Genomic DNA, 43,095 nt, shown 5'->3' on the forward strand with positions numbered 1-43,095 from the left:
ATCGGACCAATCCAGCCAATGTTGATGTGTCAGCTATGTCTCCGAACACCCGTCAGTGATCTGTCCGGGCTAAACACCAGTCCCGGCCATCCACGAGCCTTTCACGCAGCACAAAGACGTAGATGCCCGGGACAAGCCCGGGCATGACGATCTCTGCTCAACGTTCAAATCCGATTGCCCTGCCGCACGCGGAAAGAGGCGAAGATCACCGATGCGGATCGGGATAGGCCAAGCTGCGCCAGCCGCTGCGGTCGAATGGCCGCCACTGGCCTTCCTTTTGCGCGAGCCGGTCGGCCACGGCATAGACCGCGGCCGGGTGATGGCCCATGCCGCAATGGCTGCTCTCGATCTCGATGCTCTCGGTCTGCCCGCCCGACTTCTCCATGCAGCCCTGCCAGGCGCAGACGCCGTCAGTGCGGCTGAAGATGGCGGTGGTCGGCACCGGCGGTGGTGCCGCGAGATCGCCGCCGAACCGCGGATCGACCTCGTCCGACTTCCGACCGCTCGCCCATTCATAGACGCGCCAGGCATTGGTTGAACGGGGATCGCCGGCGAAGGGGCTACCAAGCGTGATCACCTGCCGCACGCGCTCGGGCATCATCTTGGCGAGCTGGCGCGCATAGAGGCCGCCAAGGCTCCAACCGACCAGGCTGATCTTGCGGCCATGGGTGTCGCTGAGCTCCTCGACCAGATCGACCATGGCATGCTGCACGCCCTCGCGAAGGCCATAGTTGCGGCCCTGGCGCCAGCCGCTCACCGCATATCCCTTACTGGTCAGAAACGTGCGCAACGCACGCGTGGATGCATCGGAGGCCACGAGGCCCGGCAGCACCAGCACCGGGTGCCCATCACCGCGCGGCGCAAGGCTCAGCAGCGGCAGTGCGCCGAGAAATGCGCCGAACTCGTGGATCGCACGCCCTTCCATAAACATCAGAGTTCTCGACGGCGGACGCAGCGTCTGGGCAGTAGCGGTCATCAATGTTTCCCCTGAGAAGGCGCCGGGCGCGATACCGGCAAATGGGCATGAATTCCAATACGCCGGCTTCTTGATCGTTCCGCAGCGCAGCATGAATCAGCTAGGCGGCCGGTTCCGACATTCAAGCGGGAGAGTCGCGGGGCGACAATAGGCCCGCGCGTTAATGCTAACGTCCGTGGCGCAAAAGTCACAGCAATCGGAGCAGGAATTCTACGGAGTAGAGCGCGAGCCCGGCGAGCCCACCGATCAGCGAACCGTTGAAACGGATGTATTGCAGGTCGCGCCCGATGTTGATTTCGATCAGCGAAATCAACTGCGCCATATCCCATGCCTTGACCTGGTCGGAGATGAAGATGGAGACGCCACTCTTCTGGTCGGCGACGAAGCTGCGCAGCACCGTCACCAGCCCCTTGTTGATCTCGTCGCGCAGCTCGGCATCGCCGGCGAGCGCATCGCCGGCGGAAACGAACATGCCGGCGAGATGATGCTGTAGCACCTGCGTCTCGCCGCTCGCGCTGCGTTCGATGAAGGAGCGTGTGTTGGCCCAGACGGTGCGTGCGAGATCGGCAAGCTCGGGCCGCGCGAGGAGGTCGCGCTTCAAGCCGGCGATGCGGTCGATATAGGCCTGGTCAGTGCCGAGCCGGTCGACGAAGCTCAGCACCATGCGGTCGAACTCGCCGCGGAAGGGATGCTTGGGATCGCTGCGCACCTCGTTGAAGAAGGCGGTCGCGGACGCCACGATCTTGTTCACCAGAAACTTGTCGGCTCGGTAGAGCCGCAGCAGGGTCGGCAATTCCGCGCGCACCTTCTCGCGGATCATCCCCATCGTCTCTTTCTGGTTCAGCGTCTCGTGCATCACGCGCAGGAGATCGTCGAACAGTATCTGATGGCGCCCCTCCGCCACGAAACCGCGCAGCGTGCCGGCGGCGAGTGGCGCAAGGTCGATCGCCTGGAGCTGCGATGACATGCGGCGGATGATGAAGGTCATCAGACCCGAGCTCTCCGTCGCCGAGACGGCCTCCGGCAACAGGCGGAGCGCGAAGCGCGCGAGATCGTCGCTGCGCTTGCGGTCGCGCAGCCAGTCGGCGACGAAGGAGCCGAAATCGATCTCCTTCAGCTTGGCCTCGACCGGTCCCGCCTCGAGGAAATGCACCTGGATGAATTCGCCGAGCTTGTCGGCGATCCGGGCCTGGTTGCTCTGGATGATCGCGGTATGCGGGATCGGCAGGCCGAGCGGCCGCTTGAACAGCGCGACCACGGCATACCAGTCGGCGAGGCCGCCGATGGTCGCGGCTTCCGCGAAGGCGGCGATGAAGCCGAACACGGGATGCGCGTTCAGCAGCAACTTCGCGACGACGAACAGGGCAAGCGTCGAAGCCAGCACCAGCGTCGCCAGCGCTTTCACGCGGCGCAGCTCGGCCGCGCGTTCGGCATCGCCGGGAGTATCGAAGGAGAAGGCGGCGGGTGGGGTCATTGTAGATACTTAGCGTGTCGATCTCCGCGTGTCCCGGACGCGGTGCAGCGCAGAGCGATGCGCCGCAGAGCCGGGACCCAGAATGGCCCCCGGATCAGCAGTGCACCACACCCCTGGTCGATGCTTCGCATCGCCAGGGGCGGCTGCACTGCGTCCCGGGAACGCAAGAGGCAAAAACAAAGGCCCGCCGAAGCGGGCCTCAAATTCAGTTTTGACTCAGGGCGCCGGATCAGGCGGTCTTGTTGTAGACCTTGGCAAAATTGTCCTGAGCGGACTTCGCACCGTTGGCGGCGAGCTGGCCGAAATAGTCGGCGGTCGCCTTGGCGCGCGAGACGAACACTTCGCCGCGGGCGCGGAGCAGGCTCGACTGGATCTCGAGGGCTTCGCTGACCGACTTGGCGGAAGCAAGCCTGTCGATGCTGGCGAAGAACGCCTGGGCGTCGTCATAGATCGCCTGCTGGATATTGCGGCTGATCTTGCCGGCCTCGGTGACGGACTCGGTCACCGCGTTCTCGACGGCGGCGGTCACGCGCTCGGAGCCAGCGAACACCTCGGCAGCACGGTCCTTGGCGGTGTTGGCGGTCTTCTTGACGAACTCGCGGGCGGCCTCGGGAACTTCCAGGTTCTGGATGTTCTTGAAAGCGTCCTTGAAGCCCTCGAAAGCGGTGTTGGTTTCAGTGGTCATGGGGTTCTCTCCATCCTCATTGGTCTGAGCTATGGGCTCACCCCGTCCTCGATGGCCCGGGGCACGGCTTACATGGCATAGTTAATTGTGCGATGCAATATCAATATTGCAGTGCGATATCACGAAACTGTGAACAGCCTTAACGGAAAGCAAAATGATGCCTCCGTGGCCAGGCCGGTTCCCGGACAACGGTCGGACCGTCTCTCACCGATGCTGGACGGCGGACCTAGTGCTGGACGGCGCGGTTTAGTGCTGGACGGCGCCTGGCAGCCCGTAAGCCTCCATCTGGGCCTGGACCTGCGCGATGTTATGGCCGAGCACGACGATGTCGTGGGTCTTGCCGTCGACGTCCCGGACGTGATCTCGCAGCAACGCTTCGGCCTTGAAACCGAGGCTCTCGAACACGGCGATCGCGGCCTGCTGGTCGACCGTCATCTGAACCGAGAGTTTTTCCAGGCCCGCGCCGAGCGCAAGCGCGAAGGTCTCCTGCGACAGCGCCCGCCCTACCCCCTTCCCGCGCACATCGAGCGAGACGACCATGCGAATCTCGCCGACATGGGGCGACCAGGAGTGCGGATCGCGCACCAGCGTGCCGCAGCCGACGACCTTGCCTTCCCTGACCGCAAGCAGGCTCGTAATCGCGCCACGCTCGATCTCCTTGACCCAGGCCGACAGCACCTTCGGCTCGCTGATATTGCGCGGCAAAAACAACAAATCGTGGGTCGGCAGGCCTTTGCCGAAGGCGAGCACCGCGGCTTCATCCGCGGGCGACATCAGGCGAATCTCGATATCGCCGGCGTCGGTCTTGACGTGACGCGGATAGGAACGCTGCTCGCTCATGTCGATCTCTTCCCTAGCCAGGAATCCAGTTTCGGCCACAGCCGCTTCACGGCGTTGGCTCCCGCGACGAGCGAGACGTGACCGCCCTTCAGCATCACCTCTTCCTTGTCCGCAGATCCGATCTTCGCGATCAGGTGCTTGGCGGCGTCATACGGCACGATGTGATCATGCTCGGCGACCGCATGCAGAATCGGCACCTTGATGTTGTCGAGCTTCGCAGGCCGGCCGCCGACCGACATGGTGTCGTTGAACAGCTTGTTGTCCCACATCAGGTCTTTGGTGATGGCGCGGAAATACTCGCCCGCCAGCGGCAGCGTGTCGGTCGCCCACCGGTCGAACATGCGGTAGGACTTGACGAACTCGTCGTTCCAGATGTTTTCCCAGAGCTGGATCTGGCTCACCGTGCGCGAGGCCGGACGCAGCATCTCGAACGAGGACAGGATCATCTCCGGCGGCACGTTGCCGACGCTGTCGACGAGGCGGTCGACGTCGAAATAGCGACGGTCGGAGAAATTCGAGAACAGCTTCATCTCGCGGAAGTCGATCGGCGTGGTGAAGCAGATCAAATTCTTCATCGGCCCATCCTTGTGGATCGCGCCGTAGAGCAGCGACAACACGCCGCCGAAGCAATAGCCGATCACGGAGACGTCCTGCTCGCCGGAATCAGCTTGCACCCGGCGAACACAGTCCGGAATGAAGTCGAGGACATAGTCCTCCATCCGCAGGCTCTTCTCCTCCGGCCGCGGCGCGCTCCAGTCGAGCATATAGACGTCGTAACCGCGCTTGAGCAGGAATTCGATAAAACTCTGGCCGGGGACGAGGTCGAGGATGTAGCCGCGGTTGGTGGTGGCCATCACGATCAGCACCGGCACGCGGTAGATCTCGTCCGACATGGGGCGATAATGATAGAGATTCATGGTGCCGCGCGAATGCAGCACGTCCTTGGGCGTCGATCCAAGTGATGGACCCGAGGTCGAGAAATATTCGACGCCCTTGATGCTGCGCTGGATGGCGCGCTGCACCTCGCTCTGGATGCGTTCCGGGATAGATGCGAAATCAAGTCCGGGAGCTGCGTTCATGCCTGCTCTCCGCCCTCAGACGGCGGACGCTTGGTGCGCGGCGGCCGCAATGCGGAATCGGCCCCCTGAGACACGCCGGCACTTGCAGCCATCTGGTTCAGCATCGACTTGATCTCGCCGATCTGGCCTTCGATAGCTTGCAGCCTTTCGGCAAGGCCTGTGACCTGCTCCCGGCTCGGCAGGTTCATGGAGACCAGGTACTTCTCCATGAGTTCGCCGAGCTGCTTCTGAGCACCTGCAGCAACTCCCCCCGCACGGTTCATCGCCTGCGAAAACTCGGGCGACGACATGGCCTGGTTGGCGAAGGAGTTGAACCCCTTCTCCATCTCACCAACCATCTTTTGCCACATGGCGACCGGGTCATTGGTCTTGTCGGTCATCGGTGTCCTCCAGATGTCGAGAGCTTCGATGCCCTTCTTTTTTCGACATACCACACCGTTGCGCCGTGCCGGTCAACCGGCAAGCAGCGGCTCGGTGCCGCGCGCGGCTTTCATTGCAACGGGAAACCGTGCGATACAGCATCAGTCAAACGCTTGAGGGAACGCGCCCGTGAACGCCCATCAGCCGCCCCAGACAGTCCGCGCCAATGGCATCGAGATCTGCTACGAGATTTTTGGCAACGACAATGCCGAGCCGCTGCTGCTGATCATGGGATTAGGCGCCCAGATGATCCACTGGGACGATGCGTTCTGCGAGCAGCTTGCCGCGCGCGGCTTCCGCGTGATCCGCTTCGACAATCGCGACATCGGCAAGTCGAGCCATCTGACGGGCGGCAAGCGGTTGACCCCGCTCGAGCTGCTTAAGCTGCGATTCTTCAGGATTCCCGTCGCGGCAACCTACAGGCTGATCGACATGGCCAAGGATACGATCGGGCTGATGGATGCGCTCGGCATCAAATCGGCGCATCTTGTCGGTGCCTCCATGGGCGGCATGATCGCGCAGGAGATCACGCTGTCGTTTCCTGGACGTGTGCGTTCGCTGACCTCGATCATGTCGACGACAGGCAGTCCGCGCGTCCCGCCGCCGACGCGCGAGGCGGCCGCAATGCTGATGGCGCCGCCGCCGCGCAGCAAGGAGGAGTTCATCGTCCGCTACGGCCAGACCTGGAAGGTGTTGCGCGCCGGACATTTTCCGGAAGAGGAAGCGCTCGACCCCGAACGCGCCGAGCGCGTGTTCGCGCGCGGGCTCAATCCAGCCGGCGTCGGCCGCCAGCTCCGCGCGGTGCTCGCGTCCGGCAGCCGCAAGGAGCGGCTGCATGCCGTGCAGACGCCGACGCTCGTGATCCACGGTACCGTCGATCCCTTGGTGCGGCCTGAGGGCGGCAAGGACACGGCGGCGTCAATCCCGAACGCAAGATTGTTGATGATCGACGGTATGGGCCATGCACTGCCGATGCGGTTCTGGCCTGAGATCATCGGCGCCATCGACAAGCACGCGCATGGCGCGGCGGCGCAGGCAGCTTAACTCTTCTTCGCCATCCAGATCACATGGCGCGCACCGCCGCCCCTGCCGGTGGCACGGACGGCGACTTCATTGACGTCGAAGCCCGCGCGCTTAAGGCGCTTGGTGAAGGCGGGATTGGGTCCCGACGACCAGACGGCGAGCACGCCGCCCGGCCGCAGTGCTGTCTTCGTTGCCGCCAGCCCGCTTGCGCTGTAGAGCGCATCATTGCCTCTGCGGGTCAGCCCCTCCGGCCCGTTGTCGACGTCGAGGAGAATGGCGTCGAAAGCCGACCGCTGCGCCCGGATGATTTTGCCGACATCGGTTTCCCGGATGCTCACCCGGGCATCATCGAGGCTCTCGCCGAAGACTTCCGCCATCGGGCCCCGCGCCCAGACGACGACCGCCGGCACCAGCTCGGAGACCACGATCTTCGCCTTGGCGCCAAGCACCGCTAACGCCGCACGCAGCGTAAAGCCCATGCCCAATCCGCCGATCAGGACAACGGGCTTGGCGACCGTCTCGATCTGCTTCGCCGCGAGCGTTGCGAGCGCGGCTTCCGAGCCCGACAGGCGGTTGTTCATCAGCTCGTTGGTGCCGAGCTTGATGGAGAACTCCTTGCCTCGCCGCATCAGGCGAAGCTCTTCGTGGGAGCCGGGGATTTTGGCGGTGTCGATTTTTTCCCAGGGAATCATGAGGGACGTTTAGCATGATCGGGATTCGCAGGGTGGGTTAGCCGAAGGCGTAACCCACCTCTTTACTTTCCACGGGATCATAAGCGGTGGATTACGCTGGCGGACTGCGCTGCGCGCAGCCGCGGGCTAATCCACCCTACGATCTCTGCCTACCCTCCCGCCCAGACGTCCAGCACATAGCGGTTCTTCGTCCCCATCTCCTCGATCCAGCGCGCACTGACGGCGGCGTCGCTGCCGCTCTTCTCGCGGTGGATCGCGACCAGTGCCGCTTTCACGTCCGGCTCCATCTTGCCGCCGTCGCCGCAGACATAGACGATCGCGCCCTGCTCGATCAGCGGCCAGACCTTGTCCTTCTGCGCGGCGAGCAGGTGCTGCACATAGGTCTTCGGTCCGTCCGCGCGTGAGAACGCGGTGAAGAGTTCCGTGATGCCGCTCGCCGCCAACGCCTTCAGCTCGTCCGCGTAGAGAAAATCCTGGTCGGGATGGCGGCAGCCGAAAAACAGCATCGCGGGTCCGAGGTTGGCGCCCTTCGCCTTGCGTGCGGCTCGTTCCTGAAGGAAGCCGCGGAACGGCGCAAGGCCCGTGCCGGGGCCGATCATGATGATAGGCACCAAGGGATCGTCGGGAAGCCGGAAGCCGGCCTTGGTCTCGCGTACGGTGGCGTAGATCGCATCGCCCGCGCGACGGTTGGCGAGATAGTTCGAACAGATGCCCTTGTAGGTGCCGCGGCCGGAGGCGGCCGGCCCTTCGACCACGCCGACCGTGACACTGCAGCGCGCCGGGTCGACCGACGGCGAGGACGAGATTGAGTAATAGCGCGGCGCCAGCAACGAGAGCATTTCGAGATAGACATGGAACGGCAACTCGCAGGCCGGATATTCGAGCAGAAGATCGAACACCGATTTGCGCCTGGCCAGGATCTCGCCCCGGTAACGCTCGAGCGGCTCAGCTTCCTCGCCGACGAAAGCCAGCAGCTTCGGCTTGGTGACCGGACAGCGGGTGTGCTCGGCCATGATCTGGATCTGCTTGCGCGTCGCCACCTGCTGCAGCTCGACGAACTCGCTGAGCAGGCGGCCGACGGACACGGCATCCCCCACCGGCAATTGCGCGCGGCGGCCCTCGGCGACCTGCAGCCTGATCTGGTCGGCGGGCAGGAAGCCGAAGCGGCGCGCGACCGAATCCACCAGCGTGGGATCGTTGCGTGGCACGACACTCAAATGATCGCCGACGCGGTAGCTGGCGTTGGACGGCAGTTGCACCTCGATGTGGCGCGTCGAACGCTCGGAGGGATTGGACCCGCCCTTGTTCTGAAGCTCGTCATTGACCAGCACTTTCATCGCCACCGCGCCGCCCTGGGCCACGATGGTGTTGACGGCGCTCACCGCCACCGGCTCGATCGCATAGAGCGGATCGTCCTCGGCGGTGCGGGTGAAGTTCCAGTCGATGCCGAATTCCTTGGTCGCGACCTGTGCCGCCGCCGGAAACCATTTCTGGAACTGGCCGTCGAGATCGCTGCGCGCATCGCCCTCGCCGCGCGGATAGACCGCGCGCGCGCCATGCGCCGACAATTGCTCGTCGATCAGACGCGGCACCGATTGGTAGGTCGCGGCCCAGTCGCTGTTGCCGCAGCCGAACACGGCGTAGCGCACGCCGGCAAAGGCATCCTTCGGCAGGTCGCCGCCGAGCCATTTGACGAACTGCGTCGCGTTATCAGGCGGCGCGCCGTTATAGGAGGCGCAGATGATCAGAACGCCGCCCTCCTGCGGCAGCTTGCCGACGTAATCGTCGAGCGGGCCGAGATGCACGGCAAAGCCATTGATCTCGGCGAGATCAGCCATGCGCGTCGCCAGCTCCTCGGCGGTGCCGAGATTGGAGCCGTAAAGCACCAGCATCGGCGTGTTGTGGCCGGGACGGGCGGTCGGCTGGCGCGGCGCCTTCGGCGCCGAAGTAGCGGCCGCGACTGGCCCGCCATAGGCGCCACGCTCGCGATCGACGCGCGGGCGCACCTTGATCTTGAAGCCTTCCGGCTTCATCGTCAGGGTTTCCTTCAGATGCATCTGGTAGCGCTGGTGGTCGATCAGCTTGAAGCGCTGCAGGATCATGCCGAGCGCGAGCGCGGCCTCGTGCATGGCAAAGCCGCGGCCAATGCAGGCGCGCTGGCCGTTGCCGAACGGCTTCCAGGCATTGACCGGCCGCTTGGCTTCCGCCTCGCGGCTGAAATTATCGGGATCGAACGCATCCGGATTCGGTCCCCAGACGCTGGGATCGCGATGCAGCGCGGTTACCAGAATGGTGGTGAAGGTGCCCTTGCGAAGCTTGTACTTGCCGCCGCCGAGCGTCTCGTCCTTGAGCGGCGAGATGCCATAGGCCGGCGCCGGCGGCCACAGCCGCAGCGCCTCTTTCAGGATCTGCGTGATGTAGGTGAGCTGCGTCACCTGCTGGTAGGTCGGCTTCGCGTTGACGTCGGGGCCGAAGACGCGGTCGACCTCGTCATAGGCTTTCTTGAGAATGTCCGGGTGCTTGAGCAGCGCATAGAGCGTGTAGGACAACAGGCCGCTGGTGGTCTCGTGGCCGGCGATCAGGAACGTGTTGATCTGGTAGCGGATGTTGACGTCGTCGAGCTGCTCGCCGGTCGAACGATCGACGCCGGTCATCATCGCGGCGAGCATGTCCTTCTTGTCGTCGACCCCCTCCGCGCTCTTGCGGCGCTCGGCAATGATCTCGTCGACCATCTTGTTCATGAAGGCGACGTCTTCGGCGAGCGTCTTGCGCCGCTTCTGCATCCAGATCTGCTCGAACGGCAGGCCGCGTGTCATCATGATGGTTTCGAGCGAGCGCACCAGCGACTCGACGAAGGGATGGTAGTCGCGCCGGTAGAACGAATTGAAGCGATACTCGAAACCGCACAGGCCGATCGTATCCAGCGTCAGCGCCGTCATGTCGTGGACGACGTCGATCTCGTCGTCGGCGTTCAGCCGCTCCCATTTCTGGACGAGCTGCTCGGCGATATCGACCATGCTCGGATGGTAGGACTGCATGGCCCGGTTGCCGAACGGCTGGAGCAGGATGTTGTGCGCCTTGCTCCAATTCGGCTCTTTGGTGTCCGCCGTGAACAGCCCGTCGCCGCCAACCGCGCGTACGCGCCGCAGCGCACCGCGCACGGTCTTGTCGAAGCGCTTCTCATCAGACAGTTCATCGACGAGATCGTGGCCCGAGACGACCACGATCGGCGAGCCCATCATGTCGAGCCAAAAGATCGGACCGAGCTCCTTGGCGAGCCGCGTCAAATGCTGCACGGGGGCGGCCGAGTCCAGCGAAAGCATGTTGCCGACCACCGGCTTGGTCGGCGGATGCGGGATCGGGTCCAGACGGTTCTTGGATGACATTGACGTGCGTTTCCCCTGCCTTGCGTCATTCCGGGATGGTCCGAAGGACCAGACCCGGAATCTCGAGATCCCGGGTTCGACGCTACGCATCGCCCCAGGATGACGACTGCGTCGTCACCCAAACCGCCTTCTACGCCATTCGATCAGCTTGGCGCTGACCTCCTCCGGCTTCTCCTGCTGCGTCCAATGGCCACTGTCGCGGACCAGATATTTTTCGAGATCGGGGATCAGCTTGTCCATGCCATCGGCGGAAGACGGCGGCAACACCGCGTCGTTCTCGGCCATGATCATCAACGACGGCACCCGCACCGTATGATCGAGCCCTTCGGCGCGCGTCCAGTTGCGCGACATGTTGCGGTACCAGTTGATGCCTCCGGTAAAGCCGGTTCTGGTGAAATTGTCGACGAACACCTTCTTCTCTTCCGGCGACAGGATCGGCGTACGCGGATCATGCTTTGCGTCATAGCTAGCGATCATCTGCGGAAACGCCAGATTGACCCGCGGAGAAGCGCCGACGCCGGCAACCACCTCCTCTGCCGGCGCGTCGGCCGGGCGCGGCGCCGGCTTGCGCATGAACGCGTCAAAAGTCTGTTCGACGCGACTTCCGAAAATCCTGTCGGGGTCACGCGCCGGGTCCTGGAACTGCACGATGTACATCTTGTCGCCGAAGCGGGCGCGTAGGAGCTCGATCGGATCGGCCCAGGCACGGTTGGTATGCGGCGTGTTGATGCCGACCACGCCCGCCACCCGGTCGATGTGCCGCAACGGCATCTGCCAGACGATGAAGCCGCCCCAGTCGTGACCGACGAAGACCGCCTTGTCGATCTGCAAATGGTCGAGCAGCCCGACGAGATCACCGGTCAGGTGCTCGATGTCGTAATCCTCGACCGCCTCGGGCCGGTCGGTCGCGCCATAGCCGCGTTGGTCGGGCGCGATCACGCGGATGCCGGCCTCGCTCAGCGCTTTGATCTGGTGGCGCCAGGAGAAGGCGAGCTCGGGCCAGCCGTGGCACAGCACGATCGGCGGCGTGTCCGTGATCGGGCCCGCCTCGTAATAGCCCATGCGGATTCCGTTCGTCTGCACGAACTTGAGCTGTGGCATTTCAATCATCGAACCATTCCTATTCCGCAGCGCCCTTGATGTCGGTCGCCGGCGGCGCGTAGGCCGCCTCCAGCGCGGCGAACTCCTCCGGCAGCATGTCGCACATCACCTGCACATGTGGAATGATGTTGGCGCCGACGATGAAGCCGAAATCGAGCTGGTCGCGATAGCTCTGCACGGTAATGTTGAGCGCCTGCCCGTGCGTCGAGATCGACACCGGGAAGATGTGCAATAGCTCCGCGCCGGCAGCGTAAAGCGTCTGCCGCGGCCCCGGCACGTTGGACACGGTGATGTTGGCGGCTGGCGGCAGCACGTCCGACAGGTTCGAGCGGCTGTAGAGCAACGCCAGGATCTGCACCATGATCGGCGCGCCCAGCATCGAGATGTTGGAGACCTGGGGCATCAGCGCGCGCAAGGGGTGCGACATCTCCTTGGACTTGGTCGATTGCGCGATGATGGCTTCGAGCCGCGCCTTGGGATCGTCGATGTTGGTCGCGATCGCGCAGATCATGCCGAACACCTGGTTGTTGGCCTCGGTGTTGCCCTCCTCGCGCAGCGAGATCGGTACCGCCGCGGTCAGCGATTTCGCCGGCAGCGTGCTGTACTCCTTCAGGTAACGCCGGACCACGCCGGAGGCGAGCGCCAGCACGACGTCGTTTAGCTTGCCGCCGGCCTGCTTGGCCAGCGCCTTCGCGCGAGACAGCGGGATCGACACACCGGCGAAGCTTCGCTCCGACGAGATGGTCTTGTTCAGCATGGTCGGCGGCGACACCATGCTGGCAAGGCTCTCGCGCGATTTGGGATCGGCGACCTTGCCGAGCACATCGGAGACGCTCTTGACCATGGTCGGGATATTGCCCGCGAAGCGCACCGCGCTCTCGATCTGGTACATCGCGTTGTCGAACAGGATCGAGCCGATGTCGCTCTTGCCGGTGCGCGGCAATTGCAGGTTCTGGGCGGCCTTGCCGGCGTCGAGCGGCTGGTTGAAAAGCTGCTGGTAGGAATCCAGCAGGTTCGCCGCGATGTCGCGCGGCTCCTGTCCGGGCTTGCTGCCAGCCGCCGGCGGATCGACCTTCCGCGGGATCGGCGAGATGTCGTAGATCATGTTGGTCAGAGCCGCACCAGCACCGCCGTCGATGGCGGCATGGTGCATCTTGGAATAAAGCCCGACCTCGTTGTCCTTCATGCCCTCGAACACGTAGAACTCCCAGAGCGGGCGGGCGCGGTTCAACAGCTTGGCGTGCATCCAGCCGACGATGCGCTCCAGCGTGGCGCGGTCACGCGGCTGCGGCAGGCTGGCACGGAAGATGTGGCGGTCGATGTCGAACTGATCGTCCTCGACCCAGGAGGGATGATCGATGTCGAGCGGCGCCTTCTCCAGCCGCGCCTTCAGGATCGGCGCGATATGCAGGCGCGAGACGATCATCGCCTTGAAGTCTTCGAAGAAGTCGCCCTTGTAATCGTCGGGCAGGCGAAAGATCGCCATGCTCCCGACATGCATCGGCATCTCCGGCGTTTCCAGATAGAGAAACGACGCGTCCAGCGACGACAGCTTCTTACCGTCAGCCATAATTCCCTCCCGCAACAATTTTGACGGGCGCCTTCTGGCGCTTCTCGTCAGGCCGATATTGCCTGTTCCGGCGGGGCATATGCAATGGCAAACGGCCCGGCCCGGTCAAATGGCGAGAATTCCCCTTCCGGTTGCGCCAGCCGGTCCGCCACGGCCCATAGCGCCGCGGGGTTCACGCCGAGCCCGATATGGCTCGCCAGGAGCACTTCGATGTTCTCGGCACGGTCGGAGGGACGGAGCAGGCAGGTCCGCCAGTTCACGACGCCGTCGGCCCGCGAATAGATCGACGTCGCCGGCACCGGCAGATCGCCGGCGATCGCCTCGCGCGCCTCAGCAAGATCCTCGACCCGTTCGCCGGACAGCGCCTCGTAGAGCCGCGTCGCGTTGGTCGCCCGCACGTCATTGGCAAACGGGCTGCCGAGCGTGATGACATAGCGAACCATGTCAGGCGCCTGGAGCGCGAGATCGCGGGCATAGACGCCGCCGAGGCTCCATCCGACCAGGCTGACCTTGCGTCCGCTCGCAGCATGGATTTCGGCAAGACGGGCGCGCAGCGACTCCCGAATCCGCCCGAGGCCGCCGAGATTACGGCCCATCCGCCAAGCCTGTGCCTCATAGCCGAGCTCGGCGAGATAGCGCCGCATCGGGGCCATCGAGAGGTCGCTGGCGAGAAAGCCCGGCAGCGCCAGCACCGGATGGCCATCGCCCCTCGGCGCTCGCATCAGGATCGGCGACAGCAACAGGCTTGCATTGAACTCGAACAGGCCGCGCGCTTCTGCAAGCAGCAGGGCGAGGCCCGGCGGACGAAGCCCGCCCGGGGCCTGCCGCCCGTCTGGCCCGGACGGCATTATTATTTCTTCTTGTCGCTGCTGCGCGTGCCGCCGAGGCCCGCCATCGTGACGAACATGTCCTGAAACCGCTCCGCGATCTTGGGATCGAAGGTGAACCAGCTCTGGATCAGCGACTCCGGCGAGACCTTCTCGATGTTGCTGAGCACCTGCTGCTGCAGCTTGTCCATCACCGCCGTCTGCATCGGTCCCACGTCAGGCAAACCGAAGAACTGGCGGGCCTCGAGGGGGGTGCAGTCGATTTCGATATTAACTTTCATGTCCCCTCCGGATGAGATTCGAGCGGCCTGCCGGCAGTATCGCCGCGAGTTGTGGTGCGACGCAAGCGACCTGATGCAGGCGCGACATGCCCCGTCCCGCAATCCGCCGATATAGTCAACCAAAGTCGAAAGACGCGGTCCTCCATGCCGGACGGCACGGTCAGCATTGCTGCACAGCGGTGCAACTTGGCGCGTTCCTTGCTGGAATGGCGCTTGCACCGGTCGAGAACTCTGGGCAACATGGATCAATCAGCCCTGCCGAACAATCAAAAATCATCGGCACGGCAGAGTGGAGAGGGTCAAGAATGTCAGTCGGTCGAAGTCTGTTTGCGGCGACGCTCGCCGGTGCGCTTGCGTTGACGGTCGCGCCTGCGTCGAGCCAGACGCTGCGTTATGCCAACCAGGGTGACCTGAAATCCCTCGATCCCTATACGCTCAACGAAAGCACCACCCACGCCCATCTCGGTCACGTCTATCAAGGCCTCACCGCGCGCGACAAGGACCTCAAGATCATTCCGGCGTTGGCGGAAAGCTGGGAAACTCCGGAGCCGACCCGCTGGCGCTTCCATTTGCGCAAGGGCGTGAAATTCCACAACGGCGACCCCTTCACCGCCGACGACGTCGTGTTCTCCGCCGATCGCGTCCGCAAGAAAGGGTCCAATATGCAGACCCGCCTTGCGCCCGACGTCAAGGTCGTGAAGGTCGACGACTACACCGTCGACTTCATCCTGCCTTCGCCCAATCCCATCCTGCATAACTCGTGGGATGTCTGGTACATCATGGACAAGAAATGGGCCGAGGAGAACAACGTCGTCGATCCGACGCCGGTGGCGGCGACCACGCCGAGCTATGCCTCGCTCCACGAGAACGGCACCGGTCCGTTCACCATCGAAAGCCATCAGCCCGGCGTGAAGACGGTTTTCAAGGCCAATCCCAATTACTGGGGCAAGGTCGAGGGTAATCTGAAGGAGATCGTCTTCACCCCGATCGCTTCGGACGCCACCCGTGTCGCTGCGCTGCTCTCGGGCGAAGTCGACGTCATCGAGCCGGTGCCGATCCAGGACATCTCCCGCGTCGATTCCAGCCCCAACGCCCAGGTGCTGAAGGGGCCGGAGCTGCGCACCATCTTCATCGGCTTCGATCAGATGCGCGACGAACTGCTCTACTCCAACATCAAGGGCAAGAACCCGTTCAAGGACGTCCGCGTCCGCGAAGCCTTCTACAAGGCGATCGACATCGAGCTGATCAAGAAGCGCGTGATGCGCGAGCTGTCGACGCCATCGGCGCTGATGATCGCTCCGGAGTTGTTCGTGCTGTCCAAGGAGTTCACGCGGCCGAAATTCGACCCCGATGGAGCCAAGAAGCTCCTGACCGAAGCCGGCTATCCCGATGGCTTCGAGGTCACGATGGATTGTCCGAACGACCGTTACGTCAACGACGCCGCGATCTGCCAGGCCGTCGTCGGCATGCTTGCCCGCATCGGCGTCAAGATCAACCTGCTGGCGCAGCCGAAGGCGCAGTACTTCGCCAAGGTGTTGAAGCAGGGCGGCTACCAGACCTCGTTCTACCTCCTGGGCTGGACGCCGAGCACGATGGACTCCCACAACGTGCTCTACGACATCATGGGCTGCCGCGACGACGCGAAATCCTCACGCGGCGAGGCCAATCTCGGCGGCTACTGCAACAAGGAGTTCGACGCCATCACCGACAAGGTGCTGGTCGAAACCGATACCGCCAAGCGCAACCAGCTGATCAAGCAGGCCTACGAAATCGGCAACAAGGACTGGTCCTACATCCCGCTGCACCAGCAGGCGCTGGCCTGGGGCGTGTCGAAGAAGGTCAACCTGCCGCAGCGCGCCGACAATCTGGTCATGTTCCATTGGGCGACCAAGAAGGAATAGCACCAGTTGAACACGAGGTCCCGGCGGCGTCAGGCATCCGGGACCTATCCTTTTCCGGCTGACAAAGACGTCGACCGCACGCACACCCAAGGATAGTGGAAGGCATGCTCGCTTTCACTCTTCGCCGCGCCGTTCAGGCCATCGGCGTCATGTTCGCCGTCGGCATCATCGCCTTCTCGATGTTCCGTTTCGCCGGCGACCCCGTCAATCAGATCGTCTCGATCGACACGTCGGCGGCCGAACGCGAAGCCGTGCGCAAGTCGCTCGGCCTCGACGATCCCGTGCCGGTGCAGTTCGTGCGTTATTTCGCCGACGCCGCGCAATTCAAGTTCGGCGTCTCCTACCAGTTCCGCCAGCCGGTCTCGACCCTGCTGATGGAACGCATGCCGGCCACGCTGGAACTTGCGATCTGCGCCACCGTGTTTGCAATGGTGTTCGGCATTCTGATGGGCGTCTATTCGGCGCTGAGGCGCGACACCGTGCTGGCCAAATTATTCCAGGCGGTTTCGCTGATCGGCATCTCATTGCCGACTTTCCTGATCGGCATTCTCCTGATCTATCTGTTCGCGGTGACATTGGGCTGGTTGCCCTCGTTCGGCCGCGGCGAGGTGGTCAAGCTCGGCTGGTGGAGCACGGGTCTGCTCACGCTGTCGGGATTGAAGGCATTGATCATGCCCTCGATCACGCTCGGCCTGTTCCAGATGACCCTGATCATGCGGCTGGTGCGCGCGGAGATGCTGGAAGTGCTGCGAACCGACTATATTCGTTTCGCCCGCGCCCGCGGGCTGACCACCCGCGCCATTCATTTCGGCCACGCGCTGAAGAACACGCTCATTCCCGTCATCACCGTGGCCGGCCTTCAGTTTGGCTCGGTTATTGCATTTTCGATCATCACCGAAACCGTGTTCCAATGGCCGGGCATGGGACTGCTGTTCGTGCAGGCCGTGCAAAACGTCGATATCCCGATCATGGCGGCCTATCTGCTGATGGTCTCCCTGATCTTCGTCACCATCAACCTGGTGGTCGACATTCTCTACACCGTAGTCGATCCGCGCCTGCGCGCGACCGTCGGCCGCGCTACATAAGGCCCCTGCATGTCCGACGCCGTCGCCTCCAATTCCGACAAGCAGAGCGCGCCGCCCGCGCATGCCGGTCGCAGCTGGCTCAGCCGCGCCCTCGACAGCGACATCTTCTACTCGTTCCGCCGTTCCAAGCTGACCATGGTGGCGGCGGCCATTACCGTGCTGCTCTTCCTGCTCGCGATCTTTGCATCGGCGCTCGCGGTGCAGAACCCGTTCGATCCGGCGCAGCTCCAGTTGATGAACTCGCGCATCTCGCCGCTCTGGACCGCCGACGGCCAAAGCCCGTTCCTGCTCGGCACCGACGAGCAGGGCCGCGACGTGTTCTCCGCCATCCTCTATGGGATGCGCATCTCGCTCGCCGTCGGCGTGGCCGGCGTGATCTTCGCCGGCGCGCTCGGTATCGCGCTCGGCCTGATCGCCGGCTATTTCGGCGGCGCGGTCGATGGCGTGATCATGCGGATCGCCGACGTGCAACTGACCTTTCCCGCCATTCTGATCGCGCTGCTGGTCAATGGCATTGCGAAATCGATCCTCGGCAACCGTCTGGATGCCACCAGCATGCTGGTGGTGCTGGTGATCTCGATCGGCCTCAGTTTCTGGGTCGGGTATGCAAGGACGGTGCGCGGCTCCGTGATGGTCGAGAAGAACAAGGACTACGTGGCCGCCGCGCAGCTGATCGGCCTGCCCGCGCCAAAGATCATGCTGCGGCACGTGCTGCCGAACACGATGGGCCCGATCCTGGTCATCGCCACCATCAACCTCGCACTGGCCATCATCACCGAGGCAACGCTGTCCTTCCTCGGCGTCGGCCTGCCCGACACCATGCCCTCGCTCGGCACGCTGATCCGCATCGGCAACAATTATCTGTTCGCGGGCGAATGGTGGATTGTCGCTTTCCCCGGCCTCGCGCTGGCCGGCTTGATCCTGTCGATCAACCTGCTCGGCGACTGGCTGCGCGACGCGCTCAACCCGAAGCTCCGATGAGCAAAACTTCGATAAGAGCGCCTCACCCATGACCGAGCCCATCCTCTCCGTTCGCAACCTTCAGGTGGAGTTCGCCTCCCGCCGCGGCACGCTGCGCGCCATCGACGGCGTCTCCTTCGACATCGCCAAGGGCGAGGTGCTGGGCGTGGTCGGCGAATCCGGCGCCGGCAAATCCGTGACCGGCCTCGCCGTGATCGGCCTGATCGACCCGCCCGGCCGGATCGCGGGCGGCGAGGTTCGCCTGGCCGGCCTGCGCATCGACAATTTGCCGCCGGAGGAGATGCGCCGCATCCGTGGCAAACGGATCGGCATGATCTTCCAGGACCCCCTCACCTCGCTCAATCCACTCTACCGGGTCGGTGACCAGATCATCGAGACGATCCGAACCCACCTGAACCTGTCCGAGACGGCCGCCCGCCGCCGCGCCATCGACCTGCTTGCCGAGGTCGGCATTCCCGCGCCGGAAAAGCGCATCGACGGCTACCCGCACGAATTCTCCGGCGGCATGCGCCAGCGCGTCGTCATTGCGCTGGCGATCTGCGCCGAGCCCGAGCTGATCATCGCGGACGAGCCGACCACCGCGCTCGACGTCTCCGTGCAGGCGCAGATCATTTCGCTGATCAAGCGGCTCGGCCGCGACCACGGCACCGCCGTGATGCTGGTGACGCACGACATGGGCGTGATCGCGGAGACCTCCGACCGGGTCGCCGTGATGTATGCCGGCCGTGTCGCCGAGATCGGTCCGGTGCAGGATGTCGTCAGAAACCCGCTGCATCCCTATGCCAAGGGCTTGATGGGCGCGATCCCGACGCTGGCCGGCGACGACAAGCGTCTCATGCAGATTCCCGGCTCGATGCCGCGGCTGTCGGCGATCCCGCGCGGCTGCTCGTTCAACCCGCGCTGCGCCTTCGCGTTCGACCGCTGTCGTGTTGATCGACCGGAGCCGCTGCCGCGCGGTGCGCAATCGGTCGCCTGCCATCTCTATGACAGCGTGCCGGCGGAGAGCGCGGCATGAGCGCTTCCTTCGTCCAGGCCACAAATCTGCGCCGGGTGTTCGACGTCTCGAAACCCTGGCTCAACCGCATGCTCGAAGGCGGGCATCTCGAATATCTCAAGGCGGTCGATCACGTCACCTTCGACATCAGGAAGGGCGAGACGTTTGCGCTGGTCGGCGAGTCCGGCTCGGGCAAGACCACGGTGGCGCGGATGGTCGTGGGACTGCTGCCGCCGAGCTCCGGCGATGTCTTGATCGACGGCGTCTCGATGACGGATCCGCGGCAGGCGCCGGCGCGCAGGAAGCTGCGCCGCCGCATCCAGATGATCTTCCAGGACCCCTATGCGAGCCTGAACCCGCGCTTTCGCGTCGATGCCATCATCTCCGAGCCGATCCGCGCCTTCGACCTGATCCAGGGCGAGCGCGACATCCAGGCCCGCGTCGGCGAGCTGCTCAGCCTGGTCGGCCTGCATCCCGACGACCGGCTGAAGTTTCCGCACGAGTTCTCCGGCGGCCAGCGCCAGCGCATCGCGATCGCCCGGGCGCTCGCATCGGACGCCGAGTTCATCGTCTGCGACGAGCCGACTTCGGCGCTCGACGTCTCGGTGCAGGCGCAGATCCTGAACCTGATGCGCGACCTCCAGGACAAGTTCGGCCTGACCTACATGTTCATCAGCCACAACCTCGCCGTGGTCCGCCACATGGCGAGCCGCGTCGGCGTGATGTATCTCGGCCGCATCGTCGAGATCGCTGAAGGCAAGGAGTTGTTCGCACGTCCCCGCATGCCCTACACCAAGATGCTGCTGGGCGCCGTGCCTGATCTTGCCATGAGCGGCCGCCAGCGCATTCCGGTGAAGGGCGAGATCCCGAACCCGATCAATCCGCCGCCCGGCTGCGCCTTCAATCCGCGCTGCCCGCTGGCGTTCGATCTCTGCCGCAAGGAAACGCCGGAACTGATCGACGGCGTCGCCTGCCACGCCGTCAACACCGCGCCGGTCCCGGCGTGACGCGCGCGTGCCATGCCGGCAGCGCATTGGCGGCGCGGCATCGCCTGTGATCAATTGCGCGCGCCGCAAATGAGGTAATCCATGGCCAGCATCGTCAATCCCGATCCGTTCACGACCCGCCCCGAGATCGAAGGCACGTTCGGGGTCGTCGCCACCACGCACTGGATCGCGACCGCAGTCGGCATGGCCATCCTGGAGAAGGGCGGCAACGCCTTCGACGCCGGCGTCGCTACCGCCTTCACGCTCCAGGTGGTCGAGCCGCATCTGAACGGCCCCGGCGGCGATGTCCCCATCATCGTGCACGACGTGAAGCGCGGCCGCACCGAGGTGATCTGCGGCCAGGGCCCGGCACCGGCACGCGCCACCATCGCGCATTACAAGAGCGAAGGCCTCGACATGGTGCCCGGCACCGGCCTGCTCGCGGCCTGCGTCCCCGGCACCTTCGAATCCTGGATGATGCTGCTGCGCGACTACGGTACGATGCGGGTGCGCGACGTGCTGGAGCCCGCGATCGCCTATGCACGCGACGGCTATCCGCTGGTCGAGCGCGCCTGCGCCACGATCCAGACCGTCGAGCAATTATTCCGCAAGCACTGGCCGACCTCCGCCGCGGTCTATCTCCCCAACGGCGAGGTGCCGAAGCCCGGCACACTCTTTACCAACGAGACGCTGGCCGCGACCTACGCACGGATTCTCAGCGAAGCCGAGAGCGGCGGCGGTGGCCGCGACGCCGAGATCGAGCGCGCGCGCAAAGCCTGGTCGCAAGGCTTCGTCGCGGAAGCCATCGACAAATTCTGCCGCACCCAGGAGGTGATGGACGTCAGCGGCTCGCCGCATCGCGGCGTGCTTTCCGGCGACGACATGGCGCGCTGGCAGCCGACGGTCGAGGCGCCGCTCACCTACGACTATGGCCGCTACACCGTCTGCAAGGCCGGCGTCTGGAGCCAGGGCCCGGTGACGCTGCAACAGCTCGCGCTGCTGAAGGGCTTTGCCCTCGACGGGCTCGACCCGACCGGGCCTGAGTTCATCCATCTCCAGATCGAATGCGCAAAACTCGCCTTTGCCGACCGCGAGAAATTCTACGGCGACCCCAAGTTCAGCGAGATTCCGATCGCGACGCTGCTGTCGGATGCCTATAACGACGAACGTCGTAAGCTAATTACCGAGAAGGCCTCGCTCGATCTCCGGCCCGGCGCGATCGAGGGCTTTGGCGGCGTCGTCAAGCTGCGCCGCGCTGAAGGCCAGCGCGAGGCCGTTGGCGCGCTAGGCGCCGGTGAACCAACCGTGGGGCGCTTCGGCGAGGTGCGCGGCGACACCGTGCATTTCGACATCATCGACAAAGCTGGCAACATGGTGTCTTCGACGCCGTCGGGCGGCTGGCTGCAATCCTCGCCCATCATTCCCGAGCTCGGCTTCTGTCTCGGCAGCCGCGCCCAGATGTTCGATTTGGAGGAGAACCAACCCGGTTCGCTCGCACCGGGCAAGCGGCCGCGCACAACGCTGTCGCCGACCATGGCGCTGCGCGACGGCGAGCCTTACCTCGCCTGGGGTTCGCCCGGCGGCGACCAGCAGGACCAGTGGATCACCCAATTCTTCCTACGCCACGTCCATTGCAATCTCAATCTCCAGGAAGCGATCGACGCGCCGGCCTGGCATTCCGAGCATTTCCCGATCTCGTTCTGGCCGCGTACCGCGCGCCCCGGCGTGCTCGTGGTGGAAAATCGCGTACCCAAGGCAACGATCGAGAACCTTCGTGAGCGCGGGCATATCGTGGAAGTCGGTCCCGACTGGTCCGAAGGCCGCCTCACCGCGGCCTCGCGCGTGGGTCGGCGTCGGCGCGCCGCCGCCAATCCGCGCGGCATGCAAGGTTACGCCGCGGGACGCTGAAGGCAGCACATGACCTGGTCGATCATCGCGCGAGACCCTTCCACCGGCCAGTTCGGCATCGCTGTTGCGACACGTTTTTTCGCCGTCGGCGCACGCGTGCCGTATATTGCCGCCGGCGTCGGCGCCATCGCGACGCAGGCCTTCGTCAATCCCTATTACGGCATCGACGGCGTCAAGCTGTTGCGGGAAGGCCTCAATGCGCGCGACGTGCTGGCCGCGCTACTCGCGACCGACGCTGGCCGCGAGAGCCGTCAGATCCACATCATGGATGCGAGCGGCGAGATCGCCGCACATACCGGGCGCGACTGCGTCGACTGGTGCGGGCACATCGCAGGCAGCGGCTTTTCCATCGCCGGCAACATGCTGGCCGGCGCCGACGTGCTCGACGAGACCGCAAAGACCTATATCGCCAATGACAGCCTGCCCTTCCCGCGCCGCCTGCTCACCGCGATGCGCGCCGGGGAAGCCGCCGGCGGCGACAAGCGCGGCAAGCAGTCCGCTGCGCTGTTGATTCACGGCGAGGAGGAATGGCCGGCGCTGGACATTCGCGCCGACGACCATCCCGACCCGCTCGGCGAGCTCGAACGTCTCGAACACGTCAGCCACGAGCTCTGGGTGCATTTTCGCGATTCCATGCCGACGCGACGGAATCCGGCCGGCAACACCGACCGCAGCGTCATCGACGCCAGCATCCAAGCAGCGCGTGCAAGGCAATCATGAGCGCGAGCCCTCTCATCGAGATCAGGGACCTCCGCATCCGCTTCCACGGCGACGACGGCCGCATCACCCACGCGGTCGACAGTGTCGACCTCAGTGTCGCCAACGGCGCGACCCTCGGCCTCGTCGGCGAATCCGGCTGCGGCAAGAGCGTGACCTCGCTGGCGATCATGGGCTTGCTGCCGAAACAAAGCGCGGAGATATCGGGCGCGATCCGCTTCGACGGCCTCGACCTCCTGCAGACTCCGGACCAGACCCTGCGCAATCTGCGCGGCAACCGGCTCGCGATGATCTTCCAGGAGCCGATGACCTCGCTCAATCCGAGTCTCACCATCGGCGACCAGATCGTCGAGACCATTTTGCGCCACCGCGGCGGCTCGCGGAAAAGCGCGCGCGAGCGGGCGATCGAGCTGCTGCGCCGGGTCCACATCCCCTCGCCCGAGCGGCGCGTCGACGAATATCCGCACAAGCTCTCCGGCGGCATGCGCCAGCGCGTGATGATCGCGATGGCGCTGGCCTGCGACCCGCGCCTGCTGATCGCCGATGAGCCGACCACTGCGCTCGATGTCACCTTGCAGGCGCAAATCCTGGAGCTGATGCGGGAATTGAAAGCGGCAAGCGGCGCCGCGATCATCCTGATCACGCACGATCTCGGCGTGGTCGCCGAGGTCTGCGACGAGGTCGCGGTGATGTATGCCGGCGAGATCGTCGAGCGCGCGCCGGTGGACGAATTGTTCTCGGCGCCGCAGCACCCCTACACCGTCGGCCTACTCGGCTCGATCCCGCGACTCGACCATCGGGCCGAACAACTTGCCACGATCGAGGGTATGGTGCCGAACATGGCGCAGCCGCCGGCAGGCTGCCGCTTCGCCGCGCGCTGCCCGTTCGTGCTGGACGCCTGCACCACGGCGCCGCCACCGCTGATCGAAGTCAGCCCCGGCCACCTCTCGCGCTGCATCCGCGCGCCGCTCGAACGCCTGGTGTCGTGATGACCTCGTTCTCTCTTCCCGTTCCCCGGGCGCAGCGCAGCACAAGCGCAGCGCGGTGGTGCGCTGCTGAACCGGGGCCCATGTGGCGGCAGACTGGCTCCCGGTTCAGCGTCGCAACACTTCGCGTTGCGCCGCGCCCGGGACACGAGACTGAGTTTCGTCGGGATCACGAACGATGACCGCTCTGCTCGAGGTTACAGGCCTGGTCAAGCATTTCGTCGCCGAGCGCTCGCTGTTCGGCCGGGCGCTGGCGCATGTCAAAGCCGTTGATGGCGTCTCCTTCTCGCTCGAGGCCGGCAAGACGCTGGCCCTGGTCGGCGAATCCGGTTGCGGCAAATCCACCGTCAGCCGCCTGGTGCTGCGGCTGATCGAGCCGGATGCGGGCACGATCCGGTTCGACGGCCGCGATCTCCTCTCGCTCGATCCCTATGCGCTCCGCGCCTTCCGCCGCGAGGCCCAGATCATCTTCCAGGACCCCTACGCCTCGCTCAATCCGCGCATGACGGTCGGCCAGATCCTGACCGAACCGCTGGCACTGCACGATCTCGTGCCGCCGGCAGAGCGGCGTGCGCGCGTCGCGGAGTTGCTGCGGCTGGTCGGGCTGGAGCCGAGGCTGGCGCGGCGCTATCCGCACGAATTCTCCGGCGGCCAGCGCCAGCGCATCGCCATTGCCCGCGCGCTCGCGGTCGAGCCGAAGCTGATCATCTGCGACGAGCCGGTCTCGGCGCTGGACGTCTCGATCCGCTCGCAGATCCTCAATCTGCTGCGCGAGCTCCAGGACCGGCTCGGCCTCGCCTATATTTTCGTCTCGCACGACCTCGCCGTGGTCAAGCACATCGCCGACCACGTCGCGGTGATGAATCTCGGCCAGATCGTCGAGACGGCGGAGGCGGACGCGCTGTTCGCCTCGCCGCGCCACCCCTATAGCCGGGCGCTGTTGTCCGCGATCCCGCTGCCGCAGCCGAAGGTGAAGCGCGCGACCGTCCTGCTCGAGGGCGAGATCCCGAGCGCGCTCAACCCGCCTTCTGGCTGCCGCTTCCACACCCGCTGCCCGTTCGTGATCGAGCTCTGCCGCAACGAGGCGCCGGCGCTTCTAGCTGACGGCACGGGCCACGCCGCCGCCTGCCACCGCACGGCGGAACTGCCGTCTGCCGACGCCATATTGCCGGCAGCCGGCGGGTTTTCGCCGGCGCTTGCAAAATTGGTCGCCGCCTTCAGCCAAAAGACGGAAGGCGCTGCCACCGCCGGGGTTGGTATACAAGGCACCGCGCCCACAACGACATAGCCGAAGCAATGGGGACTGTCCGATGAAGATGTTTCGCCTGGCCGCAACGGCCGCCGCCGTCCTGCTGTCGCTTGGAGCCGCGCAGGCCCAGACCACGCTGCGCATCGGCCTCGCCGAGGACCCTGACATCCTCGATCCCACGATGGCGCGCACCTATGTCGGCCGCATCGTGTTCTCCGCCTTCTGCGACAAGCTGTTCGACATCGACGAGAAGCTCAACATCGTGCCGCAGCTCGCGCTGTCGAGCGAAACCGCCGACGACGGCAAGGCGCTGGTCATCAAGCTGCGGCCCGGCGTGAAATTCCACGACGGCGAACCGTTCGACGCGGAAGCCGCCAAGTTCTCGCTGGAACGGCATCTGACGCTCCCCGGATCCTTCCGCAAACCCGAGCTCGCCTCGGTCGATCACATCGAAGTCGTCGATCCCCTCACGGTCAAGCTGGTGCTGAAGTCACCGTTCTCGCCGCTGCTCGCTCAGCTCACCGACCGCGCCGGGATGATGGTGTCGCCTAAGGCGGCGAAAGAGGCCGGCGACAAATTCGGCCTGCGCCCGGTCTGCGCCGGCCCGTATAAATTCGTCGAGCGCGTGCAGCAGGACCGCATCGTGTTCGAAAAGTTCGCGGACTATTGGAACAAGGACAACGTCTTCATCGACAAGATCGTGTTTCAGCCGATCGTCGATGCCACGGTGCGGCTTGCGAACTTGAAATCCGGCGGCCTCGATTTGATCGAGCGCGTGCTTGCCACCGACCTGAAGGAAGTCCGCGCGGATTCACGGCTGAAAGTCGCGACCGCCATCGAGCTCGGCTATCAGGGCATCACGCTCAACATCGGCAAGGACAAGGCCAAGGGGCCGCTCAGCCAATCCGCAAAGGTGCGGCAGGCGCTCGACCTTGCGATCGACCGCGAGGCGATCAACCAGGTCGTGTTCAACGGCGAGTTTCAGGTCGGCAATCAATGGGTCAACCCTGATCATCCCTACTATCAGAAATCCCTTCCGGTCCGTCCCCGCAATGTCGAGAAGGCCAAGGCGCTGCTGAAGGAAGCCGGCGCGACACCGCCGGTCAGCGTCGATTTCCTGGTGCCCAAGGGCGCGGAGACCGAGACGCCGGCGCAGGTGATCCAGTCGATGGCGGCCGAGGCTGGGTTCGACATGAAGATCCGCCTCACCGAATTCGCGACCGGGCTGAAGCAGGCCGAGGCCGGCGACTACCAGGCCTATATGCTCGCCTGGAGCGGGCGCGTCGATCCCGACGGCAACAGCTTCGTGTTCCTGCACAGCGGCGCGCCGCAGAATTACGGCGCGTGGAACAACCCGCAGGCCGACAAGGCACTGGAAGACGCGAGATCGGTCACCGATCCCGCCAAGCGCAAGGCCAGCTATGAGGCCCTGGCCAAGCTGGTCCAGGACGAAGAGCCGCTGCTGTACCTCTACCACCGCCGCATCATCATCGCGCACACGACCAAGCTCGAAGGCTACAAGCAGATGCCCGACGGCCTCGTGCGTGTCATCGGACTCAAGCTGAAGTGACGCTGCGAGAATGCTGAACTTCCTCGCCCGCCGCCTTGCGCAGATCGTGCCGACGCTGTTCTTCGTCTCGGTGCTGATCTTCTCGCTGCAGCAATTGCTGCCGGGCGATCCCGCGCTGGTGATGGCGGGCGAAGAGCGCGATCCCGCCGTGATCGAGCAGATCCGTCATCAGTACCGGCTCGATCAGCCGGTCCCGGTGCAGTACGCCTACTGGATCAAGGGCGTGCTCTCGGGCGATTTCGGCGAGTCGCTGCGCAACAAGATGCCGGTGCGCGAGCTGATCGCGCAGAAGCTGCCGGTGACGTTGCAGCTCGGCGGCATGGCGATCGTGATCGCGTTCCTGATCGGCATCCCCGCCGGCATCGTCGCGGCCGTGAAGAAGGGCTCGGCCTGGGACTACGGCGCGAACCTGTTTGCGCTGTGGGGCATCTCGACGCCGAACTTCTGGCTCGGGATCATGCTGATTTTCCTGTTCTCGATCGAGCTCGGCTGGCTGCCGGCGTCCGGCTACGTGCCGCTCACCGAGAACTGGCGCGCGAGCCTGGCGGCCACCATCATGCCGGCTTTCGTGCTCGGCAATGCCATTGCCGCGGTCCTGATGCGGCATACCCGCAGCGCCATGCTGCAGGTGCTGGAAAGCGACTACGTCCGCACCGCCCGGGCCAAGGGACTCCTGGAGCGCTCGGTGATCCTGAAGCACGCCATGCGCAACGCGCTGACGCCCGTCATCACGCTCGGCGCGCTCGAGCTCGGGACGCTGTTGTCCGGCGCAGTCCTGACCGAGCAGATCTTCTCCATCCCCGGCTTCGGCAAGCTGATCGTGGATGCCGTCTTCAACCGCGACTACGCCGTCGTGCAAGGCGTCGTGCTGGTGACGGCCACGATCTACATCACGCTGAATCTCGTTGCCGACATCGCCTATATCCTCGTCAATCCACGGCTGCGGGGCTAGAGCATGACCGACGCCGCGCTGCCCGGCCCTCTCACGCAAGCCGACGAGCTGGATAGCCCGGCCCGCCGCGCGCGCCGGCGGCTGTTCAAGCGCAAGGCGGCGATATTCGGGCTCGTCGTGCTCACGATGTTCATCGTGCTCGCCGTGCTGGCCCCACTGATCGTGCCCTATGATCCCATCGCGACGAGCTGGAGCCTGGTGCGCAAGCCGCCCACCTCGGCGCACTGGTTCGGCACCGATGAGCTCGGCCGCGACATCTTCAGCCGGATCGTCTACGGCGCGCGCGCCTCGCTGCTCGCGGGCCTCATCTCGGTGGCGATCGCGCTCGGCATCGGCGTGCCGCTCGGTCTCGTCGCTGGCTATCGCGGTGGCTTCGTCGATGCGCTGATCAGCCGGATCACTGATGCGATGCTGGCCTGCCCGTTCCTGATCCTGGCGATCGCGCTGGCGGCGTTCCTCGGGCCGAGCCTCGGCAATGCCATGATCGCGATCGGCATCTCCGCAACGCCGATCTTCATCCGCCTGACCCGCGGCCAGGTGCTCGTCGTCAAGGCCGAGGACTATGTCGAGGCCGCGCGCGCGCTCGGCAATCCGCCATGGCGGATCGCGCTCTCGCATATCCTGCCGAACATCCTGCCCGCGCTGCTGGTGCAGGCGACACTGTCGATTGCCGCCGCCATCATCGCCGAAGCCGCGCTGTCGTTCCTCGGCCTCGGCCAGCAGCCGCCGGCGCCGTCCTGGGGCAGCATGCTCAACGCCGCGCAGCGCTTCCTGACCCAGGCGCCGTGGATGGCGATCTGGCCGGGGCTTGCGATCTTCCTCGTGGTGCTGTCGCTGAACCTGCTCGGCGACGGCCTGCGCGACGCGCTCGACCCGCGGCAGCGCTAGATCACCGCTTCCCGCATCACGCGGCGGCAATCCATCTCGTATTCGAGATCGACCACCGGCGGGCGGGCGAAATGCCAGGTCAGGCCGGAGCGCAACGCGCCGCGGCGGACCAGTTCGTCGACGAGCGTATGGTGGAAATCGTGCACGGAATAGGCCTGCACCGCAGTGGTGTCGTTCCAGCCGAAGCCGAAAGCCGCCATCCGGCTTTCCATCTGCGACGTCGTGGTGAAGCGCACCTTCTCCCGCAGCCCCTCAGGGCTGAGGTCGCGATAGCGCACGGTGCGCTCGACATAGGTGCCGCTGCCCTCGCGTGCCTCGGCGCCGCCTGATATCACGAAGGACGGCGCTTTCGAGCGGGTCGGACGCGTGAACGAGAACGCATAGAACGACGGCTCGGACGGCGGATCGATCTCGGGACAGACATTGCTGCGCGCCACCGGATTGGTGGTGCCGTCGAAGATGCCCCATTCGGACAGCGTCTTCACGTAGTGCAGGTTGAACGCGCGAAAGCCCTCTTCGCTGAAGGCTGCCGGTGAACGCAGCTCGCAGGCACAGAATGCCGTCAACGGCCGCCCGGCCTCCTGGATGAATTTCGCCGCCAGCGCAAACCCTTCCAAGAGCGGGACCACACGGTCGAAGCGGACGCGTTCGATTTCGTAGCCGTCATCCGCGGCGGCGCCCGCCGAATACTGGAACACGGACGGAATGAAACGATAATTGCCGGCAGAGAAGTCACGCATCATGTCGAACCCCTATTCCAGTTGCATGCGAATGCCCTTGGCGCCGTTGAGCAGGCGCTTCAGGTGAAAGCCGGCCAGGGAATCGTCGGCGTGCATGCCGACCAGCGCGGCAAAGGCCGGCATGGCCGCGGCATCGCCGGCCTCCATCTTGGCGAAAGCCTCCGAATACAGTGCCGTTTCCGGCGCTTCGAACTTGCCCGGTGGCAGCGGCTCGAAGGCGCGCAACGGCTCGCTGCGTCCGCGCAGCATCAGCTCCCCCACGGGGCGGCCTTGAAAATTCTCGGCCGCCTCGGCGACGCTGGCGCTGACGCAAATGCGGGTGCCCAGATGCTTGTTGGCGGCCTCCAGCCGCGCCGCAATGTTGATGGAGTCCCCATAGGCGGTGTAGTCGAAGAAGCGATTGCCGCCGAAATTGCCGACCAGCGCGGGACCGGCGTGAATGCCGATGCGGGTGGCACCGAAGGTCACACCCATGGCGCTCTGGCGCGCGCGAAAGTCCTGCGCCCAGGCGTCGAGCTCATGGGCGCAGGCGACCGCACGCGTGGCATAATCCGGCTGATCGCCGGGCGCATTGAAGAGGACCTGGATCGCATCGCCGATGATCTTTGCGACCGTGCCCTCATGGACGAAGACGATTTCGGTCATGCCGCCGACATACTCGTTGAGCAGCTTGCCCAACGTCTCGGGCGGCGCGCTCTCGACCAACGAGGTGAAGCCGGTAATATCGGTGAAGATGGTGGCGACATCGCGCCACTGAACTTCGATCCCCTCTCCGTCGCCGCTGGCGGCCAGACGCTTGGCGAGCTCGGGCGAGAAATGGCGCGACAGCGCGGCGTGGGCGCGCTCGGCTTCCATCTGGCGCCGCCGAACCTCGCGCAGCATCTCGATATGGCGGATGGTCTTCTCGATCGTGGCCTCCAGATCGGCGAAGTCGATCGGCTTGGTCAGGAAGTCGAACGCGCCGCGGTTCATGGCGGTGCGGATATTGCTCATGTCGCCATAGGCCGAGACGATGATGGTCGATTTCTTGTCCTCGGCCTCCTGGAGTTTCGCGAGCAGCGATAGCCCGTCCATCCTGGGCATGTTGATATCGGAGACCACCATGTCGACCTGCGGATTCTGCTCGAGCGAGGCCAGCGCCTCGAGACCGTCGCGAGCGAATATGATGACGACCTGTCCGTCGCGGATCTGCCTGCGAAATTTTTGCAGGACCAGCGCCTCGAGATCCGGCTCGTCGTCGACGAAGAGGATGGTCGCGCTCATGCGGCTTGCTCGAGCCTCGTGTCGATCTCCTGCCGCAGCAAGGCAAAGTCGATCGGCTTGGTGAGGAGCCCGACGGCGCCGCGCTCGATCGCCTTTCGCCGCGTCTCGGCGTCGCCATAGGCCGTGATCATGATGACGGGAACGTCCGGATGCGCGGCACGCACCTTCGGCAGCATGTCGAGCCCGCTCATGCCGGGCATGTTGATGTCGGACAGGATCAGGATCAGCGAGGGATCGCGAACCTCGGCGGCCCGCTTGAGCGCATCGGGCGCGGAGGAGGCGAACTCCATCTGGAAGCGGCCGGCGCGCAGCTCGCGCCGGAATTGCTGCCGGAATAGCGCCTCGACGTCGGGCTCGTCATCGACGACCAGGATGTAAACGTTCACGACTTGCCTCCGGAAGTGCCCTCCGCCGCCATCGTACGCGGCAGGGTGATGATGAACTCGGTGAATACACCTTGCATGGTGTTCACGTCGATGGTGCCGCCGTGCTGCTTCACGACGATATCGTGGCTCATGGACAGGCCGAGCCCGGTGCCCTCGCCGACCGGCTTGGTGGTGAAGAAGGGGTTGAACATCTTCTCCTTCACCTCGGGCGGAATTCCGGTGCCATTGTCACGGATCCGGATCTCGACCCTGTCGCCGAGGTCCTTGGTTGCCGCGCTCAAGGTCGGCTCGAAGGCCTCACCCGCGCTCTGCTTGCGTTTGGCCGTGGCATAGAAGCCGTTCGAGATCAGGTTGAGGAAGACGCGCGTGATCTCCTGCGGATAGATCTCGACCATACCGGCAGCGGGATCGAACGTGCGCTGAAGCGTGACGTTGAAGGAGGGACGTTCGGCCCGCGCGCCGTGATAGGCGAGATTGAGGCTCTCCTCCACGACCGCATTGATGTCGACGGCCCGATGCTCGCCGGAACCTTCGCGCGAATGCAGCAGCATGTTCCTGACGATGGAATCGGCACGCTTGCCGTGCTGCACCACCTTCTCGAGATTGCTCCTGAGCATGCCAGTCAGCTCGTCGACCTCCTCCCTGGTCTTGCCGTCGAGCGCAGCCGATTGCAGGGCCTCCTTGAGCTCGTCGATCAGCTCGGTGGAGACCGCGGAGAAATTGTTGACGAAGTTGAGCGGATTCTTGATCTCGTGGGCGATGCCGGCGGTGAGCTGACCGAGCGAGGCAAGCTTCTCGGTCTGGATCAGGCGATCCTGGGCGGCGCGCAGGTCGTCGAGGGATCGCGACAACTCTGTCGTGCGTTCCTGAACCTCCTCGAACAATCGAACATTTTCGATCGCGATAAGGGCTTGGTCTGCAAAGGTCGTGGCGAGTTCGATTTGCTTCTCGCTGAAGGGACGCACCATATGTCGCGTCAAGACGAACACGCCGATTGGCGATCCTTCTCGAAGCAGGGGGACACCGAGCATCGTACGCACATTGGACCGCCTTCGCGCGGATGAGGGTGCATAGTCCGGATCGGCCTGCACATCGGGGACGTGAACCGTCTTGGCTTCGAGCAGCGTACGCCCGACCACACTTCCCCGTTCTGGTAAAGAAGCAAAGGTCCGAAGCTTGCTTTCCTGCTCCGCATCGAGGCCGCAGCTTGCCGCCAAATAGAAAACGCCATCGCGCGGTCGAAAGATCGTTCCCTCGTCGGCGTCACACAAGCGGGCGGCCGATCCGACGAGCGTATTCAGCACGGTTTGCAGATCGAACGCCGAGCGGCTGATGACCTTCAGCACGTCGGCGGTCGCCGTCTGCTGCTGGAGAGACTCGCTCAATTCCGCTGTTCGCCGTTCGACCTTGTTTTCGAGATCGGCATAGGATTCCTGCAAGCGCGCGCCCATGTCGTTGAACTGGTCGGCGAGCCCTTCGAGCTCGTCGCCCGTCCGGATCGAGATGCGCTGGGAGAAGTCGCCACCGCCGATCCGTTCCGCGCCGCTGCGCAGCGCCTGGATCGGCCCGACCATGCGGCGCGCCAAAAATATCCCCGCAAGCACCGCGAAGATCGACGCCGCGAGCAGCACGATCGCAAGCCGCTGCAGCGAGGCGTAGAGCGACGCATAGGCCTCCTCGACCGGCAGCTCGACGAACATGGTCCAGTGCAACGGCTCGATCGGCGCCGATGCGGTCAAGACCTTCTGGCCCTGGATGTTGCGCGCTTCCTCGAGCGCGTTCGGCATGGTGCCGCCGGCAGCCTGGGCGGCGCGCACCTGCGCGAGGCCGGACATGTCGGTGTTGCGCAGCACGAGACTGATATCGGGATGCGCGATCAGGCGCCCTTCCGGACCGACGACATAGGCGTGCCCGTGCTGGCCGACCTTGATCTGCGAGACCACGTCCCAGATCAGCTTGAGATTGACCTCGGCAATGCTGACACCGGCATCCCTGCGCGCGCCGGCCAGGGCCAGCGTCATGTAGGGCTCGGACTCCCGGCGGAAATAGACCGGGCCGTAATAAACCTTGTGCGCGACCGCCTCGGTGAACTTCGGATCATTGGCTAGGTCGATCCCGCTCTCGATCGCGTCCATCGCCAGCCGCGAGACCCGCAACCGTTCCTTGCCGGTCGAGTCCACCTGGGCAAGCTCGGTGATCCCGGGGACCTGGCGCAGCAGCCGCAGCGCGTCGAACCGGCGCTGCTCGATCGAGCCCGCCGACCACGGCAGTTGCGTGGTCCAGCCGAGCTGGCTTTCGATCTCCTTGACGAACTGGCCGATCTTCGCTGCGGCCGCCTCGGCCTGCTCGTGCTGGACCCGGATCAGCGAAGCCTTGTGCTCGCGATAATAAAAGAAGACCTCGAACAGGCCGTTGGCCAGCAGCGCGATGGCCACGACCGCCACGAACAGCGCGACATATTTGGTGAACAGCCGGGTCCTGATCCCTCGTCCCGTTCCCCCGCCGGCAGCGACGCCATCCGAGGCCACGCTCGGCAGCGTCCTGGCTTGCGGGGTGTCGGGATGGAGGGAAAGGCTCATCACCCGAAACCTAGCAAGAAGACGGGACCTTGTCTTTCGCAAGCGCGGGATAAGGCCCCGTCCAGTGAGCCCGGCGCCCGGGCGCAACAAAAAGGGCGGCAGCGGACCCGCCGCTGCCGCCCTCTGGATCGCTTGCGAGCCAGCGGCTTCAGGTCGGCCGCAGGGCCTTGGAGCCGAGGTCGAGCTCGTTGACCTGCTTGTTCCGCTCGGAATCGGCCGCCGCACGATGGTCGGTCGCCAGCACCACGTAGACCGCGGGCAGCACGAACAGCGTGAACAGCGTGCCGATCGACATGCCGGCGACGACGACCAGGCCGATCGAGAAGCGGCTGGCCGCCCCCGCGCCGGTTGCGGTCAGGAGCGGGATCAGGCCGGTCACCATCGCGGCCGTCGTCATCAGGATCGGCCGCAAGCGGATGCGGGCTGACATTTCGATGGCGGAGCGGCGGTCGAGCCGCTCGTTGACCTGGAGCTCGTTGGCGAACTCCACCATCAGGATGCCGTGCTTGGTGATCAGGCCGACCAGGGTGAGCAGACCGACCTGGGTATAGATGTTCATGGTCGCCACGCCGAAGAACAGCGGGATCAGCGCACCGACGATCGCCATCGGCACCGAGATCATGATCACCAACGGGTCACGCAAGCTCTCGAACTGCGCAGCCAGCACCAGGAAGATGATGATCAGCGCGAAGCCGAAGGTGATCGCGAGCTGATTGCCTTCCTGCACGTACTGCCGGGAGTCCGCGAGATAGTCGTGGCTGAAGCCGGCCGGCAGCTTCTTCGCCTCGCCCTCGAGGAAGTCCACCGCCGCACCGACCGTCACGCCGGGCATCGGCACGGCCGAGAACGTCGCCGAATTGAGCTGGTTGTAGTGGGTCAGCGAATTCGGGGCGGTCTTGGTCTTGACTGAGACCACGGTCGACAGTGGCAGCTGCTGGCCCGTGTTGGTCGTCACGTAATAGCCACCGAGCGATTCCGGCGACAGCCGGCTGCTGCGCGGCACCTGCGGGATCACCTGATAGGAACGGCCCTCGAGATTGAAGCGGTTGATGTAGTTGCCGCCCAGCAGCACGGCCAGCGTGCTGCCGAGGTTCTGCATGTTGACGCCGAGATCCTGCGCCTTGGTACGGTCGATCGTGACCTCCACGTTCGGCTGGTTGTAGGCGAGATCGCTGTCGGAGACGATGAACATGCCGCTCTTGCGCGCAGAGTCCTTCAGCTTCTCCATCTGCTCGAAGACCGTCTGGAAACCCGCGGTGGAATTGATCACCATCTGCACCGGCAGACCGCCCGGTCCGCCCGGCAGCGGCGGCAGGTTGAACGCGAACGCCTGCACGCCCTCGATCTTGGAGAGTTCGGCCTGCACCAGCGGCTTCAGCTGGATCGCCGAACGTTTGCGCTCGTCCCAGGGCTTGAGCAGCATGCCGGCGATGCCGCCCTGCGGACCGTTGATGCCGTTCAGCACGAAGCGCAGATCGGTCTCGGGGAATTTCTCGAATTCCTTGTCGAGCTTCTCGCCATAGAAATCGACATAATCGATATTGGCGTATTTCGGCGCCTTGGTCACCGCGAACACGATGCCCTGGTCTTCTTCAGGCGCCAGCTCTTTCGAGGTGTGCATATAGAGGAAGCCGACGAGCCCGAGGATCGTGATCGCGAACAGGCCGGTAATCGCCTTGTAATCCAGCGAACGGTCGAGCCTGCGGCCGTACCATCGCGTCAGCGCGCCGAACACCTTGTTGACGAGCTTGGCGAAGCGGCCTTCTTCGGTGTTCTTGAGCAGCACCGAGCACATCATCGGCGACAGCGTCAGCGCGATCACGCCCGACACGATCACTGATCCCGCAAGCGTGAAAGCGAACTCGCGGAACAGCGAACCGGTGAGGCCGCCAAGGAAGCCGATCGGCGCGTACACCGCGGCGAGCGTGATGGTCATCGAGATGATCGGGCCGACGATTTCACGCGCCCCTTCCAGCGACGCCTGGACCGGCGTCTTGCCCTCCTCCAGATGGCGATGGATGTTCTCCACCACGACGATGGCGTCGTCGACCACGAGGCCGATCGCCAGCACCATCGCCAGCAGCGTCAGCAGGTTGAAGCTGAAGCCCAGCGCCAGCATCAGGGTGCAGACGCCGATCATCGACAGCGGAATCGTGACGACCGGAATGATGACCGAGCGGAGCGAGGCCAGGAACAGGAAGATGACCACGATCACGATGATCACGGCTTCGCCCAGCGTCTTCTCGACCTCGTCGATCGAGGACTGGATGAACTTGGTCGAATCGTAGGCAACCTTCATCTTCATCGACGGCGGCAGATTGCGCTCGAGCTCCGGGAACAGCGCGCGCACGCCCTTGACCAGAGTCAGCGGGTTGCCTTGCGGCGTCGCGTTCACGCCGATGAAGATCGCATGCTCGCCGTTGAAGGCGACGCTCGCATCCGTGCTCTGCGCGGCCAGCTCGACCGTGGCGATGTCCTCCATCCGGACGAAGCCGCCGTCCTTGGCCTTGACGATCATCTTCCGGAACTGGTTGACGTCAGTGAGGCTTGTGTTCGTGGAAATGTTGGAAACGATCAGATAGCCCTTGGTCTGCCCCGCCGCGGACTGGAAGTTGTTGGCCTGGATCGCCGCGGCGACGTCGGCCGGCGACACGTTGCGGCCCGCCATCTTCAAGGGATCGAGCCACAGCCTCATTGCAAAGGTCTGGCCGCCGAGAATGTCGGCCGAGGCGACGCCGTCGACCGTCGACAACACCGGCTGCACCACGCGCGTCAGATAATCCGAGATCGCCGAGCCCGACAGCTCTTCGGACGAAAAGCCGAGATACATCACGGCCGTGGTCTGGCCCGTGGTCTTGGTCACGATCGGGTCGTTGGATTCCTTCGGGATCAGATATTTGACCGAATTCGTCTTGGCCAGCACCTCGGTGAGCGCCTGGTTCGGATCGAAATTCAGCTTGATGTACACCTGGATCGTCGAGGTACCGAGCACCGAGGACGAGGTCATGTAGTCGACGCCTTCAGCCGAGGCGACGGCCTGCTCGATCGGCGTCGTGATGAAGCCCTGGATCAGGTCCGCGGACGCGCCGGGATAGACGGTCGTGATGTTGATGACCGTGTTCGAAAGCTTGGGATATTGCCGGATCGGCAGCACCATCGCCGCGCGCAGGCCGATCAGCAGGATCAGCAGGCTGACGACGACCGACAGGACCGGTCGCTTGATGAAAATGTCGGTGAAGCGCATCGCGGCGATCTCGATTTCTGTATCTCAAGGAAAGTGATCCGGCCGAGCCGGATCACTTGAATGCAGAGGGTCAGTAGCGCGGCGGCTGCGCCGGGATCTGCGGAGCCGGGTCGGTCGAAATCGACACCGCCGCGCCCGATTGCAGCTTGAGCTGGCCGACGGCGACGACCTTGTCGCCCGCCTTCACGCCCTTGATGATTTCGACGCGACCTTCGACCCGGTTGCCGGTCTGCACGAAGGTGCGCACCGCGGACAGGCTGGTCTTGCCGTCGGCTTCCTTCTTCTCGGTGATCACGAACACCGAGTCGCCGTACAGCGTGTAGTCGACCGCCGTCTCCGGAACGGTGATCACGGCCGGCTTGTCCGGCAGCACCACCGTGGTGGTCACGAACATGCCGGGCTTCAGGATCTTCTCCGGATTGGCGATCGTCGCCTGCACGCGGATATTGCGGGTGTCGGTCGAGATTTGCGGTTCGATCGTGGTGATCTTGCCTTCGAAGATGCGGCCCGGATAGGCATCGACCTTCAACTTGACAGTCTGGCCGACCTTGAGGCTGCCGGAATCCTTTTCCGTCACGGTGAAGTTGGCCCACAGCTCCGACAGATCGGTCAACGACACGATCGCCGTACCCGCCGTCAGATACTGACCGACCTCGACCTTGCGGACGCCGAGATCACCGGAGAACGGTGCGCGCACCAGCTTCTGCGAGATCAGCGCTTCGGTCTTGGCGATGCCGGCCTGCGCCTGGTCGTAGGCGGCCTGCGCGGTATCGACGGTCGCCTGCGGACCGAACTGGCGCGCGGCCAGCTGCTTGGCACGATCAAGCGACAGCTGTGCGACGGTCGCCTGGGCCTTGTAATTGGCAAGGTCGCCCTGCTCCGGCGCGTCGAACAGCTGGACCAGCGGCGTGCCGGCTTCGACGCGCGTGCCCGGCGCGAACTTGATCTCGGTGACGCGGCCGTTGACGTCGGCACTGACGTCGACCTGGTGCACGGCGACGAGGCCGCCGACCGCGGTGAGCAAGTTCGGCACCACCTCGGACTTGGCCTCTGCCGCGCTGACAGCGGTCGGCGGCGGCTTGTTGTTGGCGAAGAACTGCTTGATCATCTGGCCGCGGAAATAGTTGAACCAGACGAGGCCGCCGACCAGCACCGCCAGGAGCGTGCCGACGATGATGAACCAGAGCACCGGCCGGACCGGACGCTTGGGAGCCTTGTTGTCGATCGGTTCGCCCGAAATCTTGTGTTCGGTTACGATGTTCATGTCATGCACTCTCTGCAATCGCCGCCTTGCCGGCATCCGCGGCCTGATTGTGGCCCAGATGCGAAGCAATTGCGGCGTCGTTAAGTCCGATACCCCTCAGGAGAAACTCACACAGCTGCCGCTCGAGGTCTTCAGCCTTGCCGTAAGCGAGGCAAGGCGTGGCGGGCAGCCTGGTCAGCGCCGCAGTCATCACCGAGTGATGCGCAAACCAGAACAGATTGAGCGGATCGCCGCTGCATAGCCGCGCGTCCCCGGCGGCAACGGCACGTTCGAGCGAGGAGACGAAGATCGCCCCGATCAGCGTCTCGATCTTGGCATACAGCAAACGGGCGAATTCGCCATCATCCAAGTGGCTGGTGGCCATCAGCCGCAGGCGCTGGGCCTCTTCCTGATCGGGACCATCAGCGATGTGCAGGAAATGCTCGACCATGCCGCGGATCACCTCGACCAGCGTGGCGGTCGAAGGCTCCCGCTCGAGAAGCTCGGTGAGCGCCGGGTCCGCCTCGCATTCGTCGCTGAGGATTTCGGCGTAGAGGGCCGCCTTGGACGGGAAATGCTTGAACAGCAACGCCTCGGAAATGGCAGCGGCGGCCGCCACGCTCTTGGTCGTGGTGCCGGTATAGCCATGTCGGGCAAAGCAGCGTTTCGCGGCTCCGAGGATCAATTGACGCCTCAGGTCGCTCGTCATACGCAATGAGCTCATGCTAGTGAGTAAGCACTCACCCACGCAAAAGTCAAGCACTATGTTGCATCGCAACCTGAGTGCGTCGTTAATTCAGTGGAAATTGCCCCCGCCTGCACGGTTTCCGTGCAGGACCTGGGCGCCGGTGGGAATGGGCAGGCCCGCCCTAGATTGGCTGGAAGCCGAGGTCGCCGCGGATCCGGTTGAGGATGTAAGTCCCATCCCGGCTTGGCAATATCCGCTCCAGGCTGGCGCTGTCGATCTTCATATTGGCAAAGCGAGGCCCGGCAGAGACGTCGTGAACGGCTTTGGCAAAGGCCTCGACCTCGGCCATGGTCGTGACCGCCCGGCTATCCCCGATGCCGCAGGCCTTGGCGACGCCGACGAGGTCGGCGGCAGCGGAGGTGTGGCTGGTCTGGCCGCCCGTTTCGCCATAGGCCTCGTTGTCGAGAACTGCGATCGAGAGGTTGGGGGGCTTTTGCAGCCCGATGGTGGCCAGGCTGCCCATGCCCATCAGCATCTCGCCGTCGCCGGTGATGACCAATACCGGCAGTTTTGGCTGCGCCAGGGCGAGCCCCAGCCCGATCATCGCGGCGCCGCCCATGCCGCCCCAAAGGTAGAAATTGCGGGCGTGGTCGCCGGCCGCGCACATGTCGTTGGTCGAGGCCCCGAGGCCGCCGATCGCGACGACGTCCTTGCGGTTCGCGAGCAACGTGGACACCACCTGCCGACGGTCGAGGAGATTGTCCTTGCTCATTTGGTGAAAACCTTGGCGCCGATCAGGCGCTGCGACAGAAGGACGGCGGTAGGCGTGAGCGCGTTGTAGGCTTGCGACGCAGCGGCTTCGAGCACGGCCGGCACCTCGGCTGCGTTCGAGGCCCGCAGCACTTGGACACCCGACAGTTCGAACACGCCCTGCGTGGTCGATCCCATCGGCACCTGCCACGGATTGAACTCGCCCCACTCGCCGCGCATGGTCACCAGCGTGAGGAAGGGGAAGCGCAGGATCGGGATCAGCGACAGCATGTTGATGCAATTGCCGACGCCGCTCGACTGCATCAGCAAGACGCCGCGCTGTCCGCCGGCCCAGGCGCCGGCGAGAAGCGCCACGCCTTCCTCCTCCGTCGTGAGCGGAATGCCGCGCATGGTGGATGAGGCCAGCACGCGCTGGATCAGCCTCGAATGGCCGGCATCCGGCACGTAAGGCACCTGCCTGATATCGAAGCGTTGCAGGGTCGCGAAAATATCGTCGGGCCAATTCGGCGCCGTGTCGGCAGCGTCAGCGCGTGCGTGCATTTTCCTGTCCGGTCGGCTAGCAAGGTGGGAAGACTGTAGACGCATGCATGCGCCGACCAGAACAACAAAAACGGCATAACGGCTTTAACCGGCGAGTATAACGGGATGAACGCAGATGCGAAGGCGCTGGCGGCAAGCTTCGACCTCGAGAAGCTGACGCCGGAATTTTACGACGACCCCTACCCCACCTATCGTGCACTGCGGGAGAACGAGCCGGTCAAGCGCCTGCCGAACGGCACCGTGTTCCTGACCCGTTATGACGATCTCGTCACCACCTACAAGAACACCAAGTCGTTCAGCTCGGACAAGAAGCGCGAGTTCGCGCCGAAATACGGCGACACCCCGCTCTACGAGCATCATACCACCAGCCTCGTCTTCAACGATCCGCCGGCGCATACCCGCGTGCGCCGCCTGATCATGGGCGCGCTGTCGCCGCGCGCGATCGCCGGCATGGAGTCTGACATCATCAAGCTGGTGGACGGCCTGCTCGACGCCGTCGCGGCTAAAGGGGCTTGCGAGCTGATCGAGGATTTCGCCGCGTCCATCCCGATCGAGGTGATCGGCAATCTGCTCGACGTGCCTCATGAGGAACGCGGGCCGCTGCGCGACTGGTCGCTGGCGATCCTGGGTGCGCTCGAACCTGTGGTGTCGCCCGAGGTCGCCGCCCGCGGCAACAAGGCGGTGACGGATTTTCTCAGCTATCTTCAGACGCTGGTGGCACGCCGGCGCGACAAGCCGGGCAATCCCGAGCGCGATGTGCTGACGCGCCTGATCCAGGGTGAGGAGAATGGCGAGCGGCTGACCGAGAAGGAGCTGCTGCACAATTGCATCTTCCTGCTCAATGCCGGCCACGAGACCACCACCAATCTGATCGGCAACGGCCTCGTGGCGCTGGACCGCAATCGCGACCAGAAGCGGCGGCTGATCGGCAGTCCCGACATGATCAAGACCGCCGTCGAAGAGATGCTGCGCTACGAGAGCTCCAACCAGCTCGGCAACCGCATGACCACGGAAAAGGTCGAGCTCGGCGGCGTCACGCTCGAGGCCGGCACATCGGTGACGCTGTGCATCGGGGCGGCCAACCGCGATCCTGCGCAGTTTCCGGACCCTGAAAGCTTCGACATCGCGCGCACCCCGAACCGGCATCTCGCCTTCGCCACCGGCGCGCATCAATGCGCCGGCATGGCGCTGGCGCGGCTCGAAGGCGCGATTGCGATCTCGCGCTTCCTGGCGCGCTTCCCGGACTACGCCGTGAGCGGCCAGCCGGTGCGGGGCGGACGGGTGCGGTTTCGAGGCTTTTTGAGCGTGCCGTGTGCGCTTCGCTGAGGACTCGACACCAAAAACTGCGAAAACAACCCCATGCACAGTAGAGAACCCTCTGATACTTTTGGCAAATCAGATCGGGCTTCGCCACCGGAGGGGATGAAGACTTCCAAGGCGGCAAGTTGATACCCAGATCAAGCTGAGGCCGGCGGTGCAGTCGGTTGGCACCGCCCCGCGCAGCAATGGAGTGACGACAGATGAGCGCGTCGGTCATTGATTTCGTCGCAACGGAAGCACGCTTTGGGGCCCACAATTACGAGCCGATCGGGGTCGTCCTGTCGCGCGGCGAAGGTGTCTGGGTCTGGGATACCGAAGGCAACCGCTATCTCGATTGCCTCTCGGCCTATTCGGCGGTCAGCCAGGGCCACTGCCACCCCAAAATCCTGGCGGCGATGGTGGAACAGGCGCACAGGCTGACGCTGACCTCGCGGGCCTTCCACAACGACCAGCTCGCCCCCTTCTACGAAGAGATCGCGGCGCTCACCGGCTCCCACAAGGTGCTGCCGATGAACAGCGGCGCCGAGGCGGTCGAAAGCGCGATCAAGTCGGTGCGCAAATGGGGCTATGAGGTGAAGGGCGTGCCGGACGGCCACGCCGAGATCATCGTCTGCGCCAATAATTTCCACGGACGCACGCTGGGCATCGTCGGCTTTTCAACCGACCCCGACACGCGCGCACATTTCGGGCCGTTCGCGCCGGGCTTCAAGATCATCCCGTTCGGCGACGCCGCGGCACTGGCGGAGGCAATCACCCCAAACACGGTCGCCTTTCTGGTCGAGCCGATCCAGGGCGAAGCCGGTGTCATCCTTCCTCCGGCCGGCTATTTCAGTGAGGTGCGGGAGCTCTGCACCACCAACAACGTGATGCTGGTGCTCGATGAGATCCAGACCGGGCTCGGCCGCACCGGCAAGCTTCTCGCTGAACAGCACGAGGGAATCGAGGCGGACGTGACGCTGCTCGGCAAGGCCTTGTCCGGCGGCTTCTATCCGGTGTCGGCCGTGCTCTCGAACAACGACGTGCTCGGGACATTGAGGCCCGGCCAGCACGGTTCGACGTTCGGCGGCAATCCGCTTGCTTGCGCGGTGGCGCGCGCGGCGCTGCGCGTGCTGACCGAGGAAGGCATGATCGAGAACGCGGCCAGGCAGGGCGCGCGCTTTCTGGAAGGTTTGAAAGACATTCGTGCCAACACGATCCGCGAGGTGCGCGGACGCGGTTTGATGCTGGCGGTCGAACTGCATCCCGAGGCCGGCCGCGCTCGCCGCTACTGCGAGGCGCTTCAGGCCAAGGGCATCCTCGCCAAGGATACCCACGAGCAAACGATCCGCATCGCTCCGCCGCTGGTGATCACAAGCGACCAGGTCGACTGGGCGCTGGAGCGGCTCGCCAGCACCCTGACGCAGGATTTCTCCTGAGCGGCCTGCGTCGGAAGATCGCAATGCCGGCCGCGGCCAGCAACGAACGATTCCGCCAGCTGCGCGTTGAACGTCGTGGGCGATTACGAGCTGGGAGCGACAATCATGCTTCCGCATGGCGCTTGCCTTACGGCTGCTTTAGTTGGTGTCTCTGTGCTGGCGACGAGCGTCGGCGCGTTCGCCCAAGGACCCGGCCAGGGACATGGAAGGGGCGGACCTGCCGGTCCAGCCGCAGCGCCTGCACGCCCAGCAGCACCACCGGCCATGGCCCGTCCGGCGGCGCCGCCAGCCATGGCACGTCCCGCCGCCCCGGCATTCCATCCACCGGCCATGCC

36 protein-coding genes are annotated in these 43,095 nt (G+C 64.6%); 15 read left to right on the forward strand and 21 right to left on the reverse strand.

Annotated elements, in window-relative coordinates; genetic code table 11:
• Nucleotides 1-205 precede the first annotated feature (205 nt).
• The 6 genes from XI03_RS05040 to XI03_RS05065 form a co-directional block, all read right to left on the reverse strand.
• Nucleotides 206-976 (reverse strand): esterase/lipase family protein, encoded by a 771-nt coding sequence (locus XI03_RS05040; protein WP_038947066.1) that lies wholly within the window; start codon nucleotides 974-976, stop codon nucleotides 206-208.
• Between the two features lie 187 nt (nucleotides 977-1,163).
• On the reverse strand, nucleotides 1,164-2,450 hold the full coding sequence (locus XI03_RS05045) for a DUF445 domain-containing protein (protein ID WP_038947065.1): 1,287 nt from the start codon (nucleotides 2,448-2,450) through the stop codon (nucleotides 1,164-1,166).
• A 229-nt stretch (nucleotides 2,451-2,679) separates the two neighbouring features.
• Complete coding sequence (locus XI03_RS05050; protein ID WP_271591510.1) at nucleotides 2,680-3,135, reverse strand: phasin; 456 nt, start codon at nucleotides 3,133-3,135, stop codon at nucleotides 2,680-2,682.
• Nucleotides 3,136-3,381: 246 nt separating this feature from the next.
• Nucleotides 3,382-3,975 (reverse strand): GNAT family N-acetyltransferase, encoded by a 594-nt coding sequence (locus XI03_RS05055; RefSeq protein WP_028143426.1) that lies wholly within the window; start codon nucleotides 3,973-3,975, stop codon nucleotides 3,382-3,384.
• Nucleotides 3,972-5,054, reverse strand: a complete 1,083-nt coding sequence (locus XI03_RS05060; RefSeq protein WP_028143427.1) for a PHA/PHB synthase family protein — start codon at nucleotides 5,052-5,054, stop codon at nucleotides 3,972-3,974. Before XI03_RS05060 ends, XI03_RS05055 begins: the two co-directional genes overlap by 4 nt.
• Nucleotides 5,051-5,434 carry a hypothetical protein gene (locus tag XI03_RS05065; protein ID WP_271591511.1) on the reverse strand — a complete coding sequence of 128 codons (384 nt, stop codon included), beginning with the start codon at nucleotides 5,432-5,434 and terminating at the stop codon, nucleotides 5,051-5,053. Before XI03_RS05065 ends, XI03_RS05060 begins: the two co-directional genes overlap by 4 nt.
• Nucleotides 5,435-5,603: 169 nt before the next feature.
• Between XI03_RS05065 and XI03_RS05070 the strand changes: the two genes are divergently transcribed.
• Nucleotides 5,604-6,518: an alpha/beta fold hydrolase gene (locus XI03_RS05070; RefSeq protein WP_271591512.1), complete on the forward strand. Its 915-nt coding sequence runs from the start codon at nucleotides 5,604-5,606 to the stop codon at nucleotides 6,516-6,518.
• Here the strand turns inward: XI03_RS05070 and XI03_RS05075 are convergent.
• From XI03_RS05075 to XI03_RS05100, 6 genes are all read right to left on the reverse strand, one after another.
• The gene (locus tag XI03_RS05075; RefSeq protein ID WP_271591513.1) at nucleotides 6,515-7,189 is read right to left on the reverse strand and encodes a spermidine synthase; all 675 of its coding nucleotides are present in this window, start codon (nucleotides 7,187-7,189) and stop codon (nucleotides 6,515-6,517) included. The genes XI03_RS05070 and XI03_RS05075 overlap by 4 nt on opposite strands.
• Before the next feature lie 149 nt (nucleotides 7,190-7,338).
• Complete coding sequence (locus XI03_RS05080) at nucleotides 7,339-10,575, reverse strand: bifunctional cytochrome P450/NADPH--P450 reductase (RefSeq protein WP_271591514.1); 3,237 nt, start codon at nucleotides 10,573-10,575, stop codon at nucleotides 7,339-7,341.
• 114 nt (nucleotides 10,576-10,689) lie between these two features.
• Nucleotides 10,690-11,685 (reverse strand): alpha/beta fold hydrolase, encoded by a 996-nt coding sequence (locus XI03_RS05085; RefSeq protein WP_271591515.1) that lies wholly within the window; start codon nucleotides 11,683-11,685, stop codon nucleotides 10,690-10,692.
• Nucleotides 11,686-11,695: 10 nt separating this feature from the next.
• Nucleotides 11,696-13,246 carry a WS/DGAT/MGAT family O-acyltransferase gene (locus tag XI03_RS05090; RefSeq protein WP_028143433.1) on the reverse strand — a complete coding sequence of 517 codons (1,551 nt, stop codon included), beginning with the start codon at nucleotides 13,244-13,246 and terminating at the stop codon, nucleotides 11,696-11,698.
• 47 nt (nucleotides 13,247-13,293) lie between these two features.
• The gene (locus tag XI03_RS05095; protein WP_271591516.1) at nucleotides 13,294-14,094 is read right to left on the reverse strand and encodes an esterase/lipase family protein; all 801 of its coding nucleotides are present in this window, start codon (nucleotides 14,092-14,094) and stop codon (nucleotides 13,294-13,296) included.
• A 2-nt stretch (nucleotides 14,095-14,096) separates the two neighbouring features.
• Nucleotides 14,097-14,354, reverse strand: a complete 258-nt coding sequence (locus XI03_RS05100; RefSeq protein ID WP_028135213.1) for a DUF6489 family protein — start codon at nucleotides 14,352-14,354, stop codon at nucleotides 14,097-14,099.
• A 305-nt stretch (nucleotides 14,355-14,659) separates the two neighbouring features.
• On the opposite strand from XI03_RS05100, the gene XI03_RS05105 reads away from it, so the two are divergent.
• The 12 genes from XI03_RS05105 to XI03_RS05160 all read left to right on the forward strand — a co-directional run bounded on the left by XI03_RS05105 (nucleotide 14,660) and on the right by XI03_RS05160 (nucleotide 28,571).
• Nucleotides 14,660-16,255, forward strand: coding sequence for an ABC transporter substrate-binding protein (locus XI03_RS05105; RefSeq protein WP_097669164.1), 1,596 nt, complete (start codon nucleotides 14,660-14,662; stop codon nucleotides 16,253-16,255).
• 104 nt (nucleotides 16,256-16,359) lie between these two features.
• On the forward strand, nucleotides 16,360-17,340 hold the full coding sequence (locus tag XI03_RS05110) for an ABC transporter permease (RefSeq protein WP_026201522.1): 981 nt from the start codon (nucleotides 16,360-16,362) through the stop codon (nucleotides 17,338-17,340).
• A 9-nt stretch (nucleotides 17,341-17,349) separates the two neighbouring features.
• Nucleotides 17,350-18,321, forward strand: a complete 972-nt coding sequence (locus XI03_RS05115; protein ID WP_028143436.1) for an ABC transporter permease — start codon at nucleotides 17,350-17,352, stop codon at nucleotides 18,319-18,321.
• Nucleotides 18,322-18,349: 28 nt separating this feature from the next.
• On the forward strand, nucleotides 18,350-19,336 hold the full coding sequence (locus XI03_RS05120; RefSeq protein WP_028143437.1) for an ABC transporter ATP-binding protein: 987 nt from the start codon (nucleotides 18,350-18,352) through the stop codon (nucleotides 19,334-19,336).
• Nucleotides 19,333-20,322: an ABC transporter ATP-binding protein gene (locus XI03_RS05125; protein WP_028143438.1), complete on the forward strand. Its 990-nt coding sequence runs from the start codon at nucleotides 19,333-19,335 to the stop codon at nucleotides 20,320-20,322. The genes XI03_RS05120 and XI03_RS05125 overlap by 4 nt, the downstream gene beginning before the upstream one ends.
• 81 nt (nucleotides 20,323-20,403) lie before the next feature.
• A complete protein-coding gene (locus tag XI03_RS05130; RefSeq protein ID WP_271591517.1) occupies nucleotides 20,404-22,209 on the forward strand; it encodes a gamma-glutamyltransferase family protein in 1,806 nt (601 codons plus the stop codon).
• Between the two features lie 9 nt (nucleotides 22,210-22,218).
• Nucleotides 22,219-22,929 (forward strand): DUF1028 domain-containing protein, encoded by a 711-nt coding sequence (locus XI03_RS05135; protein WP_271591518.1) that lies wholly within the window; start codon nucleotides 22,219-22,221, stop codon nucleotides 22,927-22,929.
• The gene (locus XI03_RS05140) at nucleotides 22,926-23,915 is read left to right on the forward strand and encodes an ABC transporter ATP-binding protein (protein ID WP_271591519.1); all 990 of its coding nucleotides are present in this window, start codon (nucleotides 22,926-22,928) and stop codon (nucleotides 23,913-23,915) included. Before XI03_RS05135 ends, XI03_RS05140 begins: the two co-directional genes overlap by 4 nt.
• A gap of 175 nt (nucleotides 23,916-24,090) precedes the next feature.
• Nucleotides 24,091-25,200, forward strand: coding sequence for an ABC transporter ATP-binding protein (locus tag XI03_RS05145; protein WP_038947050.1), 1,110 nt, complete (start codon nucleotides 24,091-24,093; stop codon nucleotides 25,198-25,200).
• Nucleotides 25,201-25,222: 22 nt separating this feature from the next.
• Nucleotides 25,223-26,731 (forward strand): ABC transporter substrate-binding protein, encoded by a 1,509-nt coding sequence (locus XI03_RS05150; RefSeq protein ID WP_271591520.1) that lies wholly within the window; start codon nucleotides 25,223-25,225, stop codon nucleotides 26,729-26,731.
• Nucleotides 26,732-26,741: 10 nt separating this feature from the next.
• The gene (locus XI03_RS05155) at nucleotides 26,742-27,683 is read left to right on the forward strand and encodes an ABC transporter permease (protein ID WP_028143444.1); all 942 of its coding nucleotides are present in this window, start codon (nucleotides 26,742-26,744) and stop codon (nucleotides 27,681-27,683) included.
• Nucleotides 27,684-27,686: 3 nt separating this feature from the next.
• The gene (locus tag XI03_RS05160; RefSeq protein ID WP_028143445.1) at nucleotides 27,687-28,571 is read left to right on the forward strand and encodes an ABC transporter permease; all 885 of its coding nucleotides are present in this window, start codon (nucleotides 27,687-27,689) and stop codon (nucleotides 28,569-28,571) included.
• On the opposite strand, the gene cnbZ is transcribed toward XI03_RS05160, so the two are convergent.
• The 9 genes from cnbZ to XI03_RS05205 all read right to left on the reverse strand — a co-directional run bounded on the left by cnbZ (nucleotide 28,568) and on the right by XI03_RS05205 (nucleotide 40,025).
• Nucleotides 28,568-29,314, reverse strand: coding sequence for a 2-amino-5-chloromuconate deaminase CnbZ (cnbZ, locus tag XI03_RS05165; RefSeq protein ID WP_271591521.1), 747 nt, complete (start codon nucleotides 29,312-29,314; stop codon nucleotides 28,568-28,570). The two genes, XI03_RS05160 and cnbZ, sit on opposite strands and share 4 nt — an antisense overlap.
• 9 nt (nucleotides 29,315-29,323) lie before the next feature.
• Nucleotides 29,324-30,574: an adenylate/guanylate cyclase domain-containing protein gene (locus XI03_RS05170; protein WP_038947045.1), complete on the reverse strand. Its 1,251-nt coding sequence runs from the start codon at nucleotides 30,572-30,574 to the stop codon at nucleotides 29,324-29,326.
• Nucleotides 30,571-30,960 (reverse strand): response regulator, encoded by a 390-nt coding sequence (locus tag XI03_RS05175; RefSeq protein ID WP_018315558.1) that lies wholly within the window; start codon nucleotides 30,958-30,960, stop codon nucleotides 30,571-30,573. Before XI03_RS05175 ends, XI03_RS05170 begins: the two co-directional genes overlap by 4 nt.
• Complete coding sequence (locus tag XI03_RS05180) at nucleotides 30,957-33,539, reverse strand: sensor histidine kinase (protein WP_271591522.1); 2,583 nt, start codon at nucleotides 33,537-33,539, stop codon at nucleotides 30,957-30,959. The genes XI03_RS05175 and XI03_RS05180 overlap by 4 nt, the downstream gene beginning before the upstream one ends.
• Nucleotides 33,540-33,687: 148 nt before the next feature.
• Nucleotides 33,688-36,783: a MexW/MexI family multidrug efflux RND transporter permease subunit gene (locus XI03_RS05185; RefSeq protein WP_028143449.1), complete on the reverse strand. Its 3,096-nt coding sequence runs from the start codon at nucleotides 36,781-36,783 to the stop codon at nucleotides 33,688-33,690.
• A 70-nt stretch (nucleotides 36,784-36,853) separates the two neighbouring features.
• Nucleotides 36,854-38,047, reverse strand: coding sequence for an efflux RND transporter periplasmic adaptor subunit (locus XI03_RS05190; RefSeq protein WP_028143450.1), 1,194 nt, complete (start codon nucleotides 38,045-38,047; stop codon nucleotides 36,854-36,856).
• 1 nt (nucleotide 38,048) lies between these two features.
• Nucleotides 38,049-38,735, reverse strand: coding sequence for a TetR/AcrR family transcriptional regulator (locus XI03_RS05195; RefSeq protein ID WP_028143451.1), 687 nt, complete (start codon nucleotides 38,733-38,735; stop codon nucleotides 38,049-38,051).
• A gap of 160 nt (nucleotides 38,736-38,895) precedes the next feature.
• Nucleotides 38,896-39,486, reverse strand: coding sequence for a thiamine pyrophosphate-dependent enzyme (locus XI03_RS05200; RefSeq protein WP_271591523.1), 591 nt, complete (start codon nucleotides 39,484-39,486; stop codon nucleotides 38,896-38,898).
• Nucleotides 39,483-40,025 (reverse strand): phosphonopyruvate decarboxylase, encoded by a 543-nt coding sequence (locus XI03_RS05205; RefSeq protein WP_028143453.1) that lies wholly within the window; start codon nucleotides 40,023-40,025, stop codon nucleotides 39,483-39,485. Before XI03_RS05205 ends, XI03_RS05200 begins: the two co-directional genes overlap by 4 nt.
• A gap of 105 nt (nucleotides 40,026-40,130) precedes the next feature.
• On the opposite strand from XI03_RS05205, the gene XI03_RS05210 reads away from it, so the two are divergent.
• Both XI03_RS05210 and rocD read left to right on the forward strand, forming a co-directional pair.
• Nucleotides 40,131-41,351, forward strand: a complete 1,221-nt coding sequence (locus XI03_RS05210) for a cytochrome P450 (protein ID WP_271591524.1) — start codon at nucleotides 40,131-40,133, stop codon at nucleotides 41,349-41,351.
• Nucleotides 41,352-41,545: 194 nt separating this feature from the next.
• Nucleotides 41,546-42,760: an ornithine--oxo-acid transaminase gene (gene rocD, locus XI03_RS05215; RefSeq protein ID WP_271591525.1), complete on the forward strand. Its 1,215-nt coding sequence runs from the start codon at nucleotides 41,546-41,548 to the stop codon at nucleotides 42,758-42,760.
• The last annotated feature ends 335 nt before the right edge of the window (nucleotides 42,761-43,095 follow it).

It is taken from the genome of Bradyrhizobium sp. CCBAU 65884, assembly GCF_028128835.1.
Taxonomy (GTDB): domain Bacteria; phylum Pseudomonadota; class Alphaproteobacteria; order Rhizobiales; family Xanthobacteraceae; genus Bradyrhizobium; species Bradyrhizobium ottawaense.

Coding starts and splice junctions, on each gene's coding strand:
- XI03_RS05040 (WP_038947066.1), bottom strand. CDS start 976: ATGACCGCTACTGCCCAGACGCTGCGTCCGCCGTCGAGAACTCTGATG.
- XI03_RS05045 (WP_038947065.1), bottom strand. CDS start 2,450: ATGACCCCACCCGCCGCCTTCTCCTTCGATACTCCCGGCGATGCCGAA.
- XI03_RS05050 (WP_271591510.1), bottom strand. CDS start 3,135: ATGACCACTGAAACCAACACCGCTTTCGAGGGCTTCAAGGACGCTTTC.
- XI03_RS05055 (WP_028143426.1), bottom strand. CDS start 3,975: ATGAGCGAGCAGCGTTCCTATCCGCGTCACGTCAAGACCGACGCCGGC.
- XI03_RS05060 (WP_028143427.1), bottom strand. CDS start 5,054: ATGAACGCAGCTCCCGGACTTGATTTCGCATCTATCCCGGAACGCATC.
- XI03_RS05065 (WP_271591511.1), bottom strand. CDS start 5,434: ATGACCGACAAGACCAATGACCCGGTCGCCATGTGGCAAAAGATGGTT.
- XI03_RS05075 (WP_271591513.1), bottom strand. CDS start 7,189: ATGATTCCCTGGGAAAAAATCGACACCGCCAAAATCCCCGGCTCCCAC.
- XI03_RS05080 (WP_271591514.1), bottom strand. CDS start 10,575: ATGTCATCCAAGAACCGTCTGGACCCGATCCCGCATCCGCCGACCAAG.
- XI03_RS05085 (WP_271591515.1), bottom strand. CDS start 11,685: ATGATTGAAATGCCACAGCTCAAGTTCGTGCAGACGAACGGAATCCGC.
- XI03_RS05090 (WP_028143433.1), bottom strand. CDS start 13,246: ATGGCTGACGGTAAGAAGCTGTCGTCGCTGGACGCGTCGTTTCTCTAT.
- XI03_RS05095 (WP_271591516.1), bottom strand. CDS start 14,094: ATGCCGTCCGGGCCAGACGGGCGGCAGGCCCCGGGCGGGCTTCGTCCG.
- XI03_RS05100 (WP_028135213.1), bottom strand. CDS start 14,354: ATGAAAGTTAATATCGAAATCGACTGCACCCCCCTCGAGGCCCGCCAG.
- XI03_RS05105 (WP_097669164.1), top strand. CDS start 14,660: ATGTCAGTCGGTCGAAGTCTGTTTGCGGCGACGCTCGCCGGTGCGCTT.
- XI03_RS05110 (WP_026201522.1), top strand. CDS start 16,360: ATGCTCGCTTTCACTCTTCGCCGCGCCGTTCAGGCCATCGGCGTCATG.
- XI03_RS05115 (WP_028143436.1), top strand. CDS start 17,350: ATGTCCGACGCCGTCGCCTCCAATTCCGACAAGCAGAGCGCGCCGCCC.
- XI03_RS05120 (WP_028143437.1), top strand. CDS start 18,350: ATGACCGAGCCCATCCTCTCCGTTCGCAACCTTCAGGTGGAGTTCGCC.
- XI03_RS05125 (WP_028143438.1), top strand. CDS start 19,333: ATGAGCGCTTCCTTCGTCCAGGCCACAAATCTGCGCCGGGTGTTCGAC.
- XI03_RS05130 (WP_271591517.1), top strand. CDS start 20,404: ATGGCCAGCATCGTCAATCCCGATCCGTTCACGACCCGCCCCGAGATC.
- XI03_RS05135 (WP_271591518.1), top strand. CDS start 22,219: ATGACCTGGTCGATCATCGCGCGAGACCCTTCCACCGGCCAGTTCGGC.
- XI03_RS05140 (WP_271591519.1), top strand. CDS start 22,926: ATGAGCGCGAGCCCTCTCATCGAGATCAGGGACCTCCGCATCCGCTTC.
- XI03_RS05145 (WP_038947050.1), top strand. CDS start 24,091: ATGACCGCTCTGCTCGAGGTTACAGGCCTGGTCAAGCATTTCGTCGCC.
- XI03_RS05150 (WP_271591520.1), top strand. CDS start 25,223: ATGAAGATGTTTCGCCTGGCCGCAACGGCCGCCGCCGTCCTGCTGTCG.
- XI03_RS05155 (WP_028143444.1), top strand. CDS start 26,742: ATGCTGAACTTCCTCGCCCGCCGCCTTGCGCAGATCGTGCCGACGCTG.
- XI03_RS05160 (WP_028143445.1), top strand. CDS start 27,687: ATGACCGACGCCGCGCTGCCCGGCCCTCTCACGCAAGCCGACGAGCTG.
- cnbZ (WP_271591521.1), bottom strand. CDS start 29,314: ATGATGCGTGACTTCTCTGCCGGCAATTATCGTTTCATTCCGTCCGTG.
- XI03_RS05170 (WP_038947045.1), bottom strand. CDS start 30,574: ATGAGCGCGACCATCCTCTTCGTCGACGACGAGCCGGATCTCGAGGCG.
- XI03_RS05180 (WP_271591522.1), bottom strand. CDS start 33,539: ATGAGCCTTTCCCTCCATCCCGACACCCCGCAAGCCAGGACGCTGCCG.
- XI03_RS05185 (WP_028143449.1), bottom strand. CDS start 36,783: ATGCGCTTCACCGACATTTTCATCAAGCGACCGGTCCTGTCGGTCGTC.
- XI03_RS05190 (WP_028143450.1), bottom strand. CDS start 38,047: ATGAACATCGTAACCGAACACAAGATTTCGGGCGAACCGATCGACAAC.
- XI03_RS05195 (WP_028143451.1), bottom strand. CDS start 38,735: ATGACGAGCGACCTGAGGCGTCAATTGATCCTCGGAGCCGCGAAACGC.
- XI03_RS05200 (WP_271591523.1), bottom strand. CDS start 39,486: ATGAGCAAGGACAATCTCCTCGACCGTCGGCAGGTGGTGTCCACGTTG.
- XI03_RS05205 (WP_028143453.1), bottom strand. CDS start 40,025: ATGCACGCACGCGCTGACGCTGCCGACACGGCGCCGAATTGGCCCGAC.
- XI03_RS05210 (WP_271591524.1), top strand. CDS start 40,131: ATGAACGCAGATGCGAAGGCGCTGGCGGCAAGCTTCGACCTCGAGAAG.
- rocD (WP_271591525.1), top strand. CDS start 41,546: ATGAGCGCGTCGGTCATTGATTTCGTCGCAACGGAAGCACGCTTTGGG.